Here is a 55,293-nt window from a genome sequence, read left to right on the forward strand (position 1 = left end):
AAACTGGCGTACTCCGCCAAGAACCGTTCTGCCTCCATCCGTATTCCTTTTGTGGCAAACCCCAAAGGCCGTCGTGTGGAAGCCCGCTTCCCCGATCCACTGATGAACCCTTACCTGGGCTTTGCTGCCCTGTTGATGGCCGGTCTGGATGGCGTGGAAAACAAGATCCATCCTGGCGAAGCCGCCTCCAAGGATCTGTACCATTTGCCTCCAGAAGAAGACAAGTTGATCCCCACCGTATGCCACAGCCTGGACCAGGCGCTGGAATGCCTGGACAAAGACCGTGCGTTCCTGACCAAGGGCGGTGTGTTCACTGACAGCATGATTGACGCCTACATCGAGCTGAAGATGACCGAAGTCACCCGCATGCGCATGTCGGTGCACCCTGCCGAGTTCGACATGTACTTCTCCCTGTAATATTCGCTGCCCCTGCGGCAGCGCATGTGACAGAGATGAAAAGGACGGCGCATGCCGTCCTTTTCTTTTGGGGAACCTCTGGCGTGCTTTACACCTCGAAACCCTTGGCTTGGTGTGGGACTTTTGTTTTTTGACTTTTTTGGCGCATACTGAACCAACCACCTTGCGCAGGTTTGCGTGAACATTGCATGAAACCCATTTTTTTGATTCCCTTGGCAACTTGTCTGTTGGCGAACAGCGCCATGGCGCAAGAGCGCATCTACCGCTGTGGCAATGAGTACACCAACACGGTTCCAGAAGCCCAGGCCAAGCATTGCAAGCTGGTTTCGGGTGGTAACGTAACGGTTGTCCAGGCCCAGAAGCCGGGTGCCACACGTGTTGCGTCTGCCAGCCAGACCGGCCAGCCCGGACAGCGCGTGGATGCGAATGACCAGCGTGCCAAGGATTCCGATGCCCGCCTGATTCTGGAGTCGGAGCTCAAGAAGGCAGAGGCGCGCCAGCTGGAGCTGCAAAAGGAATACAACAACGGTGAGCCTGAAAAACTGGGCCCCGAAGCGCGCAACCACCAGAAGTACCTGGACCGTGTTGCAGAACTCAAGGCCAACATCAGCCGCAATGAGAGCGACATTGCCGGCCTGCGGCGTGAGTTGGGCCGCATGCCCACAGCGACTGCGGCAAAATAGCAGGCTTGAAAAACCCTGCACCCCCCCCGGCATCTGTTTCCGCACTGGTTCGCTTCCAGTCGTTTGACCTGTTGGCCACGCTGGTGGCTGTGGTGCGCAACGATGCGTCCGTCCTTTTTTCGAACTCTGCGCTCGAAGACGCACTGGGCACCTCACGCCGCATGATCGTCGGCGCACTGCTGACCGACGCCTTCACCGAACCTTTCCAGCTACAGAATGCGCTGGAGGGGGCCAGCGAAAACGAATTTGCCGCCCTGCGTTATGACGCCTGGCTCAAGCGCACGGGCTACGACCCGCTACCGGTGCACGTGATCATCACCCGTACCGAGCCTGCCGATGAAATCATTGTCGAGATGGTGCCGCTGGAGCAGCAGGCGCGCCAGGACCGTGAAGAACGCCTGGCCGAGCAGGCGCAGACCAACAAGGAACTGATCCGCAACCTCGCCCACGAGATCAAGAACCCGCTGGGCGGCATCCGTGGCGCGGCACAGTTGCTCGAGATGGAGATGGAGTCGCCCGAGCTGACCGAATACACCCAGGTCATCATCCACGAGGCCGACCGCCTGCAAAGCCTGGTGGACCGGTTGCTGGCGCCGCACCGCCGGCCGCACATGGTGGGCGATGTGAACATCCACGAAGTGTGTGAGCGCGTGCGCTCCCTGATCCTGGCCGAGTTTCCCAAGGGGTTGCGGGTGATGCGGGACTACGACATTTCCATCCCCGAGTTCCGTGGTGACCGTGAACAGCTGATACAGACCGTTCTGAACATCGCGCACAACGCCTGCCAGGCGCTGGTGGACCGCATTGCCGCGGGTGATGCACAGCTGACATTTCGCTCCCGCGTGACCCGCCAAATCACATTTGGCAAACAGCGTTACCGGTTGGCATTGGAATTGCATGTCATTGACAACGGACCTGGTGTGCCAGATTCGATCAAGGACCGCATTTTCTATCCGCTGGTGTCGGGCAGGGAGGGCGGTTCGGGGCTGGGGCTGACATTGGCGCAAACCTTTGTACAGCAACACCATGGATTGATCGAGGTCGATAGCGTACCAGGCCGGACGGATTTCAAAATATTGATTCCGCTACCGTAATGTCAGAACCTGGGGACCCTAAAAACATGAAGCCGATTTGGATCGTAGACGATGACCAGTCTATACGCTTCGTGTTGGAGAAGGCGCTGTTGCGCGAGCATTTGCCGACCCGCAGCTTCTCCAATTCCCGCGATGTACTTGCCGCACTCAGTACCGCTGCCGACGATGAAGGCCCGCAGATTCTGGTCAGTGATATTCGTATGCCCGGTGGCTCAGGCCTGGAGTTGCTGGAAAAGGTAAAGAGCAAATACCCGGGCCTGCCCGTCATCATCATGACGGCCTTTTCCGATTTGGACAGCGCGGTCAGTGCCTTTCAGGGCGGTGCCTTTGAGTACCTGCCCAAGCCGTTTGATCTGCCCAAGGCGGTGGAGTTGATCCGCCGTGCCGTGGAAGAAAGCCAGCGCGAGGAAGTGGCCGAGGAACGCCTGACGGAAACCCCCGAAATGCTGGGCCAGGCGCCCGCCATGCAGGATGTGTTTCGTGCGATTGGTCGCCTGTCGCAAAGCAATGTCACGGTCATGATCACCGGTGAGTCCGGCTCCGGCAAAGAACTCGTGGCGCGCGCGCTGCACAAACATTCGCCCCGCGCCAATGGTCCCTTTGTCGCCATCAACACCGCGGCCATCCCGAAAGATTTGCTGGAAAGTGAACTCTTCGGTCATGAACGCGGCGCCTTTACCGGCGCGCAAACCATGCGCCGCGGCCGCTTTGAGCAGGCCGATGGTGGCACGCTGTTTCTGGACGAAATCGGCGACATGCCGTTTGAGCTGCAAACCCGTTTGTTGCGTGTCTTGAGCGACGGCCATTTCTACCGCGTGGGTGGCCACAGCGCCGTGAAATCCAATGTGCGCGTGATTGCCGCGACGCACCAGGATCTGGAGCAACGCGTCAAGGACGGCGTGTTCCGCGAAGACTTGTTCCACCGCCTGAACGTGATCCGCCTGCGCCTGCCGGCCTTGCGCGAACGCAAGGAAGACGTGTCCATGTTGACGCGCCATTTCCTGCAGCAAAGTGCCAAACAACTCGGTGTGGAACCCAAACGCATTTCCGACGCCGCATTGGGCTGGCTGGAATCCTTTGCTTTCCCCGGCAATGTGCGCCAGTTGGAAAACATCTGCCACTGGCTCACCGTGATGGCGCCAGCACAGGTGATTGAACCCAAGGATTTGCCGCCTGAAGTGGGCGTGGGCCGTACGGCCTCTGCCGCCGATGTTTTGCTACCCAAGGCAGGTGCTGCCGTATTGCCCGTCGGTCTGACGGCCATCGCCACGCACGCAGACCACGTATTGCCTGCCGATATCGCAGCAGACGTGGCGCTGCCATTGCCGGTAGCGCATGGCCCGCTGGAAGGTTGGGAGGCCGAGTTGGAGACCGAGGCGGTGGCGCTGCTGGGTGCAGGTCGGCTCGATGTGTGGGACGCACTGACGCGGCGCTTTGAGTCGCGCCTGATCCTCGCCGCGCTGGCCAACACCAAGGGCCGCCGCATCGAGGCGGCGCACAAACTGGGCATTGGCCGCAATACCATCACGCGCAAGATCCAGGAGTTGGGTCTGGAGTGACCAGCGCAGGTTTGAGTGCCAAATAGGCCTCTAGCCCGCACGGAATATGCGCAAGCAGCTATTGAAACAATAGCGTTTCAGATGGGTTGCAACGTTACCACTACGGGTGCGTGGTCACTGGGGCGCTCGTTATTGCGCGGCAGCTTGTCAATCGCGCAGGACTGCACGCCGGGCTTGAGCGCAGCGCTCACCAGAATGTGGTCGATGCGCAGGCCGCGGTTGCGCCTGAAGCCCGCGTCGCGGTAGTCCCACCAGCTAAAGCTTTTGGGCGCCTGGGGGAACAGGCGGTGGCTGTCGTGCAGCCCCAGCGCGACCAGTGCGCGCAGGTGGTAACGCTCTTCTTCCGTGCAGTGGATGCTGCCTTCCAGGCCTACCGGGTCCCACACATCGTCGTCGTCAAAGGTGATGTTGTAGTCGCCCATCAGCACCAGTTGCGGGTGTCGGGCCAGCTCTTCCTTGACCCAGCGGCGCAGCGCTGTGAGCCATTCCATCTTGTACTCAAACTTGTCGCTGCCGGGTTCCTGCCCGTTGGGAAAGTAGGCGCCGATCACGCGAACGCCCGCCGCGCCCGGTGCGGCTCCCTCCGGGACGACCGTGCCCGTGATCACGCGCGACATGTCATCGTCAAACCCCGGGATGTTCTTCACCACATCGGTGACCGGCGCGCGCGAGAGCAGGGCCACGCCGTTGTAGGTCTTTTGCCCAAACCACTGGGCCTGGTAGCCCGCTGCGGTGAAGGCGTCCGCCGGGAACTTGTCGTCCGTCATCTTCAGTTCCTGCAGGGCCAGCACGTCGACCGGGTTGGCCGCCAGCCAGTCCAGGACCTGGGGCAGGCGTACGCTGAGGGAGTTGACGTTCCAGGTGGCGAGTTGCATGGTGTTTTTGGTGTGACGATGGAGGTGTGGCGCAGGCCGCGCGGGAATTATCCCATTGGTATCCCCATGAAAAAACGCCCCGTACTCCTTGCGAAGTACGGGGCGTCTGGCGCAGCGGACTGCTGGAAAAGCCGGTGTGGGCTATTCCTTGGTCACGAACCAGGCATCTGTTGCCTTGCGTTCCCATTCAGCCAGTTGCTTCTCGGCTTCATCCTTGACAACGCCGTAGCGCTCCTGGATTTTGCCGGCGAGCTGGTCGCGGCGGCCGGCAATGACATCGAGGTCATCGTCGGTCAGTTTGCCCCATTGCTCTTTGGCACGGCCAGTGACTTGTTTCCAGTTACCTTGAATACGGTCCCAGTTCATATGAATCTCCTTAAAGGTGGATAGGTTGGTGATGGCTGTGTATGCCGATCAAGGACGCACAGCGAGTTCGTTGCGTACGGCAACAACACCCTTGACACCGCGAGCGATGTTTTCAGCAGTGTTCTTTTCGGCAGTGCTCTTGGCAAAGCCGGACAACATCACGGTGCCCTTGAGGGTTTCGACCTTGATGGAAGCGGCGTCCACTGTCTTGTCTTCCACAAAACGGGACTTCACCAGGGTGGTGATGCCAGCATCGTCGACATATTCACCCACGGTTTGTTGACCGCGCTGGACGGCGCAGCCCGAGGTGACGAGCAGTGCCAGAGTGGCAAAAACGATAGCGAGAGTAGTGCGTAATTTCATGGTAAATCTCCAATGAGGGTTAAGGGAAAGAAAAAATACTTGAGGGGAGGTAGTGACAGGCCCCACTACCTGTGGGCGGAAAAAAATGCGCTTGGCGCAGTCAGCGGTTAACCGCGTTTGATGAAGCCAAACAGATAACTGGCGACGGCCAGAACCAGGAAGACAACAAACAGAATCTTGCCGATTCCTACCGCACTGGCGGCGATACCACCAAAGCCGAACAGGGCGGCGATGAGGGCGATGACAAAGAAGACAACGGCGTAATGCAACATGAAGAACTCCTGCGGGTTGGTATGGCTCCAGTGTCGCGGCAGGGGTCCGGAAAGGCGATAGGGCACGGGGCCGTTGACGTGTCGGGAAAACGCGTGAGAGCGCGTAGGACTGCTCCGACAGCCCCGATCCTCAGACAGAGGGGATAGAAAACTCCGGCAGTACTGCGCGTATCTGTGTGCCCTGCCCCGGGGCCGACATCAGACGCAGGTGGCCACCTTCTGCCTCCACCCGAAAGCGCATGCCGACCAGGCCATAGGCCGACAGGCGTTTGGCCGTGGTGTCGAAACCGATGCCGTCGTCGCGCACCGATATTTCCACCTGGCCATCGCGCATTCCCAGGGTGACCCAGACATTGCTGGCCTGGGCATATTTGCTGATATTGGTAATACCTTCCTGAACCAGGCGGTAGATCATCAGTTCGGCCGACGCCTGCAATTTCACCGGCTGCAAATCGCAGTGCACGGCGACACCGGAATGGTCGGCATACTCCCGCGCCAGAATTTCCAGCGCCGCCACCAGCCCCAGATTGCTCAGTGAGGACGGGCGCAGGTCTTCGATGATGCGCCGGCCCAGCGCGATGCCGCTGTTGAGCGTACCGACAAGGTGGGCCAGCAGCTCCAGGCTTTCGGGCGAGGTGCTGGCCAGCCGCGACTTGATGCGGGCAGCATCGAGTTTGGCCGAGGTCAACAATGAACCCAGATCATCGTGCAGGTTGCGCGCGAGCCGCTGGCGTTCGTCTTCACGTGCGGTCTGCAGGTGCTGCGCGAGCTGCCGCAGTTCGGCGGTGCGCTGGGTCACTTCCACTTCCAGGCGGTCGCGTTCCTGTTGCACCACGCGTTGCAGTTCCAGTTGCTGCAATTTGAAGGCCAAAGACTGGCGCAGGTAGAAAAACAGCGCCAGCAGGCTGAATGCGCTGAGCAGCGCAATACCGATGCGACCCAGTGCCAGGGTTTGGAAAAGCGCCGCACGGCGCGAGGCGACGGCCCGGGTCTGGTAATCCAGCAGCTCGGCACTGGTGGCGCGGATGGCATCCATCTTTTCCCGGCCAATATCGGTGAGCAGGATTTCCTGGCCCGACTTGCCCTGGCCCTGTTGACTCAGCTTCAGCGTCAGCGCCAGCTCGGACAGTCGGGTCTCTGTCAGACCCTGCAGGCGCTTGAGGATTTCCTGGGTAGCAGGGTCTGCGCCATAGTATGGTTTGAGCACACCGTAGGCGGCTTCAATATCCGTCAGCGCCTTCTTGTAAGGTTCCAGGTATTCGGGGCGTTGGGTCAGCAGGTAGCCGCGCTGGCCGGTCTCGGCATTGAGCAGGCTGCGCTCCAGCGACTGGATCTGTGAACGCGCGGTGCCCATGCTGTTCAGGTTCTCCAGCGTGGAAACGGATTGCCAGTAAGAGCCTTCGCTGACAAATACCATGGCCGCAGCGGCTGCGCAGGCCAGTGCAATCAGGAGCGGGTTGCGTTGAATGGTGCGAATCATCGCGATGTACTGCCTGTGTCCCAAAGTATGGGATCATGCAGCATGAACTTGGGTTGCACCGCATGATTCGAATTGCCATCGTAGACGACCACGCCATGGTCCGTGCCGGACTGCGGCAGTTTTTTGCCGACCAGGAGGACTTCTGTGTGGTGGCGGAAGCGACCAACGGGCGCGAGGCGTTGGACATCGTGCGCCAAGGTGAGGTGGACGTGATGTTGATGGACATTTCCATGCCGGACCACAGCGGTGTGGACGCGCTGGCGGCGATCAAGGCGCGGGCACCGGACCTGCCGGTGCTGATCCTGAGCGGTTTTGCGGAAGTGCATTACGCCACCACGTTGTTGCGCCAGGGCGCCAGCGGTTACCTGAACAAGGACTGTGATCCCGAAGACATCGTCAAGGCTATCCGCACCGTGCACCGCGGGCGCAAGTTCATCACACCTGGGGTGGCTGAGCTGCTGGCTGAAGGCCTGGGCGATGGCGGTGACAAGCCCTTGCATGAACAACTGTCGGAGCGTGAGCTGCAGGTCTTCCTGCGGCTGGCCCGGGGCGAAACCGTAGGCCATATCGCCACCAGCATGTCGCTGAGTGTGAAGACGGTGAGTACCTACCGCACCCGTGTGATGGAAAAGATGAAGCTGGAGTCCAACAGCGACCTGACCTACTACGGTCTGAAGAACGGCCTGATTCAGTAAGCTCATGCCCGCAATTCGGAGGGGCCGGAGACATCATGGCCGGCCAGTTCGGTGCAGTACTCGATCAGCGCATCAATCTCGGTGGATTTGTCAAATACCCGCTCTGCGCCCAGTGCCAGGCATCGCGTGCGCATGTCCTTGGTAGCGTAGTTGCTCAGCACCACCAGGTGGCGCCCCTGCTGCATCTGGTGGGCTGCCTTGAGGACCCCCAAGCCTGAACCACCGCTGAGAAAAATATCCACGATGACCAGATGGGCCTTGTTGCCCGGCTCCGACAGCCACTGCACGGCGCCTTGTTCGTCTTCGGCAATGCCCACAACATTCACCGACGCCAATTCCTCCAGCGTTGCGATGAGGCTCTGCTGTATGACGGGACTGTCTTCGACCAGATAGGCCTTGAGCGCTTGCATGGAGGGGCGGGTATTTCCTGTGGAAGGTTCCCAGTGTGCACTGAATTGTGGCGAACTTCCATGGGCGGTAGAGCCGAGAGTATGTAGGACGGCACCTACATCCTGTAGAGCGCAGGTGGGCATTGCATTCGGGGCATGGTCAGTCGTACGTGCCGTGTAGGACAACTACTACACCACGTTGCGGCCTTGTCCGCTGGGCAGGAAAGGGCTGGCGCAAGACACTGGAGGCATCAGATCACCCTGATGTTTACCAAAAGGTCACACCATGAAAACTACATACAAAACACTTTCCACCGCAATGACTGTTCTGGCGCTTGTCGCTCTCACCGGATGCGCTGGCATGACGGCCCGCGAAAAAAGCACAGCCACAGGCGCGGTCATTGGCGGTGTCGCCGGCAGCGTGATGGGTGGTGGTGTGCTGGGTACTGCAGCCGGTGCAGCAGCAGGCGGCGTCATCGGCAATCAGGTCGGCAAATAACAGCAAGCCCGCCGTGGTTCCAGGGGCTGGGAGCTCCTGGAATCAAACTTGGTTGCGCGTGTAAGTCACAAAGCTGAACGGCAGTCCACTCGCAGCCACATGCCGTTCACGCGCCGTTTCCCGCCAGGCCGTGCCCAGGGCGGGGGCAAAGGCATCGCCTTCAAAGTCTTTCTCGATCTCGGTGACAACTGCCGTGCTGGCCAGTGGCTCGGTCAGTGCATACAACTGGGCACCACCGATCACCCACACATCCGCAGATTGCTCACAAAGTTGTAGCGCCTTGTGCAGGTCCTGTGCGGGCTGGGCGCCATTTTCATGCCAATTTTCCTGGCGTGTGACGACGATGTTGGTACGTCCCGGCAGCGGGCGGAACCGCGGCGGCAGTGAGTCCCAGGTCTTGCGCCCCATGATGACCGGGCAACCTAGCGTGGTGCGCTTGAAATGGGCCAGGTCTTCCGGCAAATGCCAGGGCAGGGTGCCGTCCTTGCCAATCACGCCATTCGCAGCGCGGGCGTAGATCAGATGCAGGCGTGGGCCTGCGGTGTTCACGCTTGCCATGGGTCAGACCGCCACAGGCGCCTTGATGGCCGCGTGGCTTTGGTAGTCCAGCACTTCAAAATCTTCGTACTGATAATCAAAGATCGAATCCGGCTTGCGCTTGATGTGGAGCGTGGGGTAGGCCATGGGCGCACGGCTCAATTGCAGTTCCACCTGTTCGTGGTGGTTGCTGTAGATATGGCAGTCGCCACCCGTCCAGATGAAGTCGCCCACGTCCAGGTCACACTGCTGCGCGACCATGTGGGTCAGCAGCGCATAGCTGGCTATGTTGAAGGGCACACCCAGGAAGATATCTGCGCTGCGCTGGTACAGCTGGCAGCTCAATTTGCCTTTGCCACCTGCGGTCTCTGCGGGTGCCACGTAGAACTGGAAGAAAGCATGGCACGGCATCAGCGCCATCTTGTTGAGTTCGGCCACGTTCCAGGCGCTGACGATGATGCGGCGCGAATCGGGGTTGGTCTTCAGCGTCTTGATGACGTCGGCAATCTGGTCAATATGGCCGCCGTCCGGCGTAGGCCAACTGCGCCACTGCACGCCGTAGACCGGGCCCAAATCGCCATCGGCCTTGGCCCATTCGTCCCAGATCGATACGCCGCGTTCCTTAAGCCAGTTGTTGTTGCTGGATCCGGTCAGAAACCACAGCAGTTCCTGAATGATGGAACGCAGGTGCACCTTCTTGGTGGTCACCAGCGGAAAACCTTCATTCAGATCGAAACGCATCTGGTAGCCAAACACGCTTTTCGTGCCCGTGCCGGTGCGGTCGGATTTGGCCACGCCTGTGGTGTACACGTGGCGCATGAAGTCTTCGTACTGGCTGCGGATGGGGTGCTGGGGGGCGTCGGTGGTCATAAGTTCGATTTTAGAGGGGCGAGGACGGGCGCTCAGGTCATGCGGTCGAGCGCCGCGGTGAGTGCCAACAGGGCCAGCAGCAACACCACCACGACGGGCATCACGGCGTTCAGTCCGGCCCAGGTGGCCAGCAAACCAAAAATCGCGGGTATGACCGAGCCACCAGCGTAGGCAAAACCCATCTGGCGGCCTATCACCATGCTGGCTATTCGGTCGGGGAAGCGGCGCGCCGTTTCATGCATCAGGGACGGAAATACCGGCGCACAGCCCAGGCCCATCAGCACCAACCCGGCCATGGAAAGAGCCGCAGGCACACCGGGCAGGGCAAACACGGCTGCCCCGACGGTGGCCAAGCCTATCCCCAAGCGCACCAGTTTGCGGTTGCCCAGGCGGTTGGCCACCAGGCCCACGCCAAAGCGCCCTGCGGTGATAGAACCGAAATACAGCGACACCCACAATCCCGCTTCGGTCGTGGTCAGCCCGCGCGTGCCGACCAGAATACTGGCAGCCCACAGGCCGGTGCCCATCTCGGCGGCGACATAAAACAAAAAGGTCAGTGGTGCCAGCCACAGCGCCACAGGGCGCACGGGTTTGACGTGGTGGGGCGTGTCGTGTGCACCTTCTTCGACCGGTGGTTTGGAATGCTCCTTGGACCACAGTGACAGCGTGAGCCACAGCACCACGGCCAGCCCTAGTTGTATGAACCCAATGGCGCGTGCGCCCGCAGTCCAGCCGGCGGCGCTGGCCAGTGCCAGGCCCATGATCAGCGGGCCGGTGGTGGCACCAACGCCCCAGAAACCGTGCAGCCAGTTCATGTGGCGTGACGAGTAATGCGCCGCGACAAAGTGGTTCAGGCTGGCGTCCACCGCACCGGCACCCAGGCCCAGCGGAATGGCCAGCAGCACCAGCCAGGCAAACGAAGGCGCGTAGGAAAAACCGACCAGTGCCGGTGCCGTCATCAGGCAGCTGCTGGCGACCACAGCACCCGTGCCGATGCGCTGCACGATGCGGCTCGCAAAGAGGCTGGCGCTGGCTGAACACACCGTCATGGTGATGGTGATGACGCCCACGGCTGCCAGCGGCTGGCCCATGTCGGCCCGGATGGCGGGCCAGGCGACGCCTAAAACCCCATCGGGCAGGCCCAGACTGATAAAGGACACATACACAATGCCCAGCAGAATCCAATGCAACATTTACAAATTCACCACGCGGCCAGGGTTCATGAGGTTGTGCGGGTCCAGGGCCTTCTTGATGTCACGCATCAGCGCCAGCGCCACCGGCGATTTGTGTTCTGCCAGCTTGTCGCGCTTCAAGCTGCCAATGCCGTGTTCGGCGGAGATGGAGCCGTTGTAGCGGTCCACTGCGGCGTAGACCAGTGCATTGATGGGTTTTTCCTGGTCGCGCAAAAAGGCCTCCGCGTCGGTGTCTGCGGGGGCTTGCACGTTGTAGTGCAGGTTGCCATCGCCCAAGTGGCCGTAGTTGACCAGACGCGCACCGGGGAAGGCTTGCGCCAGCGCGGCATCGGTCTCTTGCACAAAGGCGGGAATGCGCGACACGGCAATGGAAATGTCGTGTTTGATGTTCAGGCCTTCCTGCGCCTGCGCCAGCGGAATGCTCTCGCGGATGTGCCACAACGCGCGGGCTTGTGTGATGTTCTCGGCCACTACCGCGTCGGTGGCGCAGCCCTGTTCCAGCGCGGCTTCGAGCAGGCGCTCCAGTTGCTCGCGGGCGCGCGACTCGGACACGTTGTCGGAATGCTCCAGCACCACGCAATAGGGCGATGTTTCGTGAAACGGCACGCGCTGCTGCGGGAAGTGTTTGACCACCAGGCTCAGCGCAAACTGGCCCATGACCTCAAAACCGGTCAGGCCAGAGCTCAGTGTTTTGTGCGCCAGGCCCAGCAGTTCCACGGCCGCGTCCAGCGACGGCACCGCGCACAGGGCAGTGAGTTGTGCCGCAGGCAACGGGTAGAGCTTCATCACCGCGGCAGTGATGACACCGAGCGTGCCTTCGGAGCCAATGAACAGATGGCGCAGGTCGTAACCGGTGTTGTCCTTGCGCAGGCCAGTCAGACCGTTCCAGACCTCGCCCTGAGCGGTGACCACTTCCAGGCCCAGACACAGTTCGCGGGTATTGCCAAAACGCACCACTTGCGTACCGCCGGCATTGGTGCCGAGGTTGCCGCCAATGGTGCAACTGCCCTCGGCCGCCAGGCTCAGTGGGAACAGGTAACCAGCCTCTTCACAGGCTTCCTGCAGCGTCTGCAAAATGCAGCCGGCTTCCACGGTGACGGTCAGGTTGCCGCCGTCCATGGTGCGGATCTTGTTCATGCGCGTGAGGCTCAGCACCACCTGTTCGCCGGTCGCGTCGGGTGTGGAGCCCACCACCATGCCGGTGTTGCCGCCTTGCGGCACCATGCTGACTTTGGCTGCGGCGCAGGCTTTCACCACCTGGGCCACTTCGTCGGTATTCCCAGGACGCACCACAGCCAGAGCCTTGCCGCGTTCACGCTTGCGCCAGTCCATCTCCCAGGCGCTCAGGTCGCCTTCGGTCAATACGTTTGCCGCTCCGACGATGCCGCGCAGGGTCTCCAACAAGTCTGCGTGTGTACTCATGGTGTGATATCTCCAGAGTCGGCTGCCAGTGCCCGCGCGTTCTTGAAGCGCAGGCGCACATGCAGGGCGCAGGCGACAAACAGGGCCAGGCACAAGGCGACCTCCAGCATGGCCAGGTAGTTGCCGGGCGCGCGGTCGCTCCAGGCGCGCACCACGCCTTCGGTGAAGTAGATCCACACCATCAGGCTGACCCAGCGGTAGGTGTACATGCGGTTCTTCAGCAGGCCGGCCAGCGGAATGCACAGGGGCAGTACCTTGAGCGCCAGCCAGGAGCCGCCGGGGCGGATCGGGGCCAGCACCAGTTCCCAAGCTGCGCCCAGAATAATCAGGCCCAACAGGCTGCCCACGGCCAGCCAGCGGGTGAGTCGTACGGTGTCAAAAGCGTAATTTGGGGGAGGAGTAATCGGGGAGGAAGGGCGGTGTGCGTTCATGTCGGTGGCATCATAGCGGGATGCGAACCCTTGAACGTTTGAGAGTCTGGCTGCAGGATGTGGCCAAGGTGCCCTGGCTGGACGCCGCTACCACCCTGCGCGAGCGTTTCCGCGAGGACCGTCTGGGCCTGACCGCCAGTAGCTTGACCTTTACCACCACGATTGCGCTGGTGCCGTTCATCACCGTGGCGTTGGCGGTGTTCACCGCTTTCCCCATGTTTGCCAAGTTCCAGGACGTGATGCAGAAGTGGCTGATAGAGAGCCTGGTGCCCGACAACATTGCGCGCCAGGTGCTGGGCTACCTCAACCAATTTGCCGGCAAGGCCAGCAAACTGGGTGTGGCCGGTCTGGCGGTGCTGCTGGTGACCGCGCTGGCGCTGATCTTCACGATTGACCGCACGCTCAACAGTATCTGGCGGGTGCGCACACCGCGCCCCTTTGCGCAACGCGTGCTGCTGTACTGGGCGGCCATCACGCTGGGGCCGCTGCTGCTGGGTGCCAGCCTGAGCATGACCTCGTATGCCATCTCGGCATCCCGGAGTGTGGTTGGCGGTTTGCCCGGTGGTGTGGCCTTGTTGCTCGACATTTTGCAATTTGCGCTGGTGGCGTGCGGCATGGCGGCGATGTTCCGCTTTGTGCCCAACACCTATGTGCGCTGGGGCCATGCCTGGATGGGCGGACTGTTTGTCGCGACCTGTCTGGAGGTGGCCAAAAAAGGGCTGGCGCTGTACCTGAGCAAGGTGCCGACCTACTCGGTGGTCTACGGCGCTTTCGCCACCGTTCCGATTCTGCTGGTGTGGATTTATGTGGCCTGGGTCATCGTGCTGCTGGGTGCAGCGCTGACGGCCTATGTGCCCAGCCTGATTGCCGGCATCCCGCGCAAGCGCAGCGGATATGGATGGGAATTTCAGGTGGCGCTTGAAATACTGCAGCAGCTCGATCGGGTGCGCCAGGGAGAGCAGAAGGGCCTGACCATGGGGCAACTCAGCGCGGCGCTGCAGAGCGATTCGCTGCGTCTGGAGCCGATACTGGAATCTCTGGTGGGGCTGGACTGGATTGCGCAACTGCAAGAGACCCGGGATGCGTCAGGCGAGGCGCGGTTTGTGTTGCTGGTCGATCCGCAGCAGACGACCCTGGAGCCGTTGTTGCGTACCTTGCTGCTGCCGGTCAATCTGGTGACCGAAAATATATACAAAAAAGGCCTGTGGTCGGCATCCAGCCTGCGTGAGGCGCTATGAAAGCAATAGCGATCGAAGTCAACGCCGGGCCGCCCCAAGTTGACTTGCACCCCATCGGGGGGGCAGCCGCCAGGCTGGGCTGGGGGCATTCGAATCAGTTCAGATCTTGACCTTGCCGGTCAGGATGTCCTTGTACATGACCCAGTCGCCCATGAAGCTGTAGAGCGGGCGCTTGAAGCTGGCGGGTTTGTTTTTCTCAAAGCCGAAATGGCCGATCCAGGCAAAACCGTAACCCCACAGCGGTGCGGTGAACAGGAAGATCACCAGACCGGTCACAAAAAACAGCAGCAGGCTGGCCAGCACCAGGGACGAGCCCACGAAGTGCAGGCGGCGGCAGGTCAGGTCACTGTGTTCGCTCAGGTAGAACGGGTAGAACTCGGCAAACGAAGTCATTTGCTTCGGGTCTGCCGCGGCGCTGGTTTCAATGGCGGTGTTCATGGTCTGTCTCCTGGTGGGTCCGGGTTGTTATGGTGCTACTGTGTCGCGCGATCAAGCGTTGAGAAACGCTTTGAGCGCAGCCAATGTGGCCTCAGGCGCTTCCGTCATCTGGCTGTGGCCCACAGCCAGCCGAACGACTGAATGCATTTTCCCACTGGATTTCGCTTTGTCGATCAGGGTTTGTGCGGCCTTCGGCATCGTCATTTGGTCCATCGCGCCGAGCAAGAACAGCACGGGGCAGGTGATCTGCTCCATGGCCTGTTCGCCATTCGCATAGTTGTTGCAGGCAGAGAAGCCGCGGTGAAACACGTTGACCTTTGTGTTGCTGGCAATCACTCGGCGTCCCAATGCGAGGCCGCCACCAAAACTCCAGGTGCCAGGCGCCACGGGCGGCGCCAATGAGCTGCGTGAAAACACATTGACCATGTGCAAAGCCTTCTCAGACTCGTTCAGCGCCGCGTCCAGCAATGGTTGCGAGACCTTCATCGGGTAGGCCGTGCCAACCAGCGCCAGATGGCTGATGCGATCCTTCAGTTGCCCGGCTGTTTCCAGCGCAATCAGCGAACCCCAACTGTGGCCTACCAATGCCGCTTTTTGCACGCCCGCTGCATCCAGCAAAGCGGCAATGAAGGCAGCCGCCGCTTCTACGCTGGCGGGTGCTTCGCCTTCGCTGCGGCAATGGCCCGGCAGGTCGACCGCCAATACATTCCAGCCGTGGTTCGCAAAGTAGCGGCTCTGCAAAATCCAGACGCTGTGGTCGTTGATGACGCCGTGGATGAATACGACAGTAGGTTGTGTGGGGTTGAAGGGCTTGCCGCCGGTATAGCAGTACGCGGCAGCGCCGTTGACGGTGAGCTTCATGCTGCTTTCTCCGCCGCCTTCAGAGCGCGTTTGAGGTCATCCAAAAGATCCGCAGAATCTTCCAATCCAATCGACAGGCGAATCGTTCCCTGTGTAATGCCACCCTTGGCCAATGCTTCGTCGTCCATGCGAAAGTGGGTCGTGCTGGCCGGGTGGATCACCAGGCTGCGGCAGTCGCCCACATTGGCCAGGTGGCTGAACACCTTGAGCGCTTCGACAAACGCCTTGCCCTGGGCGCGTGAGCCTTTCAAATCAAAGCTGAACACCGAGCCTGCGCCCTTGGGCAACAGCTTTTGCGCCAGCGCGTGGCTGGAGTGGCTCTCCAGCATGGGGTGGCCCACACGCGAGACAAAGGGGTGTGACGCCAGCAGCTCCACCACCTTGGCCGTGTTGTGCATATGCCGCTCCATGCGCAGCGACAGGGTTTCTATGCCCTGCAAGATCAGCCAGGCCGAGTGCGGACTCATGCAGGCGCCAAAGTCGCGCAGCCCCTCGCGGCGCGCGCGCAGCAGGAAGGCGCCCACCGTGGATTCCTCGGTGAAAACCATGTTGTGAAAGCCCGCATAGGGCTCGCTCAGCTCCGGGAATTTGCCCGATTTATCCCAATCAAAACTGCCGCCGTCGACGACGATGCCGCCAATCACGGTGCCGTGGCCGCTGAGGAACTTGGTGGCCGAGTGGTAGACCAGATCGGCCCCTTGCTTGAACGGCTGCACCAGCCAGGGCGAGGTGAGGGTGGAGTCCACCAGCAGCGGCACACCGGCTTCGTGTGCGATTTGTGACACCGTGGGTGTGTCCAGCACGTCCAGCCCCGGGTTGCCCACGGTTTCGCCAAAGAACAGCTTGGTGTTCGGTTGCACCGCCTTGCACCAGCCGTCAATGTCGCCCGGCTGCACAAAGGTGGTTTCAATGCCAAAGCGGCGCAGTGTGTAATGCAGCAAATTCTGCGAACCGCCATACAACGCCGTGGACGCCACGATGTGCCCACCTGCGCCCATCAGCGTGGCGATGCTCAGATGCAGCGCGGCCTGGCCGCTGGCGGTGGTGATGGCCCCAATACCGCCTTCGAGTGCCGAGACGCGTTGCTCCAGCACGGCGTTGGTGGGGTTGCTGATGCGCGAGTAGACGTGTCCCGCACGTTCCAGGTTGAACAGCGAAGCGGCGTGTTCGCTGGACTCAAAAACAAAGGAAGTGGTGAGATGGATGGGGACGGCTCGTGCGCCCGTAGCGTCGGGCGCGGCGCCCGCGTGCAGGGAGAGGGTGTCGAAACCGGGGTCGGCGTAGCCGGGCATAGTGTTCTCCGCAGGCAACTAGGAATGAATCTTCAGGATTGTGGGCTATATTAAAGTCATAGTCCTAACCGAGCACCCCGAGGAAAAACCATGAAAGTCAGCGACATCCTGCGCGTCAAGGGCGGCACGCTCTTCATCATCAAGCCAGAAGACAGCCTGGCCGATGCCGCGCAACTGATGGCCGAGAAGGACATTGGCTCGCTGGTGGTGATCTCCCACGGCCTGGTGGTGGGCATGCTGACCTTCCGTGAAGTGATCCAGGCGGTCGTGAAAAACGGCGGCAGTTTCGGCACCACCACGGTGTACCGCGCCATGGACCCCGGCCCACTGACCTGCACCATGGAAACCGAAATGGACGAAGTCCGCCGCATGATGCTGGACCGCCATGCGCGTTACATGCCGGTCATCGACAACCGCATGCTCATGGGTGTGGTCAGCTTCTACGACGTGGCCAAGGCCGTTGTGGACAGCCAGAACTTCGAGAACAAGATGCTCAAGGCCTACATCCGCGATTGGCCCGAGGGCGAAGAGCCTGCCGAGAAAGCCTGATCCAGGCTTTTCAGCCCCGATTCACGCCGTGCTGGCGTGGATCATTTCCCGCACGCGCGGGTAGATCTGCTGGTTCCATTTCTTGCCGCTGAAGACACCGTAGTGGCCCACACCGGTCTGGATGTGGTGGGTCTTCATATAGGGGCGAATGTTGCTGCACAGGTCCTGTGCGGCCACGGTCTGTCCTACCGCACAAATGTCGTCCCGCTCACCTTCCACCGTCATCAGTGCGGTGCGGCGAATCGCTGCCGGGTTGACGATGCGGTCTTTGTACGTGAGTTTGCCCAGTGGCAGGTCGTAGGTCTGGAAGACTTTTTCCACCGTCTCCAGGTAGAACTCGGCCGGCAGGTCATTCACTGCCAGGTACTCGTCGTAAAACACCTTGATGATGTTGGCCTTTTCCAGGTCGCCATTGACCAGGTGCTGGTACATGTCCTTGAACGATTGTTTATGGCGGTCCAGGTTCATGCTCAAAAAGGCGCTGACCTGCACAAAGCCCGGGTACACCCGGCGCATGAAACCGGCGTGGGGCATGGGCACATGGCTGATCAGGTTTTTCTCGAACCACTCGATGGGCTTGCTGACCGCCAGTTTGTTGACTTCGGTGGGGTTGACGCGGCAGTCCACCGGGCCAGCCATCAGGGTCAGGCTGCGCGGCTGGGCCGGGTTGTCGTCTTCGGCCATGATGGCCGTGGCCGCCAGCGCCGCTACGCAGGGCTGGCAGACGGACACGATGTGGGTACCGGGACCAATGGTCTCGGTGAAACGGATCATGTGGTCGATGTAATCGTCCAGGCCAAAGGGGCCGTGTTTCAGCGCCACATCACGCGCGTTGTGCCAGTCGGTGATGTAGACGTCGTGGTCCTGCAGCAGGGTGCGCACGGTTTCGCGCAGCAGGGTGGCAAAGTGGCCCGACAGGGGCGCCACCAGCAACACCGGCGGCTGGTGGGGCAGGTTGGCCGGGGTTTCCTTTTTGAAGCGCAGCAGCGTGCCAAAGGGCATGGTCAGCACTTTTTCTTCGGTGACCGGCAATTCCTGTTCCCCGACCTTCACCGACGTGATGCCGTACGCCGGGCGCGAATGGGTGAGTCGCATGCGCGAGAACACCTCCATGGACGCAGAGAGCTTGCGCATCCAGCTGCCTTCGGTGTTGTCCATCCAGAGGTTTGCGCTGCTGCCCTGTGCCAGCAGCCGGAACGGCGACATCAGGTCGGACTGGGATTGGTAAGCCTGGTAGAGCATGGTGTTCCTGCGCAAAAAGCGAGCTTGTGGCCCGGACAGGCCAGATGCAGGCAAGTTATGGGCCAGTTTGCGTTACGCCACCTGTGGCAACTTGCCGCCGGGCCGCCCCAAGGCAAGTTAGCCCCCTCGGGGCAGCGACCCGCGGAGCGTTGAAGCGTGGGGGCCACACTTGGCACAACCCTTGCGGGTGCGGGACAACCCAATTCTGGTTTGAGGAGCAAGTTCCATGGCCAAAGCCGTCCTGACGATCAGCAGCAAAAACTACGGAGCCTGGGCACTGCGCGGCTGGCTGCTCACCAAGCTGGCGGGTCTGGAGTTCACAGAGAAGGTCATCTCTGCGGACGACCCGGCCATGAAAGCCGAAATGCTGCTGCTCTCTTCCAGCATGCTGGTGCCCTCGCTGCAGCACAACTCCGTCAAGGTGTGGGACACGCTAGCGATTGCCGAATACCTCAATGAAATCAAGCCTAAGGCGGGCCTGTTGCCAGCCGATGTAAAGGCGCGCGCGCACTGCCGCGCCATCTGTGGCGAGATGCACTCGGGCTTTGCCTCCATGCGTGGCTCGTTGCCCATGAACATCAAGGCCCATTTCCCCAAGTTCAAAGTCTGGTCACGTGCCCAGGCCGACATTGACCGCGTGGTTGAAATCTGGACCGAGTGCCTGAGCACCTACGGCGGCCCCTACCTGTTTGGCAAGACGCCTACCGTAGCCGATGCCATGTACGCCCCCGTGGTCACGCGTTTTCAGACCTACGACATTCCACTGGACAAGGCCTGCACCGCGTACTCCAAACGCATGCTGGAGCTGCCCGCGATGAAGGAGTGGATAGCGGCGGCCAAGGCCGAGCCCGACGAAATCGACGAGCTCGACGCGGAGTTCTAGAAGAGCGCTGAATGGGTAAATCCGTTCGGGCTGAGCCTGTCGAAGCCCTCAATGCCAGGGCAGGCTCTCCAGAGCGGGCGCTAACTATTTCCAGGGCGTAGGCGCCGGCACGTCGCAGACCGGGTCCACATCAATCGATTTGAAGTCCGCTGGCGAAACGATTTCCAGGTACTCCATGTCGGGCGAGTAGTCGAACAGGAAATGGCGAATGCCCGGGCGCTGGTGCACCACGTCACCGGCTTGCACCAGGGTCTCCTTGTCCTCGTACATGAACTTGGCCCAGCCCTTGGTCATGATCACGATCTGGAAATCCGCCTCATGGCGGTGCCATCCTGTGCCTGTTTCTGGTGCCTTATTGGCCTTCACCAGGTGCGCAATCACTTTGCCGTGCGTGGCGGCGGCGATTCCAAGGTCCTTGTAGAGGAAAAAATCCCGCAGTCCACCGGAGACAAATTGCGTGTCTTCGGGCTTCACATGGGAGAACAGGGTGGTTGTGCGGTCCAGCATGGGGTGCTCCTTTCGGAAAAAGGGGATGAAACACTGAATTGGTGCGGTGCAGCATCAAGCATGAAACGTTCCACCCAGTCCACGGCCGCAGACTAGGGCCTGTTCACACTATTTTTGCAAGTGCGAACGGGGTTAAAACAGCGCCAATCTAGGCGCACAGAATTTCTTGCTTTGGCGCCCAGACTGACTGTCTGGGCTAGGAGTGCAACAACGAGTGGCGCTGTTTTAACCCCGTTCCCTTCGGGTTGCGGCCAAAAAGGCCATGCGCGGCGTTGCGAAGCCTTGCCGGGGGCCAACCCCGGCTGCGTTTCGCGCCTTGCCCATGGCCTTTTTGATCCGCAACGCATTTTGCAAAAATAGCGTGAACAGGCCCTAATCAGAAGAACGTCTCTATGGCCCCTGTCACGCGCCAGTCGTCTTCCACCAAAACCATCCAGCGCCATTTGTCGAACGTGGTGCAGGGGTGCGAGACGCCCAGCGCCACGCGGTCCCCCACGCACGGGGCAACGCCCGCGGGGTCAAAGCGCAGAAAAGCATGCTGGTCGTTGAGTGCCGTGATCTTCCAGCCTGCGGGCGCTTCTTCGGCCGTGCGCAGGCTGCGGCGCGCCAGGCGTGCGGGAATGGGCATTTCGGTGTCGTAGGAAATGTCGCGCCGCCCGCAGCTCAGCAGGGCCAGTCCCGGCTCGGGCAGGGACTGCACGAGCGCCCAGACTTCCAGCGCGGGGCGCAGCGAATGGTCCAGCCCTTCGCGCTGTTCCACCTGGGCCAGGAAGCGCTTGTAGCTGCCGTGGTCGTGTGTGAGGTAGCAGCCCGAGCGCAGGATGCCGCGCACTGGGCGCGAGAGCCCCTGCATGCGCAGCATGGGAATCACCAGGTCAAACACCGCGGAGCCACCGGCCGTGACCAGTACTTCGCCCTGCGGCAGCAGGCCCTGGGCATCGCAGGCGCGCGCGACGTCGGTCACGCGGCGCACCAGTGCCGTAATTTCGCGCGCATCGTGGTCGGTGTCGCAGCGGGCCACGCCGCCTTCAAAACATTCGAGGCCGCCCAGGCGTACCGCCGACGAGCGCGCCATGGCCTGGGCCAGGGTGATCGCGTCTTCCAGCGTGCGGCAGCCCGTGCGTTGGCCTGGGATGCCCATCTCCAGCAGCACGTCCAGGCGCCCGTCAAAGCCGCGGCGCGCGGCCCAGTCCTCCACAAGCGCCAGTTGGGCCGGTGAATCGACCAGGAACCAGACGCGCAGCCCGGTATGTTGTTCCAGCAACATGCGCAGGCCGTCGAGGTCGGCATCGGCCAGCAACTGGTTGGCCAGGATGATGCGGCGCGCGCCGGCGTCCACCGCCACGGCCAACTGGAACACCGTGGCCACCGTCATGCCCCAGGCGCCGGCCTGCAATTGCTGGGCAAACAGCGCGGGTGCCATGGTGGTTTTGCCGTGTGGCGCGAAGTCCACCCCCTTGCGGTGTGCGAAGTCCTGCATCCAGGCCAGGTTGTGCGCGAGCGCGGAGCGGCGCAGCACGGCCAGCGGATAGGCCAGATCGTCGGCCAGCACATTCCAGTTTTTTTGCGCAAGCTCAGAGGCCAGGCAGGGCGTGGCGGTCAGCGGATAGCTCTTGCAGCGGTGGTCGAGGAGGAAGTCGTGTGGGGTGGCGTGGGTCATGGCAAGCCTTTAAGTTGCTATGAGTTTAATAGCTGCTGGCGCACATCCCCAAAGGGCTGGGGGCCATTTTGATGCCAAAAATCCCCTGTTCTCAGCCGACCTGCGCCGCGCCGCATGGCGCAGCAGGGGGGGCCCACCCGTGGGGGATAATCCTGCTCCATGAGCGGCAACACCTTCGGACAACTCTTCGCAGTCACCAACTTCGGTGAATCCCACGGCCCGGCCATTGGCTGCGTGATTGACGGCTGCCCCCCCGGCATGGAACTGAGCGAGGCCGATATCCAGGGCGACCTGGACCGCCGCCGCCCCGGCACCAGCCGCCATGTGACGCAGCGCAACGAGCCTGACACCGTGCAGATACTGAGCGGTGTGTACCAGGGCAAGACCACTGGTACCCCTATTGCGCTGCTGATCCAGAACACCGACCAGCGCAGCAAGGACTACGGCAACATCCTGGAGACCTTCCGCCCCGGTCATGCCGACTACACCTACTTCCAGAAATACGGCATCCGCGACCCACGCGGCGGTGGCCGTTCCAGCGCGCGCTTGACTGCGCCCATGGTGGCGGCCGGTGCCGTGGCGAAGAAGTGGCTCAAGGAAAAATACGGCACCACGTTCCGCGGTTGCATGACGCAGGTGGGTGATCTGCCGATTGCGTTTGAGTCGTGGGAGCATGTGCCCCATAACCCGTTCTTCGCGCCGCTTGCCGATGTGCAGGTGCTGGAGGACTATATGGACGCCTTGCGCAAAGCCGGTGACTCTTGCGGCGCACGCATCCGCGTCAGCGCGTCTAACGTGCCTGTGGGGCTGGGTGAGCCGCTGTTTGACAAGATGGACTCTGACATCGCCTACGCGATGATGGGCATCAACGCCGTCAAGGGCGTGGAGATTGGCGCCGGTTTTGCCAGCGTGGCGCAGCGCGGCACGGTTCATGGCGATTCACTCACCCCGCAAGGTTTTGCCAGCAACAACGCGGGTGGTGTGCTCGGTGGCATCAGCACCGGACAAGACCTGGAAGTGAGCATTGCGATCAAGCCCACCAGTTCCATCATCACGCCGCGTGATTCCATCGATGTACAGGGCAACCCGACCCAGGTCATCACCAAAGGCCGCCATGACCCGTGCGTGGGCATACGCGCCACCCCGATTGCCGAGGCCATGTTGGCCCTGGTGGTGATGGAGCATGCGCTGCGCCACCGGGCCCAGTGTGGTGACGTGGTGCCTGTGCTCACGCCTATCCCGGGATCGATTTAAGGCATGCCCATAGCCGGGAATCGTCGGCACCTGATCCCGTTCTCGGCCCTCTCGGCCAGCTACTTCGCACACATCGGGTTTTTCAACCCCTACCTGCCGTTGTGGCTCAAGGACTTGGGGCTGGGGCTGTTTGCCATCAGTCTGCTCACGTCGGTACAGGCCGCCACGCGCCTGTTTGCGCCCTATGGCTGGGGCTGGCTCAGCGACCACACGGGGGAACGCGTCAAACTTTTGCGTTACGGGGCCACGGCTGCGTTGCTGGTGTCTGCGGGGCTGTGGTTTGACTTTGGCGTGTGGTGGCTGGCTGCCGTGCTCTTGTTGATGTTCACCCACACCAGTTCCATGATGCCCATGAGCGAAGCCGCCATGGCGCACCTGGTGAGCAATGGCGGTGCCTTTGATGCCAAACGTTACGGCCGCGTGCGCCTGTGGGGCTCGTTGGGTTTTCTGGTCACGGTGTTTGTGGCGGGGGGCTGGTTCGAGCGGTATGGCATGCGGCACTTTCCGGCGTGGACGGCGCTCACGCTCCTCGCAGTGGTGGCCAGTGTCTGGAGCCTGCCGGACCTGAAAGAGGCGGTCCATCCGCACGCAGCCAAGGTATCGGTCTGGCCCATCCTGCAGCAGCGCCCGGTGCAGTGGCTGTTTGCCTCGCTGTTTTTCCATGTGCTTTCACACATGGGCATGTATGTGTTTTTCTCGCTGTATCTGGATTCGCTGGGTTACAGCAAATCCATGATCGGGGTGTTGTGGGCCGTCTCGGTGATCGTGGAGATTGCCTGGTTCTTCACCCAGAGCCGCTGGTTGCCGCTGCTGAGCCTGACCGCCTGGTTGGTGGTCTGCGCGGGTGTGATGGCGCTGCGCATGGGCATCACGGCCAGCGCCGCTTCGGTCCTGCCGTTGTTGCTGCTGGCGCAGACCCTGCATGCGCTGACCTTTGCCGCCCACCACAGCGTGTGTATTGCCTTGCTGTCGCACCATTTCCCGGGCCAGTTGCGCGGACGCGGGCAGGCCTTGTACACCGTGATCGGCTACGGTTTTCCGGGTGTCATTGGTGGCATTCTGGGGGGCGTTTTGAGCACAAAATACGGCCTGGCCAGCGTGTTCTGGGCGACAGCAGCTATCAGTTTGATAGCGTTTCTCTGCAGCTTCAAGGTTTGGCGTCTACAGCATCCAGCCAGCGCGACAGCGGGTTGAAGCCGCTTACCAGCGCGCTGGCCACCAGCACCAGCGCACCGCCCCAGAACAGGCCCGCACCCAGGGGTTCGTCCAGAAATACATGGCCCCAGGCGACGCCGAACACCGGCACCATGAACACCGGGCTCATGGCCGCTACCGGTGTCATATTGCGCATGATGCGCAGGTGCATCCAGTAGGCGATGCCCGAAGTCACGATACCCAGCATGGCCACCGCCGCCAGTGCGCCCGGCGTGAACTGGGCCTGCGGCAGGCTCCAGGCGGCGCCGGGCAGCAGCATCAGGAGGGCCGCGCTGTGGATACCCATCGCAATTTCCAGCGGCTGCATGCGTGTGGTGGCGCGCTTCATCAGCGGCGTGGCAACGCCGTAACAGGCGGACGCGGCCACACAGGCCAGAACTGCCAGCACCACGCGGCCGGTCAGTGCCACCGGCCCCAGGCGCAGGATCAGCGCCACACCGACGAAGCCCAGCAGGCAGCCGAAGAGCTTGCGTGGGGTCAGCGTGTCTTCCTTGAGCCAGGCCGATGCAAAGGTGCCGAACAGGACCGCCGTGGTGTTGAGCAACGCGCTGTAGCCGGCCGGAATCTGTAGCCCGGCCCAGGCAAACAAGAGAAAGGGCAGTGCCACGGTCAGCAGGCCCAGCAGTGTCAGTTCGCGCCAGTGCGCCAGCGGCCAGCGGTGCCGCATGAGCCGCATCAGCAGCGCCAGTGTCACCGTGGCCAGGCCGATACGAAGGGCCGCCAGCACATTGGGGCCCAGTACCGGCACGGCAATGCGGATCAGCATGAAGGAGGCACCCCACAGGGCGGAGAGTGCGACGAGCTGGGCAAAGAATCGGGTTTTCACAAAGAGGCAGTTTCGTTCAGGAGTTTGTACACAGGGCGGGTGTCGAATAACGTGCCGTGCGGCGCCCAAGTGCGGTCTGGCATGGTGGCGTGAAACAGGTCGGTCACCAGGATTTCGCCGCCGTGGGCCATCTCTTCGCCCAGTTTGGATGCCGCGTTGACCTCAGCGCCCCAGACTTCATGGTCGCCCACACGCAGCACAGTGCCGTAGCCCAGGCCTATGCAGACCGCAATGCGTTCTTCGGGCACGCGGCCTGGGTTGGCCGCATCGGTCGCGGCCACCATGGCGGCCGCGCAGGCGAGTGCATCTCGGGGCTGGTCAAACACGGCCATCAGCGAGTCACCCTCGCGCTTGAGGCACAGTCCGTGGTGCGCTGTGATCAGCGGAAGAAAAAGCGCCTCGGATTCCTGGATCAGTTGTAAAAAATGCAGGATGCCAAAAGCCTCCACCAGCCGCGAAAACCCCACGAGGTCCGTAAACATGACGGCCTGCGTGCGGCCAAAACGGGCGAAGATCGCCGCGTCTGTGGCGGCCCGGTCTGTCCCCGCGCGGCGGCGCTGTGCCAGCAGTTCTGCCAGTTCGTCTGCATCTGTCACGGTTTGCTCCTCCTGATTGGAATGATTGTGCGGCAATTCCTGGCGGCAACGGGTCGCGCGTTTGCTAAGCTTGGCGTTCGATTCACTGGAATTTTCATGAAAACAGCACTCATCCTGAACGGCCCCAACCTCAACCTGCTCGGCACGCGCGAGCCCGCGGTCTACGGCGCGCAAACCCTGCAAGACGTGGAGGCCCTGTGTGAACGCGCCTGCCTGGCCAATGGGTTCAAACTGGATTTTCGCCAGACCAACCATGAAGGCACGCTGGTCGACTGGCTGCATGAAGCCGGCAAGTTGCACACCGCAGGCAAGCTGGCGGGCGTGATCCTCAACGCTGGCGCCTACACCCACACCAGCGTGGCGCTGCACGACGCGATCAAGGGCACCGGCATCACGTTGATCGAGCTGCACATCAGCAATGTGCACGCGCGCGAAGCTTTCCGCCACCACTCCTACATCTCGCCTGCAGCCAAAGCCGTGATGGCCGGTTTTGGTGTGAACGGTTATGCGCTGGCTGTGGCCGGCCTGGCCGGCATGCAATAACTCTGCGCGCTAGCGTGCGGCGCTGACCGCGCGTGTCCATTCCAGCACTTCGGGAATCGATGCCGTCGGCGCACGCAGGTGCGAGACGCTGGGCTCGTAGTACTGGGTCAGCGGGTGGCGCGGCAGCGCGGCAAAGAGGGAGGGGTTGATCCTGACCAAGGCCGGGTAGTCATTGCGCGGTGCCACATACAGCACCGGCGTGGTTGCCGGCATGCGCTGGATGGAGGCCAGCATGCCCAGTGCGCTGTTCGGGTCAAACCACGTCAGGTAGATGGCTGGGGTGGTGTGCAGTGGGGTGGTTCCCTTGGAGCCTTCGTAGTCGGCCAGTTGCACCTTATCGTTGCCCTTGCCCTCGGCCACCAGGGTGTGGGCCTTTTGCACGGCGTCGGCCAGTTTTTCGCGTGGCGTGGCGCTGCCGGGGTCACCTCCCGGCGCAAGGGCGATGGCGCCATCAACTGTGTGGCGGCTGGCGTAGTACAGCGCAAACAGGCCGCCCTGGCTGTGCCCGGCCACAAACACCTTGGCCGCGCCCTGGCTGCGCAAGCTGGCGATAGCCTCGTCCACCTGCTTCTCTGCGGCGTCCAATGGCGCATCGTATTCACGCTGCCCCGACCAGGGCATTTCCAGATTCGCCACTTTGTAGCCTTGCGACGCCAGCGCAGCGGCCAACTCGTTCACATGCCGTTGCGGGCTGCCTCCCTTGCCATGCATCACCACGACCCCCGGTACCGGGCTAACACTCTGTGCCAGCACGGAGGATGGCAGGAGCAGCGGGACGGTGGCCGCCAGGGTCAGAAGCCATTGGCGAATGGGGTGGTGCAGCAGCATGGTGTTGTCTCCCGGTGAAATTCAAGGCAAGGGAATTACGCGCGTCTCGCCATGGCGCATCAGCCAGACTTTTTCCTGGGGCAAGCCGCGTTCCTGCAGTGCCACCGCCAGATCGCGCGGTGGTTGGTCAAAGCTTTCCTGCGTCAACATGAACGTGCCCCAATGCACGCCCATGCACTGTTGGGCGTCCAGGTCCAGCATCATCTGCACCGCATCGGCCGGGTTGACGTGCATGGGTTTCATGAAGTCGCGCGGCAGGTAGGCCCCTATGGGCAGGGCCAGAAAATCCACCGCACCAATGCGCTGGCGTATGGCCTTGAAATCTGCGCTGTAACCGGTGTCGCCCGGAAACAGAAAGCGCCAGGGTTCCGGCGTGCCGCGTTCCCACTCCACCATGTAGCCACCCCACAGCGACGCATTGGTGTCAAACGGGGTGCGTCGGCTCCAGTGCTGCGCGGGTGTGAAGTGCAAGCGCAACGGTCCCTGTTGGGCCTGGTCCCACCAGCCCATTTCGGTGACCTCCGCAATACCCCGGTGCACAAACCAGGGCTTGAGTCCTTGGGGAACATAAAAATGGGGTCGCTGTCCACTGGCCAGCAATTGTGTGATCGTGGCGTCGCACAGGTGGTCGTAGTGGTTGTGCGAGATCAGCACCGCGTCAATCGGCGGCAGGTCTTGCGGCTTCAGCGGCGCGGGCACACGGCGTTTGGCGCCTACGCGCCCACCGGGGCCGGCAAAGTCGGCCAGTGTGGGGTCGGTCAGGATGTTCAGGCCTGCCACTTGCAGGAGCACGCTCACATGGCCTAACCAAGTGACCACTGGCGCTTGCTGGCGCTGGTGCAGGCGCGTCAGATCGGGCGCCACGCTCCAGGCCTTGGCAAAGGCGTCGTAGCCGCCTTCCGGGTCGGCCTTGGGTTTGAAGTCACCGCGCAGGCTGCGCCAGACCATTTCGTACCAGGGGAAGTCTCCAATGACCACCGCAAGATCGCTGTTGCGGAAGCGGCCGGGGGAGGGCTTAGGGGTATCCATCAGGCGGTCAGTCGCAAAGCGCCGGCCTCATGGCGGCCAGGGTTGAACTGGTTGACGGCATGGTCACTCGCGTAACCGATGGAGATGCCGCAGATCAACTTGTAGTCTTTGGGAATATCAAACTCCGCGCGTACCGGGCCACCCCAGGTGGCCAGTGCGCCCTGCGCGCAGGTGGCCAGGCCGTGGGCGTGGGCCGAGAGCATCAGTGTCTGCACAAAGATGCCCGCGTCCAGGATGGAGAACTCGCGCAGGCCCGCATGCACAAACACAAAGATGGCCGTGGGGGCACCAAAAAATTCAAAGTTCTTGCGCATCTGCTGATGGCGTGCCGCGTGGTCCTTTCGGCCAATGCCCAGCAACTCGTACAGACCGTGGCCGGTGGCGCGGCGGCGTGGCTGCAGGTCCTCTGGGTATTCAAAGTTGGTGGTGAAGTCGCCGTCCGGCAGGCCGTGGCGCGTGGCCAGCAATTTGAGTTTGCCCAGCAAACCGCCTTGTTGTGCGCGCGTGGCGGTGTCAAAACGTTCGCACAAACCTGCAGCCAACCGGTCACGCACGGCACCTGAAGCAATCGCCAAACGGTAGGGCTGGGTGTTGGACCAACTGGGTGCCGTATTGGCGTCCGCAAGCACAGCTTCCAGCAAGCCTTGAGGAATTGGAGTAGTCAGAAAGTCGCGTGTGCTACGCCGGCTGCGGACCAGCTCAGAAAATTCTTGGGCACTAGATGCTGGGGCCATAGTTTAGTTTTCCAGTATTTTTCTTAATCCGGCGGTCTGGCTCTTGCCAACTGCGCACCATGTAGTGTGCTGGCATTCCAGGAGTGGCCATCTAGCGCAAAAAAGATGAGCGCAAGATTGAACACTGCAGAAATCTTACACTTGGTGCCGTAGTCGAGTGCACGTACCAATGTGAGTAAGTTCCATGTTACGTGATGAACTGCGCCTGAAGTAACGTGTAGGCCATTGAGCACATCAGTAATCTGGTATTCAAGATGGCATCGCACCACCTCTGAAAACCTCTGGTGGTCGCATTCCTATGTGCCCCTTTTCAATATTCCATTGGCGATCCCAAAGCATCTTCTGTGAGCAACTTCCCCATCTGGTTTCCTTGCAAACTTCTTACAGTGGTACCGCGCGTGGCGGCGATGCTCATCGATTAGCCCGTCGAACTGGCGTATCCTAGTAGCGCTAAGCCAAAAAAAGCGCTTGCTGCCACCTTTCAACGTACTGCGTTGTGTGGCATTTTTAATCTGATCTCCAAAGGAACGCTCCCCATGAAGTTTTTTTCGTTGATGAAATCTCTGCTCGGCGCAACTGCCATGAGTTTCCTGTTGATGGGTGCTGCCCACGCTGCGGACAAAGGTACCCCCGCTGAAGCAGAAGCTATGGTCAAGAAGGCTGTGGCCTATATCAAGGCTAACGGACCGGAAAAATCGTACGAAGAATTCACAAACGGGAAGTCCTTCAAGGACCGAGATCTCTACATCATTGTGTATGACCTGAATGGCAAGAATCTAGCCCAGGGTGCGAATCCCAAGCTGGTTGGAAAGGACCTTATTGGTTTGAAGGACCCTGATGGCAAGCCACTCATTCAAATGTTTGTGGACTTGGCCAAGTCCAAGGGCAAAGGCTGGGTAGAGGGTTACAAGTTCCTGAATCCTGTGACCCAAAAACTGGAAGAAAAGGCTATGTACCTGGAACGTGTAGGTGACACCCTCGTGGGTTGTGGCATCTACAAGGGCTAATAAGTAAACCCCGTTAACAAATAAGAGGAATCCATATCATGCGTATAAATTCGATGTTCAAGGGTATATGTGCCGCATTTGTGGCGAGTCTGATGATGGTTGGGGCTTCCCATGCCGCAGAGCAAGGTACTGCCGCCGAAGCAGAGGCCATGGTCAAGAAGGCCGTGGCCTATATCAAAGCCAACGGACCTGAAAAGGCCTATGAGGAATTCACCAACGGAAAGTCCTTCAAAGACCGTGACCTCTACATCTTTGCCTATGACTTCACCGGCAAAAATCTGGCCCATGGTGCCAACCCCAAGTTGGTAGGAAAGGATTTGATCGGTCTGAAAGACCCGGACGGAAAATTGATCCTGCCCCCATTGATTGAGGTGGCAAAGAGTAAGGGCAAGGGCTGGTCGGATACCTTTAAATTCAGGAATCCAATGACTGAAAAAATGGAAGACAAAGTGATTTATTTTGAGCGAGTGGGCGACACTTTTGTCGGCTGCGGTATCTACAAAAAGTAATGCTGAAAACGCCACCACTTGCGGGTGGCGTTTTTCTATGGTGTGCGCTCTGGTCCTGGAGTCCCTGAATGAATTTACGTGATATGAAGATTGGGTTGCGGCTAGGCTTGGGCTTTGCTGTCATCCTGCTTGCGGCTGCCGCCATGGTGTCGGGTGCGCTGATTAGCAACAGCCTCGGGCGGGCTGCGTTGCTGGAGACACTGCAACGCGCCGCAGTGCAGCAGGACTTAGCTGAAGAAATGCGGCAGGCGTTGCTCAGTAGCGCAGTCTCCATCCGCAATATGGGCCTGCAGACCAAGGTGGAAGAGGTTCAGAAAGACGAAACCGAAGCCAAGAAGTACCGTGCGTCGTACTTGGCAGCCCGCGGGAAGCTGGAGGCTGCAGGATTGGAGCCCAAAGAGCGGGAAATATTTGCCCGTCTGGCAGACATTGATACCAAGACCGATGCCTTTTTTAAAGATGCCGTCGATTTGGCTGCGCAGTTCAACACGGAGCAGGCAGCCGCTGTGATTACGGGCAAGATTGACCCGCTGCTCAAGCAGTCGTTATCGGAACTGGTGGCATTCGTTGCATTGCAAAAACAACATACCGAAGAGGCAACCGCGAAAGCCAATGCGCGCAATCAGCAGGTAGTCGGTGTCATCGTTGCCGCTGGGGTACTTGTGCTCTTGATTGCGGCCATGATGTCTTGGCGCCTCACTGTGAGTATTACCCGGCCATTGCACGTTGCGCTAGATGCCACCGCCCGTGTGGCCGATGGCGATTTGGTGAGCGGCATTGCCGTGAGCGGTCGTGATGAAGCGGCACAGTTATTGGGTGGCTTATTGGAAATGCGCAACAAACTTGCCGAATTGGTCAGCCAAGTGCGATCCGGTGCGGAGAATATTTCCACGGGTGCCAACGAGATTGCCGCTGGCAATGCCGACCTGTCTCAGCGTACCGAGACGCAGGCTAGTAGCTTGCAGCAAACAGCGGCTTCCATGGAGGAGCTCAGTTCCACGGTTCAGAACAATTCCGAGACGGCGCGCCAGGCGAACCAGATGGCTGCATCTGCCAGTGCCGCTGCCGTCAATGGCGGCGTGGTAGTGGGGCAAGTGGTTTCCACTATGAATGACATCAGTGTTTCCTCGCGGAAGATTTCCGACATCATTAGTGTTATCGACGGCATCGCCTTCCAAACCAATATCCTGGCCTTGAATGCCGCTGTAGAGGCAGCCCGCGCTGGAGAGCAGGGCCGTGGATTTGCCGTGGTTGCCAGCGAAGTGCGTAGCCTGGCGGGGCGCTCAGCCGAAGCCGCCAAGGAAATTAAAAACCTGATTAATGCCAGCGTAGAAAGAATTGAAACCGGTGGCCGCCTCGTGGGCGCCGCAGGCGAATCCATGCAGGACATCGTGACGCAAGTCAAGCAGGTTGCGGGGCTTATTGGCGAGATCAGTGCCTCTGCGCACGAGCAGACTAGCGGCATCGCGCAGATCAACCAAGCCATCGTACAGTTGGATAACGTGACCCAGCAAAACGCTGCGCTGGTCGAAGAAGCTGCTGCGGCAGCTGACAGCCTGAACCAGCAAGCCGGCCGCATGGTGAACGTTGTCAGTGTGTTCAAACTCGACACCCATGCCGCGGCGTCGGCACCGCAGCCTTCGCGTAAGTTGCCTGTACCCCAAGCTGCGCGCCTGGCGCCTCCCAAGTCGCGCCCATCAGCAGCGGCCATACCACCGCGGCGTGCGCCCACTGCTATTGCATCTTCGGCCGAGGCCAACGACGACTGGGCCTCGTTCTAGCTCAACGCCGCCACGCAGGCGTTTTGAAGGCTTCGACCAGAAAGTCCACCATCGCACGCACCTTGCCGGGCAGGTGTTTGCGGCTGGGGTAGATGGCGTGGATGGCGATCGCCGGGCCACGCAATTCGGGCAGCACTTGCACCAGGCGGCCGTTGCGCAAGTCATCCCCGACCAGAAAGGCTGGCTGGTAGATCACACCTTGGTCCGCCAACGCAGCAGCGCGGCAGGTGTCGCCGCTGTTGGCGCGCAGACGCGGGTGGGTGGCCACACTGTGGGCCTTGCCTTGCGCGTCTTCAAAGGTCCACACGTCGCCGCCTGACCACCACGAATAGGCCATCACGCTGTGCTCGGTGATGTCTTCCAGTGAATGAATGGGGGGCGCAGTGCGCAGGTAGCCGGGCGAGGCACACAGCACCACACGGTCATGCGCCAGAGTGCGCGACACCAGGCTGGAGCTGGGCTGGGTGCTGATGCGCACGGCCATGTCGTAGCCCTCGTCCACCAGGTCGACCACGCGGTCGGTCAGCGTGATGTCCAGCTCCACCTGCGGGTGCAGCTTCAGAAACTCGCCCCACAGCGGCGCCAGGTGCAGGTTGCCAAAGGTCAGCGGCGCATTGAGCTTGAGCCGTCCGCTGATGTGGCTAGCGCCATCGCTGACGGCGGCGTTGGCGTCTTCCAGGTCTTCGAGGATCTGGCGGCTGCGCTCAAAGTAATCGCTGCCTGCATCGGTGAGCGACAGGCGCCGTGTGGTGCGGTTGAGCAGGCGGGTGCCCAGCGCAGCTTCGAGCTCCAGCACCAGGCGCGAGACCACGGCCTTGGAGGTGTCCAGTCGCTGCGCCGCCTTCACAAAGCTGCCTGCCTGCACCACCGCGGTGAAGGCCTGCATTTGCCGGAACACGTCCATGGTCAGGCCCCGTGCTCAGGGGGCGATGCGATGGAGCAGAAGGGCGAGGGGAGGTGGGGTTGCATAGGCAGGCTCCGTTGATTGTCAATATTTTAGGGTTATTGAGTAAATGAAGATGCTATTTATCTTTAATCTGTTGACAGATAAAGTCCAAACCAGACACCCTCCAGGAGACTTTCATGACTGCTTCCGCTATTGCCACGGCCACAACGGCCTCTGCCCATCTGCCCACGTTATTCGTGTCGCACGGTGCGCCGCTGTTTGCGATCGAGCCCGGCAGCACCGGCCCAGCGCTTGCGGCTTGGGGCCAGACCTTGCCCGCCGATTTGCGGGGCATTGTCATCATGTCGCCGCACTGGATGGCGCGGACACCGGCCGTCATGACCACGGCGCGGCCCGAAACCTGGCACGACTTTGGTGGCTTCCCGCCTGCGCTGTACGAGCTGCAATACCCCGCTGCCGGTAACCCTGCGCTGGCGCAGGAGGTGATGGACTTGCTGGCCGGTGCCGGCATGGACGCGAAGGCGGATGCGCAGCGCCCCTTTGACCACGGCACCTGGGTGCCGCTGATGCACATGCTGCCCAAGGCCAACGTGCCTATCGTGCAGGTGGCCTTGCCCATGGGCTGGAATGCGCGCCAGGTCTATGCCATGGGCCAGGCGCTGCAAAGCCTGCGCGACAAGGGCGTGCTGGTCATGGGTTCAGGCTCCATGACGCACAACCTGGGCGAATTTTTTGGTGGCGAGCGCGCCGTGGCGCCGTATGTCACCGAGTTCAGCCGCTGGATCGAAAGCAAGCTGGCTGCCGGAGATCTGGATGCCTTGCTGGACTATCGGCAACAGGCGCCGCACGCCCACCGCGCGCACCCCAGCGAAGACCACTTTTTGCCGCTGTTTTTTACGCTGGGTGCCGCAGGCGCCCAGGCCCGGCCCGACTACCTGAGCCGCGAGGTGATGTACAGCATGCTCGCCATGGACAGCTTCACTTTGCAATGAAAATGGCCTGAAGCCCGCATGTGGATTGCGCAAGCAGCTACTGAAAATATAGCGTTTCCAGATGTTGGCGCATCGCCTGCACGGCGGGTGGTTGATGCTGTGGCAGGATGGAGGCCTATGGTGAAATTCTGCTTTTCTGTGCGTGCGGCAGCGCGGTTGCTGCAGCGGTGTTGGGTGCTTGCGTTGTTCGTGTTGTCGGGTGCCAGTGCGATAGCGGCGGCGCCATCGGCTGCCGCACCGGTGACGCTGGTAGTGGGGTTTTTTGACTTGCTGCCACATGCCACCACTGCGCGCGGCGGGCAGGCACAGGGCGCGGCCATCGACTATTTCAACCTGATCGCGAAAGAAATGGGCGTCAGCGTCCGCTACACGCAACTGCCCATGGCGCGCCTGCTGCTGGACCCCAAGGTGGACATGGTGCTCTACATGGGCAAGAACCCCGAGCGGCTGCTCAAGTTTGATTTTCCGCGCCAGCCGCTGATGAAAATGGAAGGCGGTGTGGCAGTGGACACCAACAGCCCGCTGACCCGCATCGACACGGCCGATGACCTGCTGAACCTGACCATTGGTGTGTGGGATGCCGGTTACCGCGGCGCGCTGATGCGTGACACACGCCTCACGCTTTACAGCATGCCCATCGAGGCACTCGCACAGCGCGGGCTGCAGATGGTGGTGACGAAACGCCTGGACGGTTTCTACAACCCCGACATTCATTCGCTGCGCCACCAGATCAAGAACCTGGGTCTGCAAGACCAGGTGCGCGTGGTCAGCCTGCCGTTGGCAGAAGACGGGTTGTACTCGGCGTTTGTCAAGGCCAGCGCGCCGCGTTACCTGGCCACGTTTGAAAAGGCCTACGCCAAGGTAAACAAGAAGATGAGCTACGAAGCCTTCCTGGCAAAGTACCTTGCACAAGAAAAATAGTAGTCAAAAATGGTCGCAGCCCTTGTAGAGTGTGCGCAAGCAGCTATTGAATTAATAGCGTTCTAGTGCGTCCGGCTTACTTCAGGTAGGCCGAGAGCCCATAGCCTACGTAGCCGGTACTGCCGGAGCTGGCGGTGGACAGCTTCTCCACCATGGACAACATGCCGGCCTGTTGTGCCTGCAGCGTGCTGGCACGTTTACCCAGCGACGCCATCGAATCGCTCACGTTGCCGCCGGTGGCGAGTTCCTTGGTCGCGGCCTTGTCGACCAGTTGCCCTATTTTTGCCAGCGCCGACTGCACGGCGGCGGGGTTGGCCTTCTGGGCTGCGTCGAATTTGGTGACGTCCACGGACAGGGTTCCGTCGGACAGCTGTTTGATGCCGATCTTGCGCAGCGCGTCCATGTTGGCGGTGTTGGAACGCAGCGTCCGGTTCAAGTCGGCCGTGACCCGGTTGGCGTTGCTGGCTTCTGCCGCAGACCCACCCGCTACGGACGCGGCGGCTTTGGCGGTGGTCACGGCGGCATTGAAGTTGGTCAGAAAACGGTCTGCGGCGCTTCTGACGTCTGCCACGCTGCTGGTTGCCGTGAGGCCGCCCAGTGTTTTGGCCGCCAGTTGCGCGTCCGATACCGAAGACTTCAGCTTGCCAAACGACGAGAGCTGCGCGCTGGTGGTATCGAGCTGCGACTGAAGGCGGGCCCCGGCCTTTTGCATGGCCAGTGACGCAGGGCTCGCGCTGCTGGTGGCCTTGGCCGATGTCTGCGCACTGGCCTGGCTGCTGGTGGTGTTGGCGTTTGTGCTGGTGCTGGTACTGGTGCTGGAGGTGAGTTGCGAGATGTTCATGGCGGGTCCTGTAGCTGCCAATGACCATAGCGCAATGGTCCGCACGCAGTGACTCCATAAAGCCTGCAATCCCCCCCCATCTGTGGCGTGACGAAAAGCGGACGCGAAAACGGATGTGTTTAAGCCGGCGTGGTTTGTGGTGCGGTGACCATCACATGGCGCTGGCCACCGGCGTTTTTGGCCTTGTACATGGCGCTGTCTGCAGTCAGCTGCAGGGTGTGCGGTGACACTGCACCGCTGCCCATGGCAATACCAATCGACGCGCCCAGGGCACGTGTGTGGGACTCCAGCACAAAGTCGGGTCGCATCGCCACCAGGAATTTTTCCGCTACGACGGTCGCTGCGATTTGGGCGCTGACCGGGTCGGCATCCAGATCGGTCAGCAACACGGCAAACTCGTCCCCACCGATACGAGCCAGCGTGTCCGAGCTGCGCACTACGGCGCTGAGGCGCCGCGCGACTTCCTTCAGGGCCATGTCACCCACCGCGTGACCCAACTCGTCATTGATGGGTTTGAATTGGTCCAGGTCAATGCACAAAAAGGCCACACGTTTGCCATGGCGCGCGGCGCGCGCCATGGCCTGGGTCAGCCGGTCGGCCAGCAGCGCGCGGTTGGGCAGGCCGGTCAGCACATCGTGGTGGGCCATGTGGGCCATTTCCGATTGGCTGGCCCGCAACTTGGCCAACAGGCGGTTGAAGGCCTCGGTCAAATGCCCCACCTCGTCCTGGCGCACGACGTTCAGCGGCTCCAGCGGTATCTCGCCCAGCGTCATGCGATCCGCCTGCTCGGCGGCTTGCAACAGCGGGCGGAACACGAAGTACAGCGGGATGGTGGTGATGAACAGAAACAGGAACAGGGTCCACACGCTGTTCAAGGCCACAAAACGCTGCACGCGTGAAACCACCGACAAGGCTTCTGCGGTCGGCACCCGGGCCACCACAAACCAGCCAGTGCTGGGCACCGGCGCTATGGCGGCGATCTCTTCCACACCGTAGGCGTTGACCGTGATGCCACTGCCCCAATCGCCTTGCATGGCCCGGTCATTGAACACATTGGCGCCGGGCGGTGGGCTGGGTGTGAGTACCAGTTTGGGGTCCGTGGCGGCAATCAACAATTTGTCACGGGCCGACACCAGCAAAAAACTGCCTGTCTCGCCAATTCGGTCCTGCTCGGAGAAAGACAAAAAACCGGGCGCGGCCAGCGCCGTCACACCCACCAGCAGCGCACGCACCTTGCCCGAGGTGTCTTTCACGGGCGCCACCAGTGGCAGCAGGGCTTGCTGGCTGGTGCTGTCTCGCACTGGGCGGCCTACTTCCAACGTGCCTGTGCTGGCCAACTGCGCCCAGTCCAGCGCGCCGCTGGGTAGCAGCGCCTGGCCGGCGTGGCGCGTGTCGCTGGCCACGGGCTTGCCATCGGGCGTGTAGAGCACCAGTCCTTCGGAAAACAGCGGCTGGTACTGGTGGCGCAGGGTCAGCCAGTTTTGCAGGGCCTGGGGCTGTTGCAGCAACTCCAGCGGCAGCGTGGTGGCCATCTGGGTCAGCATCTGCTGGCGCTGCAGCATCTTCTGGCCTACCTCACGGGCGACGTAGTTGGCCAGCATCAATTGCTGTTCAGCTTTGACCTCGGAGATGTTTTCACGCAGGTACTTGCCCAGTGTGAGATAACGCGCAACATTGCCCGCCAGTATCAGACAAAGACCTACCAGGATGATGCGGGCGGCAATGCTGTTACGGAAGCGGCGAAAATTCATGCAAGGATGATAAAGGCCCACTGTGACGTTTCTGGGCAACCCGGCGTGATTTCGGGTACTTTTCGCGCTCTTCAGGCGGTTTCAGCATTCCACGATATTGACAGCCAGCCCGCCGCGCGCGGTTTCCTTGTATTTGGTCTTCATGTCGGCGCCGGTTTCGCGCATGGTCTTGATGACCTTGTCCAGGCTCACCTGGTGTGTGCCGTCGCCGTACAGCGCCATGCGCGCCGCGTTGATGGCCTTGACCGAGGCAATCGCGTTGCGCTCTATGCACGGTATCTGCACCAGCCCGCCCACGGGGTCGCAGGTGAGGCCCAGGTGGTGCTCCATGCCGATCTCGGCGGCGTTTTCCACCTGCTCGGGCGTGCCGCCCATCACCGCGCACAGGGCAGCGGCGGCCATGGAGCAGGCCACGCCCACTTCGCCTTGGCAGCCCACCTCTGCGCCGCTGATGCTGGCGTTCTCTTTGTAGAGGATGCCGATGGCCGCAGCGGTGAGCAGGAAGTCGACCACACCCTTGTCATTGGCCCCATGCACGAAACGCGTGTAGTAGTGCAGCACGGCCGGAATGATGCCGGCCGCGCCATTGGTGGGCGCAGTGACCACGCGCCCGCCGGCGGCGTTTTCTTCGTTCACCGCCAGTGCGTACAGGTTCACCCAGTCCATCACCTGCAGCGGGTCACGCAAGGCAGCTTCCGGGTTGGCGGTGAGCGCCTGGTACAAGCCCTGCGCGCGGCGCTTCACCTTGAACGGGCCGGGCAGAAAGCCCGGTGTGGCGCAACCGCGTTTTACGCAGTCCTGCATCACCTGCCAGATGCGCAGCAGGCCGGTATCAATGTCCGCATCGCTGCGCCAGTGTTGTTCGTTGCGCCGCATGATTTGCGCAATGGAGAGTCCTTCGCGCTGGGCCAGCACCAGTAGCGCGTCGCCGCTGGTAAAGGGCAGGGGCAGCACGGTGGCGTCGGGTGCGATGACTTTTTGGCGCGTACCGTCCGCAGCCACTTCGTCACTCACGATAAAACCACCACCCACCGAGTAATAAATGCGCTCGGCCAGTTCTTGGCCCGCCGCATCCAGCGCCACAAAACGCATGCCGTTGGCATGGAAGGGCAGCGGCGCGCGCATGAAGAGCAGGTCGTCTTTCTCGTGGAACGCAATGCGCTGCGTGCCCGCCAGCGTGATGTGTCGGCTGTCGCGCACCTCGGCCAAGAGGGCCGGGATGCGGTCTACCTCTACCGTATCGGGCTCGTGGCCAGAGAGGCCCAGCAGCACCGCCACGTCACTGGCGTGGCCCTTGCCGGTCGCGCCCAGCGAGCCATGCAACCAGCAGCGCACCGTGACGGTCTGGTCCAGCACACCACTGTGCTGCAGCCGCGCCACAAACTGCCGCGCGGCCCGCATGGGCCCCACGGTGTGGGAGCTGCTGGGGCCGATGCCGATCTTGAACAGGTCAAAGACGGAAACGGCCATGCTGTTTCAACCTTTGAGTTGGGCTTGCAGATCCGCCAGCAAGGCGTCTACCGACGCCTCGGTGGTGTCCCACGCGCACATGAAGCGGCAGCCACCACCGGCGATGAACTGGTAGAACTTCCAGCCCTTGGCGTGCAGGGCATGCACTGCTGCTTCGGGCAAGTGGGCAAACACGCCATTGGCTTCGGGCGTGTGGGCCACGCTCACGCCGGGCAGCTTTTGCAGGCCGTGGTACAGGCGCTGCGCCATCGCGTTGGCGTGGGTCGCGTTGCGCAGCCAGACATTGTTTTCCAGCAGGCCCACCCAGGGCGCGGAGATGAAACGCATCTTGGAGGCCAGTTGCCCAGCCTGCTTGACGCGGTAGGCAAAGTCTTCGCTCATGGCCTTGTCGAAGAACACCACGGCTTCGCCCACGGGCAGGCCATTTTTGGTGCCACCGAAGCACAACACGTCCACGCCCGCGCGCCAGGTGATGTCGGCGGGGGCGCAGCCCAGGTGCGCCACGGCGTTGGCAAAACGCGCGCCGTCCATGTGCACTTTGAGCTGGTGTTTTTTAGCGGCGTTGGCAATGGCGCGCACTTCTTCCACGGTATAGACCGTGCCCATTTCCGTGGCCTGGGTGATGGACACCACCTTGGGCCGCGGGTAATGGATGTCGCTGCGCTTGGTCACCAGCGCGCTTACTGCGTCGGGTGTGAGTTTGCCCAGGCGGGCGCTCTCCGACTGCCCCTCCGCCACCATCAGCTTGGAGCCGTTGGAGAAGAACTCGGGGCCACCGCATTCGTCGGTCTCGATGTGCGCCACCGGGCTGCAGATCACCGAGTGGTAGCTCTGGCACAACGAGGCCAGCGCCAGCGAGTTGGCTGCCGTGCCGTTGAACACAAAGTACACGTCGCACTCGATGTCAAACAGCGTGCGCAGCATGTCGGTGGAGCGCTGGGTCCAGCGGTCATCGCCGTAGGCCGGCTCGTGGCCGCTGGCATTGGCCTCCATGAACCAGTGCATCGCCTCGGGGCAGGTCCCCGCGTAGTTGTCGCTGGCAAATTGCTGTCGCGTTGGTGTAAGTTGGAATGTGGTGGTCATAATTCTTTATGTGTTGCAAAGATCGGCAAGGTGTCACACTTGCAAAATCAAGTACCTGTTCATTCGTCATCAAGTGGCATGACGATATACCTTTGAACCTTTTTCCAAGGTATGACGAACATTACGCCTCGACAACCCCTATTAGCTTCTGCTGTGTCGTTTGTGTAAATTGCCAGACCCGTTCGGGTTGGCATAAATTCAAATGAAAAACCAATACGATCGCCCCATTTGTGGGCATCCAAATCGGGCAACCCATCGTCCATTGAATACAGCAGGCCATTTTTCCACTCTTCAAAGCAATCGGCACGCGTCTGATCGCCCGTTGCTTGCTCCTTGGCTGAAGGAGTTTTGCTAGCTGGGAATCTACTCAACTCCAACAGTGTGAGACTCTCGATAGTCTGCTTACGTTTAAGGAACTTCCCAGGGATCGTGATGAAGCCGTGCTTGCTAATAAATGGGCTCACATCCTTTGCACTCAAGTGCTTGAAAAAAGTGGTGCGAACATCCACGCTTTTGCCTGTTTCAATATCCAGCGTGGATGATCCATACCCATCTACTGAGTGTGCCCCACCGTAATAGCCACCACTCCCACCGCCTAGGGTGAGTATTTTTTTTGAAACGTAGTGAATGCTGGAGTTATCGTATTCACGACCATCCAAAGAATGGTTTTCCAATCTTGCGGCGGCGAGCCCTAGAAGCTCCAACTTAAATTGGGCATTGAATGCTTGCATGACATCCTGCGCTAGCCCAGATACTAGTTGGGGGACCTTTGCACCCGAGCGGGTATCCATCAAAAATCCGGCTGTAACACCATTCATTTCTTTGATGCCAACGAGCTTGGTAGGCCCCGACCCAAGCAATGTCTGCCAAGCCCCCAAATTCAGTGATTGCTGACCGGTCGTTAGTCGTAGTTCGACAGGAGATAGTTTGGATTGAGCGTTGGCCTGCCATTTGGCAGAGACTCTTTCGGGGGGCTGGTTTTCTTGCGGAAGATCGACTTGCCAGAAGCCTGTTGGCTTCGAGCAGTCCAGATCATTGAATGTCTCTATGCATTCGACTAGTTTTCCATCGGACTGAAGAACCAAGGGAATGGTTTTTCCAATGTGACGATAAAAATAGCGTGCCTTGATCTGAGGTTTTGATTCACCATCGTCGCCAAAGGACTCCAGCTTCGAAAAGGTTAAAACGATGTCTTTACCCGCAAGTTGAGATTGGTAAACAACTGGCAACTTGTCTTCCGCCAATACCGATTGCGTGATGAGCGCGATCAAGACCGACAGCAAACGAACTCGGTGTGACATCGTCATACTCGCGATTTTTAGGCGTATTCATTCAGCGGCACGCAGCTGCAGAACAGGTTGCGGTCGCCATACACGTTGTCCACCCGGCCCACGCTGGGCCAGTACTTCACGGCCTTGAGGCTGGCCACAGGGAAGGCGCCTGTCTCGCGGCTGTAGGGGCGGTCCCACTCTGCACCCAGCAGGCTGGCGGCGGTGTGGGGGGCGTGTTTCAGCGGGTTGTTGTCTTGCGGCCATTCGCCCTTTTCAACGCGGGTAATCTCGCCGCGGATGGCGATCATGGCGTTGATGAAGCGGTCCAGTTCGGCCAGGGTTTCGCTCTCGGTGGGTTCCACCATCAGCGTGTTGGGCACGGGGAAGCTCAGCGTGGGCGCGTGGAAACCATAGTCCATCAGGCGCTTCGCCACGTCTTCGGCCATCACGCCGCAGGTGTCCTTGAAACCGCGCAAATCCAAAATGCACTCATGTGCCACATGGCCGTTGGCGCTGGCGTACAGCGTAGGGTAATGGTCCGCCAGGCGCGAACTGATGTAGTTGGCCGCCAGAATGGCCGCCTCTGTCGCGTGCTGCAGGCCATCGGCGCCCATCATGCGGCAGTACATCCAGCTGATCGGCAGCACCGCTGCATTGCCCAGGGGCGCAGCGCTCACCGCGCCCGTGCCGGGCACACCACCGGTGGCGTGGCCGGGCAGGAAGGGAACCAGATCAGCCACCACACACACGGGGCCGACACCGGGGCCGCCACCGCCGTGGGGGATGCAGAAGGTCTTGTGCAGGTTCAGGTGGCTCACGTCGCCGCCAAACTCGCCGGGGGCGGCGGTGCCCACCAGTGCGTTCATGTTGGCGCCGTCCACATACACACGGCCACCGTGCTGGTGCACCAGCGCGCACAGTTCTTTGACCGACGTTTCAAACACGCCGTGCGTGCTGGGGTAGGTGATCATTACTGCGGCCAGGTTGGCGCTGTGTTGTTCACACTTGGCTTGCAGGTCGGCCATGTCCACGTTGCCGTTGTCGTCGCATTTGGTGACGACGACTTGCATGCCCACCATCTGCGCGCTGGCCGGGTTGGTACCGTGTGCGCTGCTGGGGATCAAACAGATATTGCGGTGCGCTTGGCCCTTGCTGGCGTGGTACGCCTGAATGACCAATAGGCCTGCGTATTCACCCTGGCTGCCCGCGTTGGGTTGCAGGCTGATGCCGGCGTAGCCGGTGGCGGCGCACAGCCAAGCGCGCAGTTGTGCGTCCAGCTCGGTGTAGCCCTGGCGTTGGTCGGCGGGGGCGAAGGGGTGAATGTTGGCGAACTCGGGCCAGGTGATGGGGATCATCTCGCTGGTGGCGTTGAGCTTCATGGTGCAGCTGCCCAGTGGAATCATGCTGCGGTCCAGCGCCAGGTCCTTATCCGAGAGCATGCGGATGTAGCGCAGCATGCCGGTCTCGGAGTGGTGGGTGTTGAACACCGGGTGCGTGAGGAACTTGCTGGTGCGGCGCAGTGCGGCGGGGATCAGCGACTCGGCTGTTGCCTCCAGCGCGTCCACGCTGGGCAGGGCCTGGCCGGGCTTGGCGAACAGACTCCACACCAGCGCCAGGTCGTCACGCGTGGTGGTTTCGTCCAGGCTGATGCACAGGTAGTCTTTAAAGTAAATTCGCAGGTTGGCACCCGCGGATACTGCGCTAGCAGCTATCGAATTCGTAGCGCCATCGGTCTTTAGCGTGACCGTGTCAAAGGTGGCCTGCGCACGCACGGGGACGCCTAGCTGCTCCAGGCCCTTGGCCAGGATGGCAGTGAACTTGGCCACGCGCTGGGCGATGCGGGTCAGACCTTCGGGGCCGTGGTACACGGCGTACATGCTGGCGATAACGGCCGGCAGCACCTGCGCGGTGCAAATGTTGGATGTGGCTTTTTCGCGGCGGATGTGTTGCTCGCGCGTTTGCAGCGCCAGGCGGTAGGCCGGGTTGCCGTGGGTGTCGATGCTCACACCCACAATGCGGCCGGGCATGGAGCGTTTGTATTCGTCGCGGCAGGCCATGTAGGCGGCATGCGGGCCACCGTTGCACAAGGGCATGCCGAAGCGCTGGGTGGTGCCCACCACGATGTCCGCGTCAAACTCTCCGGGGGGTGTCAGCAACGTGAGCGCCAGCAGGTCGGCGGCCACGATGAAGGCGGCCTGTTTGCCGTGCACCAGCGCCACGTCAGCGCGCAGATCGTCAATGCGGCCGCTGGTGGCGGGGTACTGGGCCAGCACGGCAAAGTAGTCGCCGGCCAGCGCGGCTTCCCACTCGGGGGCGGAGTTGGCAAGCAGGACGGTAATGCCCAGCGGCGCGGCGCGGGTTTGGATCACCTCAATGGTTTGCGGGTGGCAGTCGCCGGCCACCACAAACACATTGCTCTTGCTTTTGACGCTGCGTTTGGCCAGCGTCATCGCTTCGGCGGCGGCGGTAGCCTCGTCCAGCATGGACGCATTGGCCATGGGCATACCGGTCAGGTCACACACCATGGTCTGGAAGTTCACCAGCGCTTCCATGCGGCCCTGGGAAATCTCGGCCTGATAGGGCGTGTAGGCGGTGTACCAGGCGGGGTTTTCCAGAATATTGCGCAGGATCACGCCGGGCGTGTGCGTGCCGTAATAGCCTTGGCCAATAAAGCTCTTGAGCACCTTGTTCTTGCCAGCCAACACCTTGATCTCGGCCAGCGCTGCTGCTTCGGTGATCGCGGCGGGGATGTCCATCTTGCTGCTGCGCGCAATGCTGCGCGGCACGATGCTGTCGATCAGCGTACGGCGCGAGGTCTCGCCGATGGCCTTGAGCATCAGCGCTTCGTCGGCAGCATCAATGCCGATGTGGCGTGCGTGGAATTCGCTGGCGTTTTCCAGCGCAGTGAGGGTGGGGGCAGATGTAGGCATGGCAGGCGGCTATCTATCAAACCGTTCGCCCTGAGCCTGTCGAAGGGCAAGCGAAACAGTAAAAGAGGAAAGGGCTTCGACAGGCTCAGCCCGAACGGGGGGATGCTCCCCCGCCCATTGTTTAGGCGGCAGCGGCGAAGCTGGTGTAGCTGGTTTCGTCCATCAGGCCGTCGAGTTCGGCGGCGTTGGACAGCTTGACCTTGAAGAACCAGCCTGCACCCAGCGGGTCGGTGTTGGCCAGGGAGGGGTCGTCGCGCAGCGCTTCGTTGACTTCGGTGATTTCACCGGTCACGGGCATGTAGACGTCGGCAGCGGCCTTGACGGACTCGACCACACCGGCGATGTCCTTGGCGGCAAAGGTGGCGCCCACGGCGGGCAGGTCCACAAACACCACGTCGCCCAGCGCGTCCTGCGCGTGGGTGGTGATGCCTACGGTGGCGATGCCGCCTTCAACCTTGAGCCATTCGTGGTCGGGGGTGTACTTGAGGGACATGGAGAACTCCTGAAAGATGAAACTGAATTGAATAAAACCAAAAAATTGAACCTGCCAGCGCAGACTTTAGCCGCTGGCCCGGGCTTCAGCCGCGGAAATAGTTGGTGGGCACAAAAGGCATGGCACTGACCACCATGGGCACGGGCTTGCCGCGCACGATGGCCACCACTTTGCTGCCCACAGCCGCCCAGGCGGCATCTACATAACCCATGGCCACCGGCGTGTCGATGGTCGGGCCCAGCAGGCCACTGGTCACTTCGCCGATCTTGTTGCCCGCGCCGTCTTGCAGCTCGGTGTGGTCGCGCACGGGGATGCGTTCCTGGGCGATCAGTCCCACGCGTTTTCGAGTGCCTGTATTTATGCCATTTTGGGCTGTAGCCCCCGTGGATTGTGCGAGAGCAGCTAGTATTTTTGTAGCACCCGGAAAGCCACCTTCACGCGCACCACCCGCGCGGCGCACCTTTTGCATCGCCCACAACAGGCTGGCTTCGACCGGCGTGGTGCCTGTATCAATGTCATTGCCATACAGGCACAGGCCCGCTTCCAGGCGCAGCGAGTTGCGTGCGCCCAGGCCAATCGGCTTGACTTCGGGCTGGGCCAGCAGCGCGCGGGCCAGCGCGTCGGCGTGGTCGTTATGGACAGAGATTTCAAATCCGTCTTCGCCGGTGTAGCCGCTACGGGTGAGGAACACGTCGATCTTTTGCGTGCCTGTGTCCACGGTGAAATTGCCACCGGTCATGAACACCAGCTTTTCCACGCCGGGTGCCAGGCGGGAGAGGGCGGTGACGGCCTGCGGGCCTTGCAGCGCCAGCAGAGCGTATTCGGGCATGGTGATCACATCGCAGCGGTTGCCAATGCGTTCCTGGATGTGGGCAATGTCGCCCACCTTGCAGGCGCCGTTGACGATCACGAAGAGTTCGTTGTTGCCCTTGTTGAAGAACATCAGGTCATCAATGATGGTGCCTTCGTCGGTCAGCAGCAGGCCGTAGCGCTGTTTGCCCACCGCCAGGTCAATCACGTCCACCGGCATCAGCGTTTCAAACGCTGCGGCGGCATCGGGCCCCACCAAGCGCAATTGGCCCATGTGAGACACGTCAAACAGGCCGGCAGCTTTGCGGGTGTGATGGTGTTCGGCCATCAGGCCGGCGGGGTATTGCACGGGCATGGAATAGCCGGCAAAGGGCACCATGCGGGCGCCCAATTCGATGTGCAGCGCGTTGAGCGGCGTGGTTAGCAGGGTGTCAGTAGCGGGAGCGGACATGGCGGGTACCAGGCGGCCCAGCGCGGGGCGCTGGAGGGGGCAAATCAAAACCCGAGGCGCACGCATAATTGCGCACGCCCGGTGCTGCCCCCGCTGTCCGCTTTACCTGAGAGATTCGCCGGGCCTGCGTGCACGCCTAAAAGGGGTGCGCAGACTGCGGTTTGCTCCTTCGGTGGGCTGCAGTGCATGCAGCCTCTCTCCAGTGGGGAAACGTCAACTCCGGTGAGGGAGATCAACGCGGGTCAGTCCTTTTGCCTGAGCGTTCAGACCGCTGCAATCAGCAATCTTGCGCCTTCGGCGGTTTCCTCGAAGGAAACTCTCTCCTGACTGGGTGGGATTCTAAACCAGCCGCGTACCGGGACGATTGCAAGAATGTCTATCGTCGATTCAAATGAATCCTTGACAATGCCCGGCGCATTGCCGGAAAGCGGAGATATAGGGTTGTGGCCGCGAACTGCACCAATTTTTTGAAATCCACTGCAATCAAATGCAAGCGGCCAACCCAAGCCCCTGCATGCATCAACGATATCTGGTTATTGCACGCGTGGACTATAGGGACTGCTTTTGGTTGTTCATGATCACCTAGTTTCAGTCTCAAAAATGTGACCTGTAGGAGTCTCAAACCGTGGTTATTCATTGTCTCTTTTTCAAAGTCGCACTGGGTGCTTCCCCAAAGGCAGACTTGTAATACCCGGCAAACATTCCTACGTGCGCAAACCCCCATCGATGTGCGATCAACAGTATCGAGCTAGTTTGAGTCGGGTCACTTAGATCTTGGCGCGCTCCCTCCAATCTGATGCTGCGAAGGTAACCCATTGGAGTAGCCGATCGATACTTGCGAAAGCCTTCTTGGAGTGATCGAACGCTGGTGCCCGCTGCACTGGCGATAGATGTCAGGGTGAGCGGTTGGCGCGCGTTGTGGCGCATGAAGTCAATGGCCCGTATCACATGGTGGGGTGCCGGCAACAAATTGGCCCGCCCCCTCAGCCGTTCAGTGTAATTGTTGGGAATACCCTCCAGCATCAAACGCCCCAACGACTCTGCCAAACTTGCCATGGCGGTTGGTGCGTCTTCCAGTGCGGAGGAGTCATGCATGCCTGCCATCCAGACATCTGCCATTGCGATCATGAGTGGTACCACACCACTTTGCTGTGCCGGGTTCGGAGTGAATTGCACACGACCGTGTACCGGTGTGCCAATCATTTCTGCCAACTGTCGGTGAATCAAATCGCTGCGAAACGACAGGCCTTTGAACTGAAGGCCTGCAGCGAATTGAGCTCCTTTGATACCTTGCCGGTCTACAACCAGTGTTCCCGGGGAAGGATGTCCAGGCTTGTGGCCTGAGGAAAAATTCACGGCCAGGTGCCCTGAATGTGCAACGGCTAGGGTATAGCCATCGAAGTCCCTTTCACATTCGAACGTGAGTCCGCTTGCGCTTTGTGTCTGGAACACCCCCACCCCGCTACGGGCGACACCTTTGACATCAATATCGAACGCGCAACCAATGGAACGCGCCTTGACTGGGGCATAGGCGCTGGATAAGAAGTCGCTGGCTTCGTCTGGATTGGTTGAGCGTATGTGGAATTTTGAGGGCTTGTCCATCATTGGAAATACCCATGTGGACATGTTTTTCTACAACGCACACTATCTTTCATGAGCTTGAAATGCTGATTCATTGTGTTTATGGGAATTGCTACCCCATTCTTTGAGGGGATATAGCACTTGGTCGTTGATGCAAAAAACAGCATCAAACGTGTCAAGGCCCCTGGCAAGCTTTCCGCCGCGGTTGGGGCTTCTCCGATGCGGTGGAGCCATACACGCCCGCCATCCAGACATCCGCCAGCATGGCTCAGTATGGGCGAACTTTCCAAAATTTCCCTTTTCCTGCCCATTCAACCCGCCTAGAAATAGGCACATTGGCGAGCCACGTCTAGCCGCTATGGCGATGCAGGTAAATAAAGTTGCGTTTTTTGGATTGGCCTGCGTTTTGGCGACTTGTTTTCATCCTCTGCGCCCCATCAACTCGTAAGCTGATTGTCGTCATGACGCATTCAAGTGCTCACTCGCAAATGTGAAGTGGCACCTAGTGATCAACGTAATCTTTTATCCAAAGACTAGATGGAAATAACACATGAAGCTTTTTCAAATCCAATTTTTTCGCGCACTTTGCTAGGAGATACGCATGTTCAAAACTCTTACGGTCGCAAAGCGCTTGGCACTGGGATTTGGTGCAGTCGTCGTACTCGGTGTCAGCATCGTGGCATACGCCGCCTTCAGTATGAAGTCACTCAACGCGGACATTGACCTGCTTTTGGAGGATCGACTGGTTAAGGTGATCTTGTTCGACGAATATCGCAGCAATTTGCAAACCATCGCCAGTCTCACCAGAAACATACTCATCATCGACAACGACCTCACAGCCTATCAAGCGGAACAACAACAGATCGTTGCGCTCAAAGCCAAGAACGGTGAGCTCTTGCAAAAGCTGGACACGCTGATAACACTCCCTGTGGCCAGAGATTTGCTGAAAGTCATCAAAGAAACAGGCAAAGACTACGACATCGCCATGGAGAAAACAGTTGCCCTCGCCATAAAGAATGAGAATGCCGCTGCATCTGCTTTGCTGTTGGGTGACATAAGGAAAATGCAGGCGACCTTGTTTAAGGCGGTAGATGATTCCATTGCGGCGCAAGAAGCTGCCGCAAACGAGCTGGGAGAGGCTGCATCAAAGTCCTCAAATACTGGCATCGTTTTCATGTCAGTCTTGGCGGGCGTTATGGCGATCTTGGGTGCTGCGGTGGGAATTTTTCTGACGCGTAACCTGCGCAACGCACTAGGGGCAGAACCTGGAGATTTGAGTGCCGCCGTGGCCCGCGTGGCGGAAGGTGATCTGAGTCAGCGTCTAGCGGTAACGCCTAGCGATACGATTAGCGTCTTGGCCAACGTGGCCAGAATGCAAGAAGGTTTGGCGAAGGTGGTGTCTACCGTACGTTCTGGTTCCGAGGAAGTTGCCACGGCAAGCGCCCAGATTGCCTCGGGTAATAACGACCTCAGCCAACGTACGGAAGAGCAGGCCAGCGCGCTCGAAGAAACTGCAGCCTCCATGGAGGAACTCAGCTCTACAGTCAAGCAAAACGCAGACAACGCTCGCCAAGCCAACCAGTTGGCGCAGAGTGCGTCCAGCGTAGCGGTGAAGGGCGGTCAAGTAGTGAGTGAAGTGGTGGAAACCATGAAAGGCATCAACGACAGCTCCAGAAAGATCAGCGACATCATCAGCGTGATCGACGGCATTGCCTTCCAGACCAACATTCTGGCGCTCAATGCAGCGGTAGAGGCTGCACGTGCGGGAGAGCAAGGTAGGGGTTTTGCGGTTGTGGCTTCCGAGGTACGCAGCTTGGCTGGGCGCTCTGCCGAAGCGGCCAAGGAGATCAAGGGGCTGATTAACGCCAGTGTGGAACGTGTGGAACAGGGAACGGCTCTGGTGGACCAGGCAGGTGTCACGATGATTGAGGTAGTTGGCTCCATTCGCCGTGTGACCGATATCATGGGCGAAATCAGCGCGGCAAGCACCGAACAAAGCCAAGGCGTTGCACAGATCGGTGAAGCGATCCAACAAATGGACCAAGTCACACAGCAGAACGCGGCGCTGGTGGAGGAAATGGCGGCAGCTGCAACCAGTCTGAAAGGCCAGGCACAAGACTTGGTTCAAGCGGTCAGTGTGTTTCAGCTTGGCGCAAGCGCTACGGGGAATCAGATGAAAGACGTTACGCGACAACAGCCAGCCAATGTGCGGCAAGCGCCGAGGACGCAGAAAGTCAACAACCCATTGCGTCCTGTTCGTGGTGTTACAGCGCCACAGACCAAGAAACCGCCGTCTGCGGTGGTGGATACGGATGGTGATTGGTCAAGCTTTTGAAATCAGCAGGATCTTCCAAAATGACTGACTTAGCCCGCAGTGATAGTTCCGATGAAAGCATCGAAGATATTGTTGCCGCACTGAATGAACTGCGAGACGTGTTGGTCGATCTTTCACTCACGATGAAAGACCTGATGTTCGAAGTCGATTCGGTTGGTCGGTCTGAAGCGCTGGAACGGGCTAAGGTGCTTATCAACAGAAGTAAGCACGCTTAGATCAGCACTGGTATCGAGATTGCCGAGCCGTATCCCAATGTAGGAGATTCTGTCGCCGATAGCTTGACGGATCAGGCTATTGGCGATTTTGCGTGACTCTGGGGTCACATGCGAGGTTCAGGTTGCCGGATTCGTGCTGCATATTTTTTTCACGGATCCAAACCGGTCGATCACGTGTTTCGTGAGATAGCCCACTGCGGAAGCATGAGCCAATTCTTCAAGAGGCTGCATCCATTGAAAGATGGTCGTGCGCCTCCAAACGCAATTTCTGGGGAGAAGATAAGCCGCTTATGGTTGCAAGAGCTGACATTAGACTGCTTGTTATTTGAAAACAGGCGCAATGTCCAACGCCAAGAACCCATGCTTCAGTTTCTCCGCCACATCCTCCTAGCCATCCACTTCCTCATCGCCAGCTGCATCAACCTGCTGATCGGCTTGGCCCGCCCCCGCAACCCCGACAACAGCCGCCTGTGCGGCCGGGTCTATTCGTTGCCGGCCCTCCGCATCCTGGGTTTGCAGACCACGCTGGAGGTGGGTGACCTGACGGCGCTGCCCAATCCGTATGTGATGGTGGTGAACCACCAGTCCAACTACGACCTGTTCATTCTGGGCAGTGTGGTGCCGCGGCGCACGGTGACGATTGGCAAGCAGAGTCTGAAGTGGATTCCGTTTTTCGGCCAGGTGTACTGGCTGGCGGGGAATGTGCTGATCGATCGCGACAATGCGGAGAAGGCCAAAGAGGCAATGCTCAAGACCACCGAGGTGATGCAGCACCAGGACACGTCGATCTGGGTGTTCCCCGAGGGCACGCGCAATCTGGGGCAGGGGCTGCTGCCGTTCAAGAAGGGCGCGTTCCAGATGGCGATCAACGCCGGGGTGCCTATCGTGCCGCTGTGCGCCAGCAGCTATAAGCGCGACATGCGGCTGAACCGCTGGCGCAGCGGCAAGCTACGCATCCGTTCGCTGCCGCCCATCCCCACCACGGGCCTGACGCTGGACGACATGCCTGCGCTGATGGAGCGCTGCCGGGCGCAGATGGTGGCGTGTATTGCCGAGCTGGACGCGCAAACGGCCTGACATACGCCTCAAATTACTATGCTTTTGATAGCTGGTTGCGCACACTCCATGCGGGCTAGAGGCCTATTTCATGCCTAAACCCGCTGTGCGGGCTGCGCAGCAGCCCCAGGGCGGGGCGCCGGTGTCAGTCGTGGAGTGAACTCAAGAACTGCTTCAGCTCTGGCGTTTGCGGGTTGGCAAACAGTTCTGCCGGTGGGCCGATCTCGTGCACCAGGCCCTGGTGCATGAAGATCACGCGGTCTGCCACCTTGCGGGCAAAACTCATTTCGTGGGTGACCATGAGCAGCGTCATGCCCTCGTCGGCCAGTGTCTCCACCACACGCAGCACTTCACCCACCAGCTCCGGGTCCAGCGCGCTGGTGATTTCGTCGCACAGCAGCACGGCGGGTTCCATGGCCAGCGCGCGGGCAATGGCCACACGCTGCTGCTGCCCGCCGGACAGCTGCTCGCCAAAGGCGTCAAACTTTTCTGCCAGGCCCACGCGCTCCAGGAGCTTGCGCGCGAGGGCTTCGTTGGCGGCGCTGTCTTTCTTCTTCACCAGGCCGGGCGCCAGCATGATGTTTTTGCCCACGGTGAGGTGGGGGAATAAATTGAAGCTCTGGAACACCATGCCCACGTGCTGGCGCAGCTCGCGCATGGCGGCGGCGTTTTTGTGCAGCAGGGGTTTGCCGTCTACGGTGAGGCTGCCGCTCTGGAATTCTTCCAGGCCGTTGATACAGCGTAAGAGCGTGCTTTTGCCCGAGCCGCTTTTGCCGATGATGGCGATGACTTCACCGGGCTGGACCTGCAGGTCAATGCCCTTGAGCACTTCGTTCGTGCCATACGATTTGCGCAAGCCCGTGATTTCAACGATGGACATGAATCTTCCTCTCCAGGTGCTTGGCGTACAGGCTGACGGGGTAGCACAGTAAAAAATACATGAGGGCCACGCAACTGAAAATCAGGAACGGGCTGAAGGTGGCGTTGGCGATGGTCTTGCCCACCTTGGTGAGCTCCATAAAACCAATGACGGAGGCCAGCGCCGTGCCCTTGATGACCTGCACCAGAAAACCCACCGTGGGTGGCACCGCAATCTTGATGGCCTGGGGCAGGATGATGTAGCGCAGTTGCTCGTAAAAGCTCAGCGCCAGGCTCTCGGAAGCTTCCCACTGACCGCGCGGAATGGCGGCCACACAACCGCGCCAGATTTCGGTGAGGAAGGCGCTGGCATACAGCGTGAGGCCGATGCCCGCCGCCACCCAGGGCGAGGTGTTGATGCCAAACAGGCCCAACCCGTAGTAGGCCAAAAACAGTTGCACCAGCAGCGGTATGCCCTGGAACAGTTGTACGTAGGCGGCGACGATGGGCTCCACCGCGGGCAACTTGGTCAGGCGCAGCATCAGCAAGAGCAGGCCCACCGTGCTGCCGCCGATAAAGGCGATCAGCGACAGGCCGATGGTCCAGCGGCTGGCCAGCAGCAGGTTGCGAAGGATGTCCCAGAGCGAGAAGTCAACCATGGCTTACCTCCGCCCGAAGAGAAATTTGGCGCCCGCCCAGTTGAGCAGTTGCCGCGTGCCAATGGAGAGCAGCAGATAGATGCCGCCCACGATGATGAAGGCCTCAAACGAGCGGAAGTTGTTGCTCTGGATCAGATCTGCGGAGTAGCTGAGTTCCTTGGTGGAAATCTGCCCGCAGACGGAGGAGCCCAACATCACGATGATGATCTGGCTGACCAGGCTGGGCCATACCTTCTTGAGCGCAGGTGGCAGCACCACCCATACAAAAGTCTGGCTGCGGTTCAGCGCCAGGCTTTGCGCCGCTTCCATCTGGCCTTTGGGCGTGGCCTCCAGCCCGGCGCGGATGATCTCGGCGGCATAGGCGCTCAGGTTGATCACCATGGCGATGACGGATGCCATCTCGGCAGAAATCTTGACGCCCGCCGCAGGCAGCCCAAAGAAGATGAAGAACAGTTGCACGATGAAAGGCGTGTTGCGGATCAGCTCCACATACGCGCCGACAAACGCTTGCAGCCAGGCCGGGGCCAGCGTGGCGCCAAAGCCGCGCGCCCGCACCCAGGCGAAGGCCGTGCCCAAAAAGGTGCCAATGACCACCGAGATGGCGGTGAGCGAGAGGGTCCACGCCACACCGGTCAGCAGCAGTGGCCATTCGGACAGCACCGCCATGAAATCGAGTTGAATCCGCATGGCAGGAGTGCCCGGAGGGTTCAGCGATTACAGGGGCAGGTCACCAGCGGGGCGGCCCAGCCATTTTTTGGCCATGGTGTCCAACTCACCAGACTTCTTGGCTTCGGCCACGATTTCGTTGACCCGGGCTTTGAGCTTGTCTTCACCCTTGGCCACGCCAATGAAGTTGGGGCTTTCCTTGAGCAGCAGCTTGTATTCGCTGGAGAGCTGCGGGTTCTTGGTCATCATGTTGCCGGCCACCGAGGCGCCCAGGGCGACAAACTGCACCTGGCCGGCCACGAAGGCGGCGATGGTGGCGTTGTTGTCTTCAAAACGTTTGATGTCGGTGCTGGGGGGCGCAACCTTGCCGAGTTCCTGGTCTTCCATGGCGCCACGGGTCGCGCCCACGGACTTGCCTGCCAAATCGGCAAAGCTCTTGACGGGCATGTTCTTGGGGCCGAACACGGCTTGGAAGAAGGGCGAGTAGGCGGATGCGAAGTCGATGACTTTTTCGCGGTCTGGGTTCTTGCCCAGAGTGGCGATCACCAGGTCGGCCTTGCGGGTTTGCAGCGCGGGGATGCGGCTGGCGCTGACCACGGGCACCAGCTCCACGGCCACGCCGAGTTTCTTGCCGATGTAGTTGGCCATGTCGATGTCCAAGCCGATGGGCTTCAGATCAGTGCCAACAAAGCCGTAGGGCGCGGAGTCGGTTTGCACAGCGACCTTGAGTACTTTGCTTTTCAGAATGTCGTCCAGCGCGGTTTGTGCGTGGACACCGTTGGCGGCCAGCAGTGCGGTGAGTGCCAGGGCGAGGCTGAAGTGGCGTTTGTTGCGTTGGATCGAATTCATGGGGGGCTCCTGGGTAGGTGAATGCAGTAGGTACTAACACCTAAGCAAATCCTGTGCCCAGCAAAAACGCTCCTGAATGGTGCCCAAAAAACCAAGGGCACCACGTGGTGCCCTTATGTGCCACAGCGTGCGCCGTGTTTATTTGCCAAACAGGTTCTTGAGGGCCGAGCCCGCCTTGTCCAGCATCTGGCCGCCGGACTGCCACAGGCGGTTGAAGCTGATGGTCGCGGCGAGGCGGTCGCGCAGGGCGTTGGCGACAATGCCGCCCAGCTCCCCAGGGGTGACGCCGCCTTGCGCGCGGCCCACGTTTTTGAGCGTGATGTCGGGCAAGTCCACAGTGACGGTTTTGCCGCTAAGCAGCGGGGCGGTGGCCTGGGCTTTGGCATTGCGGATGGTCAGGGAGTCAACGATGAGCTTGCGGCCGCTGCTGGAGCTGGACGGTGTGGATTCGCCAATGTAGAGCGTGATGTTGCGCATCAGTGCGTCGAAGTTGGTGAGCGGATCGCCTTTTTCATAGACCACATCGGGTGCTTCGATGGCGATCTTGCGGATGACGATGACTTTGTCGGTCACGGTGGAGATGTCCACGTCCACCTCGATGCGGCCCACCTTCAGTGCGTGGGAGGTCTTGAAGCCCTTGGGGTTGGTAATGCTCAGATCACGGATGCTGCCCTTGCCCGTGGTGGGCGAGAGCTGGACGGTGCCGACCTTCACCTTGGCCAGCGTCATCGCGCTGCCGTAGTTCTGGATGGCGCTTTTGGCGATGTCGTCCAGATTGCGCGAAAGCCACCACACTCCCGCCGCTGCGGCTACAAAGACCAGCAGCGTTGCGATGAGTGCGAGGCGCTTTAGCTTCAATTACATACCCGCGTAGTTCGGTCCGCCACCACCTTCTGGCGTGACCCAGACGATGTTTTGCGTGGGGTCCTTGATATCGCAGGTCTTGCAGTGCACGCAGTTTTGCGCGTTGATCTGCAGGCGGTCCGTGTTGTCTTCGTTCTTGACGAATTCGTACAC

Annotated in this window: 58 protein-coding genes and 2 riboswitches (2 of these 60 running past the window's edge); of the genes, 20 read left to right on the forward strand and 38 right to left on the reverse strand. The window is 60.6% G+C overall.

The genetic code is table 11. The features are described 5' to 3' along the window. From glnA to ntrC, 4 genes are all read left to right on the forward strand, one after another. On the forward strand, positions 1-417 hold the final stretch of the coding sequence (glnA, locus tag RS694_RS06770; protein WP_029705961.1) for a type I glutamate--ammonia ligase. Its footprint begins 999 nt before the window's first position; the window shows 417 of its 1,416 coding nt (coding positions 1,000-1,416); the start codon falls outside the window, past its left edge; it ends in the stop codon at positions 415-417. 188 nt (positions 418-605) lie between these two features. After that, positions 606-1,100: a hypothetical protein gene (locus RS694_RS06775; RefSeq protein WP_029705960.1), complete on the forward strand. Its 495-nt coding sequence runs from the start codon at positions 606-608 to the stop codon at positions 1,098-1,100. Next, positions 1,097-2,194 (forward strand): nitrogen regulation protein NR(II), encoded by a 1,098-nt coding sequence (gene glnL, locus RS694_RS06780; RefSeq protein ID WP_029705959.1) that lies wholly within the window; start codon positions 1,097-1,099, stop codon positions 2,192-2,194. The genes RS694_RS06775 and glnL overlap by 4 nt, the downstream gene beginning before the upstream one ends. A 26-nt stretch (positions 2,195-2,220) precedes the next feature. Continuing rightward, a complete protein-coding gene (gene ntrC, locus RS694_RS06785) occupies positions 2,221-3,753 on the forward strand; it encodes a nitrogen regulation protein NR(I) (RefSeq protein WP_029705958.1) in 1,533 nt (510 codons plus the stop codon). Positions 3,754-3,830: 77 nt separating this feature from the next. Here ntrC and RS694_RS06790 read toward each other — a convergent pair whose 3' ends face one another. The 5 genes from RS694_RS06790 to RS694_RS06810 all read right to left on the reverse strand — a co-directional run bounded on the left by RS694_RS06790 (position 3,831) and on the right by RS694_RS06810 (position 7,109). After that, positions 3,831-4,628 carry an exodeoxyribonuclease III gene (locus RS694_RS06790; RefSeq protein WP_029705957.1) on the reverse strand — a complete coding sequence of 266 codons (798 nt, stop codon included), beginning with the start codon at positions 4,626-4,628 and terminating at the stop codon, positions 3,831-3,833. A 141-nt stretch (positions 4,629-4,769) separates the two neighbouring features. Beyond that, the gene (locus tag RS694_RS06795; protein WP_029705956.1) at positions 4,770-4,994 is read right to left on the reverse strand and encodes a CsbD family protein; all 225 of its coding nucleotides are present in this window, start codon (positions 4,992-4,994) and stop codon (positions 4,770-4,772) included. Positions 4,995-5,042: 48 nt separating this feature from the next. Next, the gene (locus tag RS694_RS06800; RefSeq protein ID WP_029705955.1) at positions 5,043-5,357 is read right to left on the reverse strand and encodes a BON domain-containing protein; all 315 of its coding nucleotides are present in this window, start codon (positions 5,355-5,357) and stop codon (positions 5,043-5,045) included. A 107-nt stretch (positions 5,358-5,464) separates the two neighbouring features. After that, positions 5,465-5,629 carry a DUF1328 domain-containing protein gene (locus RS694_RS06805; protein ID WP_029705954.1) on the reverse strand — a complete coding sequence of 55 codons (165 nt, stop codon included), beginning with the start codon at positions 5,627-5,629 and terminating at the stop codon, positions 5,465-5,467. A 130-nt stretch (positions 5,630-5,759) separates the two neighbouring features. Beyond that, a complete protein-coding gene (locus RS694_RS06810) occupies positions 5,760-7,109 on the reverse strand; it encodes a CHASE3 domain-containing protein (RefSeq protein ID WP_029705953.1) in 1,350 nt (449 codons plus the stop codon). A 62-nt stretch (positions 7,110-7,171) separates the two neighbouring features. Between RS694_RS06810 and RS694_RS06815 the strand changes: the two genes are divergently transcribed. Continuing rightward, the gene (locus RS694_RS06815) at positions 7,172-7,804 is read left to right on the forward strand and encodes a response regulator (RefSeq protein WP_029705952.1); all 633 of its coding nucleotides are present in this window, start codon (positions 7,172-7,174) and stop codon (positions 7,802-7,804) included. A 2-nt stretch (positions 7,805-7,806) separates the two neighbouring features. Here the strand turns inward: RS694_RS06815 and RS694_RS06820 are convergent, their stop codons facing one another. Continuing rightward, a complete protein-coding gene (locus RS694_RS06820; RefSeq protein ID WP_029705951.1) occupies positions 7,807-8,214 on the reverse strand; it encodes a response regulator transcription factor in 408 nt (135 codons plus the stop codon). A 265-nt stretch (positions 8,215-8,479) separates the two neighbouring features. Between RS694_RS06820 and RS694_RS06825 the strand changes: the two genes are divergently transcribed. Further along, entirely contained in the window at positions 8,480-8,692 is a 213-nt protein-coding gene (locus RS694_RS06825; RefSeq protein WP_051391676.1) for a glycine zipper 2TM domain-containing protein, read from the forward strand. A 42-nt stretch (positions 8,693-8,734) separates the two neighbouring features. Here RS694_RS06825 and RS694_RS06830 read toward each other — a convergent pair whose 3' ends face one another. From RS694_RS06830 to RS694_RS06850, 5 genes are read right to left on the reverse strand one after another with little or no spacing between them, the layout of a single operon-like run. Then, complete coding sequence (locus RS694_RS06830) at positions 8,735-9,250, reverse strand: dihydrofolate reductase (protein ID WP_029705949.1); 516 nt, start codon at positions 9,248-9,250, stop codon at positions 8,735-8,737. A 3-nt stretch (positions 9,251-9,253) separates the two neighbouring features. Next, complete coding sequence (locus tag RS694_RS06835) at positions 9,254-10,099, reverse strand: thymidylate synthase (RefSeq protein ID WP_029705948.1); 846 nt, start codon at positions 10,097-10,099, stop codon at positions 9,254-9,256. 32 nt (positions 10,100-10,131) lie between these two features. Continuing rightward, positions 10,132-11,292 carry an MFS transporter gene (locus RS694_RS06840; protein WP_029705947.1) on the reverse strand — a complete coding sequence of 387 codons (1,161 nt, stop codon included), beginning with the start codon at positions 11,290-11,292 and terminating at the stop codon, positions 10,132-10,134. After that, a complete protein-coding gene (locus RS694_RS06845; RefSeq protein ID WP_029705946.1) occupies positions 11,293-12,714 on the reverse strand; it encodes an FAD-binding oxidoreductase in 1,422 nt (473 codons plus the stop codon). It abuts the gene before it with no gap. Then, positions 12,711-13,145 (reverse strand): DUF2069 domain-containing protein, encoded by a 435-nt coding sequence (locus RS694_RS06850; RefSeq protein ID WP_029705945.1) that lies wholly within the window; start codon positions 13,143-13,145, stop codon positions 12,711-12,713. Before RS694_RS06850 ends, RS694_RS06845 begins: the two co-directional genes overlap by 4 nt. A 20-nt stretch (positions 13,146-13,165) precedes the next feature. Here RS694_RS06850 and RS694_RS06855 point away from each other — a divergent pair, with 20 nt between their 5' ends. After that, entirely contained in the window at positions 13,166-14,383 is a 1,218-nt protein-coding gene (locus RS694_RS06855) for a YihY family inner membrane protein (RefSeq protein WP_029705944.1), read from the forward strand. 99 nt (positions 14,384-14,482) lie between these two features. On the opposite strand, the gene RS694_RS06860 is transcribed toward RS694_RS06855, so the two are convergent. The 3 genes from RS694_RS06860 to RS694_RS06870 are packed head-to-tail and all read right to left on the reverse strand — an operon-like array spanning position 14,483 to position 16,974. Next, positions 14,483-14,821, reverse strand: coding sequence for an Mpo1-like protein (locus tag RS694_RS06860; RefSeq protein ID WP_029705943.1), 339 nt, complete (start codon positions 14,819-14,821; stop codon positions 14,483-14,485). Positions 14,822-14,872: 51 nt separating this feature from the next. Further along, positions 14,873-15,682, reverse strand: a complete 810-nt coding sequence (locus RS694_RS06865) for an alpha/beta fold hydrolase (RefSeq protein ID WP_029705942.1) — start codon at positions 15,680-15,682, stop codon at positions 14,873-14,875. After that, positions 15,679-16,974, reverse strand: coding sequence for an O-acetylhomoserine aminocarboxypropyltransferase (locus RS694_RS06870; RefSeq protein ID WP_029705941.1), 1,296 nt, complete (start codon positions 16,972-16,974; stop codon positions 15,679-15,681). Before RS694_RS06870 ends, RS694_RS06865 begins: the two co-directional genes overlap by 4 nt. A gap of 90 nt (positions 16,975-17,064) precedes the next feature. Here RS694_RS06870 and RS694_RS06875 point away from each other — a divergent pair, with 90 nt between their 5' ends. Continuing rightward, positions 17,065-17,523, forward strand: coding sequence for a CBS domain-containing protein (locus RS694_RS06875; protein ID WP_029705940.1), 459 nt, complete (start codon positions 17,065-17,067; stop codon positions 17,521-17,523). A gap of 21 nt (positions 17,524-17,544) precedes the next feature. On the opposite strand, the gene RS694_RS06880 is transcribed toward RS694_RS06875, so the two are convergent. Next, positions 17,545-18,765, reverse strand: coding sequence for a polyhydroxyalkanoate depolymerase (locus tag RS694_RS06880; RefSeq protein ID WP_029705939.1), 1,221 nt, complete (start codon positions 18,763-18,765; stop codon positions 17,545-17,547). A gap of 226 nt (positions 18,766-18,991) precedes the next feature. Here RS694_RS06880 and RS694_RS06885 point away from each other — a divergent pair, with 226 nt between their 5' ends. Next, complete coding sequence (locus RS694_RS06885) at positions 18,992-19,648, forward strand: glutathione S-transferase (RefSeq protein WP_029705938.1); 657 nt, start codon at positions 18,992-18,994, stop codon at positions 19,646-19,648. Positions 19,649-19,732: 84 nt separating this feature from the next. On the opposite strand, the gene RS694_RS06890 is transcribed toward RS694_RS06885, so the two are convergent. Next, a complete protein-coding gene (locus RS694_RS06890) occupies positions 19,733-20,155 on the reverse strand; it encodes a cupin domain-containing protein (protein ID WP_029705937.1) in 423 nt (140 codons plus the stop codon). A 376-nt stretch (positions 20,156-20,531) separates the two neighbouring features. Further along, entirely contained in the window at positions 20,532-21,815 is a 1,284-nt protein-coding gene (locus RS694_RS06895) for an amino acid deaminase (protein ID WP_029705936.1), read from the reverse strand. Positions 21,816-21,974: 159 nt separating this feature from the next. Between RS694_RS06895 and aroC the strand changes: the two genes are divergently transcribed. Next, positions 21,975-23,069 carry a chorismate synthase gene (gene aroC, locus RS694_RS06900; protein WP_029705935.1) on the forward strand — a complete coding sequence of 365 codons (1,095 nt, stop codon included), beginning with the start codon at positions 21,975-21,977 and terminating at the stop codon, positions 23,067-23,069. Between the two features lie 3 nt (positions 23,070-23,072). After that, a complete protein-coding gene (locus tag RS694_RS06905) occupies positions 23,073-24,263 on the forward strand; it encodes an MFS transporter (RefSeq protein WP_029705934.1) in 1,191 nt (396 codons plus the stop codon). On the opposite strand, the gene RS694_RS06910 is transcribed toward RS694_RS06905, so the two are convergent. Both RS694_RS06910 and RS694_RS06915 read right to left on the reverse strand, forming a co-directional pair. Next, positions 24,217-25,110, reverse strand: coding sequence for a DMT family transporter (locus RS694_RS06910; RefSeq protein ID WP_029705933.1), 894 nt, complete (start codon positions 25,108-25,110; stop codon positions 24,217-24,219). The genes RS694_RS06905 and RS694_RS06910 overlap by 47 nt on opposite strands. Continuing rightward, positions 25,107-25,706 carry an adenylate/guanylate cyclase domain-containing protein gene (locus tag RS694_RS06915; RefSeq protein ID WP_076069475.1) on the reverse strand — a complete coding sequence of 200 codons (600 nt, stop codon included), beginning with the start codon at positions 25,704-25,706 and terminating at the stop codon, positions 25,107-25,109. The genes RS694_RS06910 and RS694_RS06915 overlap by 4 nt, the downstream gene beginning before the upstream one ends. 96 nt (positions 25,707-25,802) lie before the next feature. On the opposite strand from RS694_RS06915, the gene aroQ reads away from it, so the two are divergent. Then, positions 25,803-26,249: a type II 3-dehydroquinate dehydratase gene (gene aroQ, locus RS694_RS06920; protein WP_029705931.1), complete on the forward strand. Its 447-nt coding sequence runs from the start codon at positions 25,803-25,805 to the stop codon at positions 26,247-26,249. Positions 26,250-26,258: 9 nt separating this feature from the next. Here the strand turns inward: aroQ and RS694_RS06925 are convergent, their stop codons facing one another. Genes RS694_RS06925 through RS694_RS06935 form a run of 3 tightly spaced genes read right to left on the reverse strand, consistent with a single transcriptional unit; the run spans position 26,259 to position 28,840 of the window. Continuing rightward, positions 26,259-27,077: an alpha/beta fold hydrolase gene (locus RS694_RS06925; protein WP_081708537.1), complete on the reverse strand. Its 819-nt coding sequence runs from the start codon at positions 27,075-27,077 to the stop codon at positions 26,259-26,261. 21 nt (positions 27,078-27,098) lie between these two features. Continuing rightward, positions 27,099-28,106 (reverse strand): MBL fold metallo-hydrolase, encoded by a 1,008-nt coding sequence (locus RS694_RS06930; RefSeq protein WP_029705929.1) that lies wholly within the window; start codon positions 28,104-28,106, stop codon positions 27,099-27,101. Then, a complete protein-coding gene (locus RS694_RS06935; RefSeq protein WP_037246428.1) occupies positions 28,106-28,840 on the reverse strand; it encodes a nitroreductase in 735 nt (244 codons plus the stop codon). The genes RS694_RS06930 and RS694_RS06935 overlap by 1 nt, the downstream gene beginning before the upstream one ends. A gap of 536 nt (positions 28,841-29,376) precedes the next feature. On the opposite strand from RS694_RS06935, the gene RS694_RS06940 reads away from it, so the two are divergent. From RS694_RS06940 to RS694_RS20985, 3 genes are all read left to right on the forward strand, one after another. Next, positions 29,377-29,847 carry a cache domain-containing protein gene (locus RS694_RS06940; RefSeq protein ID WP_029705927.1) on the forward strand — a complete coding sequence of 157 codons (471 nt, stop codon included), beginning with the start codon at positions 29,377-29,379 and terminating at the stop codon, positions 29,845-29,847. A gap of 38 nt (positions 29,848-29,885) precedes the next feature. Further along, positions 29,886-30,356 carry a cache domain-containing protein gene (locus tag RS694_RS06945; protein WP_241463842.1) on the forward strand — a complete coding sequence of 157 codons (471 nt, stop codon included), beginning with the start codon at positions 29,886-29,888 and terminating at the stop codon, positions 30,354-30,356. A 68-nt stretch (positions 30,357-30,424) separates the two neighbouring features. Then, positions 30,425-32,137 (forward strand): methyl-accepting chemotaxis protein, encoded by a 1,713-nt coding sequence (locus tag RS694_RS20985; protein WP_029705925.1) that lies wholly within the window; start codon positions 30,425-30,427, stop codon positions 32,135-32,137. A gap of 1 nt (position 32,138) precedes the next feature. On the opposite strand, the gene RS694_RS06955 is transcribed toward RS694_RS20985, so the two are convergent. Then, entirely contained in the window at positions 32,139-33,041 is a 903-nt protein-coding gene (locus tag RS694_RS06955) for a LysR family transcriptional regulator (RefSeq protein WP_029705924.1), read from the reverse strand. Between the two features lie 179 nt (positions 33,042-33,220). Here RS694_RS06955 and RS694_RS06960 point away from each other — a divergent pair, with 179 nt between their 5' ends. After that, complete coding sequence (locus RS694_RS06960; RefSeq protein WP_029705923.1) at positions 33,221-34,036, forward strand: DODA-type extradiol aromatic ring-opening family dioxygenase; 816 nt, start codon at positions 33,221-33,223, stop codon at positions 34,034-34,036. 174 nt (positions 34,037-34,210) lie between these two features. Beyond that, entirely contained in the window at positions 34,211-34,957 is a 747-nt protein-coding gene (locus RS694_RS06965; RefSeq protein ID WP_161631552.1) for a substrate-binding periplasmic protein, read from the forward strand. A 76-nt stretch (positions 34,958-35,033) separates the two neighbouring features. Here the strand turns inward: RS694_RS06965 and fliD are convergent, their stop codons facing one another. The 9 genes from fliD to RS694_RS07015 form a co-directional block, all read right to left on the reverse strand. Next, on the reverse strand, positions 35,034-35,798 hold the full coding sequence (gene fliD, locus RS694_RS06970; RefSeq protein WP_081708535.1) for a flagellar filament capping protein FliD: 765 nt from the start codon (positions 35,796-35,798) through the stop codon (positions 35,034-35,036). Between the two features lie 119 nt (positions 35,799-35,917). Then, a complete protein-coding gene (locus tag RS694_RS06980; protein WP_029705919.1) occupies positions 35,918-37,549 on the reverse strand; it encodes a diguanylate cyclase domain-containing protein in 1,632 nt (543 codons plus the stop codon). Positions 37,550-37,630: 81 nt separating this feature from the next. Continuing rightward, on the reverse strand, positions 37,631-39,019 hold the full coding sequence (locus RS694_RS06985; RefSeq protein ID WP_029705918.1) for an L-serine ammonia-lyase: 1,389 nt from the start codon (positions 39,017-39,019) through the stop codon (positions 37,631-37,633). Positions 39,020-39,025: 6 nt separating this feature from the next. After that, on the reverse strand, positions 39,026-40,102 hold the full coding sequence (locus RS694_RS06990; protein ID WP_029705917.1) for a threonine aldolase family protein: 1,077 nt from the start codon (positions 40,100-40,102) through the stop codon (positions 39,026-39,028). A 59-nt stretch (positions 40,103-40,161) separates the two neighbouring features. Next, positions 40,162-41,409, reverse strand: a complete 1,248-nt coding sequence (locus RS694_RS06995; protein WP_029705916.1) for a hypothetical protein — start codon at positions 41,407-41,409, stop codon at positions 40,162-40,164. A gap of 11 nt (positions 41,410-41,420) precedes the next feature. Next, positions 41,421-44,303, reverse strand: a complete 2,883-nt coding sequence (gcvP, locus tag RS694_RS07000) for an aminomethyl-transferring glycine dehydrogenase (RefSeq protein ID WP_029705915.1) — start codon at positions 44,301-44,303, stop codon at positions 41,421-41,423. Between the two features lie 121 nt (positions 44,304-44,424). Next, complete coding sequence (gcvH, locus tag RS694_RS07005) at positions 44,425-44,796, reverse strand: glycine cleavage system protein GcvH (RefSeq protein ID WP_029705914.1); 372 nt, start codon at positions 44,794-44,796, stop codon at positions 44,425-44,427. A gap of 85 nt (positions 44,797-44,881) precedes the next feature. After that, positions 44,882-46,057, reverse strand: coding sequence for a glycine cleavage system aminomethyltransferase GcvT (gcvT, locus tag RS694_RS07010; RefSeq protein ID WP_029705913.1), 1,176 nt, complete (start codon positions 46,055-46,057; stop codon positions 44,882-44,884). 83 nt (positions 46,058-46,140) lie between these two features. After that, positions 46,141-46,270: riboswitch (glycine riboswitch) on the reverse strand. Positions 46,271-46,290: 20 nt separating this feature from the next. After that, positions 46,291-46,393: riboswitch (glycine riboswitch) on the reverse strand. 297 nt (positions 46,394-46,690) lie between these two features. After that, positions 46,691-47,683: a helix-turn-helix transcriptional regulator gene (locus tag RS694_RS07015; RefSeq protein WP_037246423.1), complete on the reverse strand. Its 993-nt coding sequence runs from the start codon at positions 47,681-47,683 to the stop codon at positions 46,691-46,693. 556 nt (positions 47,684-48,239) lie between these two features. Here RS694_RS07015 and RS694_RS20990 point away from each other — a divergent pair. From RS694_RS20990 to RS694_RS07030, 3 genes are all read left to right on the forward strand, one after another. Beyond that, entirely contained in the window at positions 48,240-49,973 is a 1,734-nt protein-coding gene (locus RS694_RS20990; RefSeq protein WP_051391673.1) for a methyl-accepting chemotaxis protein, read from the forward strand. Between the two features lie 20 nt (positions 49,974-49,993). Next, on the forward strand, positions 49,994-50,188 hold the full coding sequence (locus tag RS694_RS07025; RefSeq protein WP_029705910.1) for a hypothetical protein: 195 nt from the start codon (positions 49,994-49,996) through the stop codon (positions 50,186-50,188). Positions 50,189-50,548: 360 nt separating this feature from the next. After that, the gene (locus RS694_RS07030) at positions 50,549-51,265 is read left to right on the forward strand and encodes a lysophospholipid acyltransferase family protein (protein ID WP_029705909.1); all 717 of its coding nucleotides are present in this window, start codon (positions 50,549-50,551) and stop codon (positions 51,263-51,265) included. A gap of 124 nt (positions 51,266-51,389) precedes the next feature. On the opposite strand, the gene RS694_RS07035 is transcribed toward RS694_RS07030, so the two are convergent. The 6 genes from RS694_RS07035 to RS694_RS07060 form a co-directional block, all read right to left on the reverse strand. Further along, positions 51,390-52,124: an amino acid ABC transporter ATP-binding protein gene (locus RS694_RS07035; RefSeq protein ID WP_029705908.1), complete on the reverse strand. Its 735-nt coding sequence runs from the start codon at positions 52,122-52,124 to the stop codon at positions 51,390-51,392. Beyond that, positions 52,111-52,761, reverse strand: a complete 651-nt coding sequence (locus tag RS694_RS07040) for an amino acid ABC transporter permease (protein WP_029705907.1) — start codon at positions 52,759-52,761, stop codon at positions 52,111-52,113. Before RS694_RS07040 ends, RS694_RS07035 begins: the two co-directional genes overlap by 14 nt. Positions 52,762-52,764: 3 nt before the next feature. After that, positions 52,765-53,448 carry an amino acid ABC transporter permease gene (locus RS694_RS07045; RefSeq protein ID WP_029705906.1) on the reverse strand — a complete coding sequence of 228 codons (684 nt, stop codon included), beginning with the start codon at positions 53,446-53,448 and terminating at the stop codon, positions 52,765-52,767. Positions 53,449-53,475: 27 nt separating this feature from the next. After that, positions 53,476-54,276: a transporter substrate-binding domain-containing protein gene (locus RS694_RS07050; protein ID WP_029705905.1), complete on the reverse strand. Its 801-nt coding sequence runs from the start codon at positions 54,274-54,276 to the stop codon at positions 53,476-53,478. Positions 54,277-54,414: 138 nt separating this feature from the next. Continuing rightward, a complete protein-coding gene (locus RS694_RS07055) occupies positions 54,415-55,134 on the reverse strand; it encodes an AsmA family protein (protein ID WP_029705903.1) in 720 nt (239 codons plus the stop codon). Continuing rightward, on the reverse strand, positions 55,135-55,293 hold the 3' portion of the coding sequence (locus tag RS694_RS07060; protein WP_029705902.1) for an electron transfer flavoprotein-ubiquinone oxidoreductase. Its footprint extends 1,533 nt past the window's final position; 159 of the gene's 1,692 nt are visible here — the last part of the coding sequence; its start codon lies beyond the right edge, outside the window; it ends in the stop codon at positions 55,135-55,137. It abuts the gene before it with no gap.

Origin of the sequence: Rhodoferax saidenbachensis (assembly GCF_001955715.1) — a bacterium.
Classification (GTDB): domain Bacteria; phylum Pseudomonadota; class Gammaproteobacteria; order Burkholderiales; family Burkholderiaceae_C; genus Allorhodoferax; species Allorhodoferax saidenbachensis.

Bases quoted from the DNA above. Each gene is read 5' to 3' on its own strand.
- RS694_RS06995 (WP_029705916.1), bottom strand. From the start codon at position 41,409: ATGACGATGTCACACCGAGTTCGTTTGCTGTCGGTCTTGATCGCGCTC.
- RS694_RS06930 (WP_029705929.1), bottom strand. From the start codon at position 28,106: ATGGATACCCCTAAGCCCTCCCCCGGCCGCTTCCGCAACAGCGATCTT.
- RS694_RS07035 (WP_029705908.1), bottom strand. From the start codon at position 52,124: ATGTCCATCGTTGAAATCACGGGCTTGCGCAAATCGTATGGCACGAAC.
- RS694_RS07030 (WP_029705909.1), top strand. From the start codon at position 50,549: ATGCTTCAGTTTCTCCGCCACATCCTCCTAGCCATCCACTTCCTCATC.
- RS694_RS06865 (WP_029705942.1), bottom strand. From the start codon at position 15,682: ATGAAGCTCACCGTCAACGGCGCTGCCGCGTACTGCTATACCGGCGGC.
- RS694_RS06895 (WP_029705936.1), bottom strand. From the start codon at position 21,815: ATGACCCACGCCACCCCACACGACTTCCTCCTCGACCACCGCTGCAAG.
- RS694_RS06985 (WP_029705918.1), bottom strand. From the start codon at position 39,019: ATGGCCGTTTCCGTCTTTGACCTGTTCAAGATCGGCATCGGCCCCAGC.
- RS694_RS06795 (WP_029705956.1), bottom strand. From the start codon at position 4,994: ATGAACTGGGACCGTATTCAAGGTAACTGGAAACAAGTCACTGGCCGT.
- RS694_RS20985 (WP_029705925.1), top strand. From the start codon at position 30,425: ATGAATTTACGTGATATGAAGATTGGGTTGCGGCTAGGCTTGGGCTTT.
- RS694_RS06880 (WP_029705939.1), bottom strand. From the start codon at position 18,765: ATGCTCTACCAGGCTTACCAATCCCAGTCCGACCTGATGTCGCCGTTC.
- RS694_RS07040 (WP_029705907.1), bottom strand. From the start codon at position 52,761: ATGGTTGACTTCTCGCTCTGGGACATCCTTCGCAACCTGCTGCTGGCC.
- RS694_RS06805 (WP_029705954.1), bottom strand. From the start codon at position 5,629: ATGTTGCATTACGCCGTTGTCTTCTTTGTCATCGCCCTCATCGCCGCC.
- RS694_RS06925 (WP_081708537.1), bottom strand. From the start codon at position 27,077: ATGCTGCTGCACCACCCCATTCGCCAATGGCTTCTGACCCTGGCGGCC.
- RS694_RS06860 (WP_029705943.1), bottom strand. From the start codon at position 14,821: ATGAACACCGCCATTGAAACCAGCGCCGCGGCAGACCCGAAGCAAATG.
- ntrC (WP_029705958.1), top strand. From the start codon at position 2,221: ATGAAGCCGATTTGGATCGTAGACGATGACCAGTCTATACGCTTCGTG.
- gcvP (WP_029705915.1), bottom strand. From the start codon at position 44,303: ATGCCTACATCTGCCCCCACCCTCACTGCGCTGGAAAACGCCAGCGAA.
- RS694_RS06840 (WP_029705947.1), bottom strand. From the start codon at position 11,292: ATGTTGCATTGGATTCTGCTGGGCATTGTGTATGTGTCCTTTATCAGT.
- RS694_RS06960 (WP_029705923.1), top strand. From the start codon at position 33,221: ATGACTGCTTCCGCTATTGCCACGGCCACAACGGCCTCTGCCCATCTG.
- RS694_RS06945 (WP_241463842.1), top strand. From the start codon at position 29,886: ATGCGTATAAATTCGATGTTCAAGGGTATATGTGCCGCATTTGTGGCG.
- RS694_RS07045 (WP_029705906.1), bottom strand. From the start codon at position 53,448: ATGCGGATTCAACTCGATTTCATGGCGGTGCTGTCCGAATGGCCACTG.
- RS694_RS06940 (WP_029705927.1), top strand. From the start codon at position 29,377: ATGAAGTTTTTTTCGTTGATGAAATCTCTGCTCGGCGCAACTGCCATG.
- RS694_RS20990 (WP_051391673.1), top strand. From the start codon at position 48,240: ATGTTCAAAACTCTTACGGTCGCAAAGCGCTTGGCACTGGGATTTGGT.
- RS694_RS06790 (WP_029705957.1), bottom strand. From the start codon at position 4,628: ATGCAACTCGCCACCTGGAACGTCAACTCCCTCAGCGTACGCCTGCCC.
- RS694_RS07025 (WP_029705910.1), top strand. From the start codon at position 49,994: ATGACTGACTTAGCCCGCAGTGATAGTTCCGATGAAAGCATCGAAGAT.
- RS694_RS06845 (WP_029705946.1), bottom strand. From the start codon at position 12,714: ATGAGTACACACGCAGACTTGTTGGAGACCCTGCGCGGCATCGTCGGA.
- RS694_RS06890 (WP_029705937.1), bottom strand. From the start codon at position 20,155: ATGCTGGACCGCACAACCACCCTGTTCTCCCATGTGAAGCCCGAAGAC.
- aroQ (WP_029705931.1), top strand. From the start codon at position 25,803: ATGAAAACAGCACTCATCCTGAACGGCCCCAACCTCAACCTGCTCGGC.
- RS694_RS06990 (WP_029705917.1), bottom strand. From the start codon at position 40,102: ATGACCACCACATTCCAACTTACACCAACGCGACAGCAATTTGCCAGC.
- RS694_RS06875 (WP_029705940.1), top strand. From the start codon at position 17,065: ATGAAAGTCAGCGACATCCTGCGCGTCAAGGGCGGCACGCTCTTCATC.
- RS694_RS06820 (WP_029705951.1), bottom strand. From the start codon at position 8,214: ATGCAAGCGCTCAAGGCCTATCTGGTCGAAGACAGTCCCGTCATACAG.
- RS694_RS06775 (WP_029705960.1), top strand. From the start codon at position 606: ATGAAACCCATTTTTTTGATTCCCTTGGCAACTTGTCTGTTGGCGAAC.
- RS694_RS06870 (WP_029705941.1), bottom strand. From the start codon at position 16,974: ATGCCCGGCTACGCCGACCCCGGTTTCGACACCCTCTCCCTGCACGCG.
- RS694_RS06855 (WP_029705944.1), top strand. From the start codon at position 13,166: ATGCGAACCCTTGAACGTTTGAGAGTCTGGCTGCAGGATGTGGCCAAG.
- RS694_RS06810 (WP_029705953.1), bottom strand. From the start codon at position 7,109: ATGATTCGCACCATTCAACGCAACCCGCTCCTGATTGCACTGGCCTGC.
- RS694_RS06800 (WP_029705955.1), bottom strand. From the start codon at position 5,357: ATGAAATTACGCACTACTCTCGCTATCGTTTTTGCCACTCTGGCACTG.
- RS694_RS06835 (WP_029705948.1), bottom strand. From the start codon at position 10,099: ATGACCACCGACGCCCCCCAGCACCCCATCCGCAGCCAGTACGAAGAC.
- RS694_RS06830 (WP_029705949.1), bottom strand. From the start codon at position 9,250: ATGGCAAGCGTGAACACCGCAGGCCCACGCCTGCATCTGATCTACGCC.
- RS694_RS06825 (WP_051391676.1), top strand. From the start codon at position 8,480: ATGAAAACTACATACAAAACACTTTCCACCGCAATGACTGTTCTGGCG.
- RS694_RS06935 (WP_037246428.1), bottom strand. From the start codon at position 28,840: ATGGCCCCAGCATCTAGTGCCCAAGAATTTTCTGAGCTGGTCCGCAGC.
- gcvT (WP_029705913.1), bottom strand. From the start codon at position 46,057: ATGTCCGCTCCCGCTACTGACACCCTGCTAACCACGCCGCTCAACGCG.
- aroC (WP_029705935.1), top strand. From the start codon at position 21,975: ATGAGCGGCAACACCTTCGGACAACTCTTCGCAGTCACCAACTTCGGT.
- RS694_RS06905 (WP_029705934.1), top strand. From the start codon at position 23,073: ATGCCCATAGCCGGGAATCGTCGGCACCTGATCCCGTTCTCGGCCCTC.
- RS694_RS06850 (WP_029705945.1), bottom strand. From the start codon at position 13,145: ATGAACGCACACCGCCCTTCCTCCCCGATTACTCCTCCCCCAAATTAC.
- fliD (WP_081708535.1), bottom strand. From the start codon at position 35,798: ATGAACATCTCGCAACTCACCTCCAGCACCAGTACCAGCACCAGCACA.
- RS694_RS07015 (WP_037246423.1), bottom strand. From the start codon at position 47,683: ATGTCCACATGGGTATTTCCAATGATGGACAAGCCCTCAAAATTCCAC.
- RS694_RS06980 (WP_029705919.1), bottom strand. From the start codon at position 37,549: ATGAATTTTCGCCGCTTCCGTAACAGCATTGCCGCCCGCATCATCCTG.
- RS694_RS07050 (WP_029705905.1), bottom strand. From the start codon at position 54,276: ATGAATTCGATCCAACGCAACAAACGCCACTTCAGCCTCGCCCTGGCA.
- RS694_RS06955 (WP_029705924.1), bottom strand. From the start codon at position 33,041: ATGGACGTGTTCCGGCAAATGCAGGCCTTCACCGCGGTGGTGCAGGCA.
- RS694_RS06885 (WP_029705938.1), top strand. From the start codon at position 18,992: ATGGCCAAAGCCGTCCTGACGATCAGCAGCAAAAACTACGGAGCCTGG.
- RS694_RS06815 (WP_029705952.1), top strand. From the start codon at position 7,172: ATGATTCGAATTGCCATCGTAGACGACCACGCCATGGTCCGTGCCGGA.
- gcvH (WP_029705914.1), bottom strand. From the start codon at position 44,796: ATGTCCCTCAAGTACACCCCCGACCACGAATGGCTCAAGGTTGAAGGC.